Origin of the sequence: Pseudomonas sp. 14P_5.3_Bac1, from assembly GCF_025466135.1 — a bacterium.
Taxonomy (GTDB): domain Bacteria; phylum Pseudomonadota; class Gammaproteobacteria; order Pseudomonadales; family Pseudomonadaceae; genus Aquipseudomonas.
In genome coordinates, this window is sequence record NZ_JANLOF010000037.1 from 1 (window position 1) to 46,211 (window position 46,211).

Annotated in this window: 49 protein-coding genes; 30 read left to right on the forward strand and 19 right to left on the reverse strand. The window is 59.9% G+C overall.

What is annotated here, in order from left to right; translation table 11 throughout:
• The first annotated feature begins 70 nt into the window (after positions 1-70).
• The 3 genes from NTD89_RS08405 to NTD89_RS08415 all read left to right on the forward strand — a co-directional run bounded on the left by NTD89_RS08405 (position 71) and on the right by NTD89_RS08415 (position 4,173).
• Positions 71-1,438: an MFS transporter gene (locus NTD89_RS08405; RefSeq protein WP_262207084.1), complete on the forward strand. Its 1,368-nt coding sequence runs from the start codon at positions 71-73 to the stop codon at positions 1,436-1,438.
• An 11-nt stretch (positions 1,439-1,449) separates the two neighbouring features.
• Entirely contained in the window at positions 1,450-3,003 is a 1,554-nt protein-coding gene (garD, locus tag NTD89_RS08410; RefSeq protein ID WP_262207086.1) for a galactarate dehydratase, read from the forward strand.
• Positions 3,004-3,231: 228 nt separating this feature from the next.
• Positions 3,232-4,173 (forward strand): AEC family transporter, encoded by a 942-nt coding sequence (locus NTD89_RS08415; RefSeq protein ID WP_262207088.1) that lies wholly within the window; start codon positions 3,232-3,234, stop codon positions 4,171-4,173.
• Between the two features lie 90 nt (positions 4,174-4,263).
• Here the strand turns inward: NTD89_RS08415 and NTD89_RS08420 are convergent, their stop codons facing one another.
• The 6 genes from NTD89_RS08420 to gatC form a co-directional block, all read right to left on the reverse strand.
• Positions 4,264-4,647, reverse strand: a complete 384-nt coding sequence (locus tag NTD89_RS08420; protein ID WP_262207089.1) for a carboxymuconolactone decarboxylase family protein — start codon at positions 4,645-4,647, stop codon at positions 4,264-4,266.
• Positions 4,644-5,690 (reverse strand): calcium/sodium antiporter, encoded by a 1,047-nt coding sequence (locus tag NTD89_RS08425; RefSeq protein ID WP_145165304.1) that lies wholly within the window; start codon positions 5,688-5,690, stop codon positions 4,644-4,646. Before NTD89_RS08425 ends, NTD89_RS08420 begins: the two co-directional genes overlap by 4 nt.
• Positions 5,691-5,748: 58 nt before the next feature.
• Positions 5,749-6,120, reverse strand: a complete 372-nt coding sequence (locus tag NTD89_RS08430) for a septal ring lytic transglycosylase RlpA family protein (protein WP_145165205.1) — start codon at positions 6,118-6,120, stop codon at positions 5,749-5,751.
• A 158-nt stretch (positions 6,121-6,278) separates the two neighbouring features.
• Positions 6,279-7,724: an Asp-tRNA(Asn)/Glu-tRNA(Gln) amidotransferase subunit GatB gene (gene gatB / locus NTD89_RS08435; protein ID WP_262207091.1), complete on the reverse strand. Its 1,446-nt coding sequence runs from the start codon at positions 7,722-7,724 to the stop codon at positions 6,279-6,281.
• Positions 7,725-7,734: 10 nt separating this feature from the next.
• Positions 7,735-9,186 carry an Asp-tRNA(Asn)/Glu-tRNA(Gln) amidotransferase subunit GatA gene (gene gatA / locus NTD89_RS08440; protein ID WP_262207093.1) on the reverse strand — a complete coding sequence of 484 codons (1,452 nt, stop codon included), beginning with the start codon at positions 9,184-9,186 and terminating at the stop codon, positions 7,735-7,737.
• A gap of 16 nt (positions 9,187-9,202) precedes the next feature.
• Complete coding sequence (gatC, locus tag NTD89_RS08445) at positions 9,203-9,490, reverse strand: Asp-tRNA(Asn)/Glu-tRNA(Gln) amidotransferase subunit GatC (RefSeq protein WP_003171764.1); 288 nt, start codon at positions 9,488-9,490, stop codon at positions 9,203-9,205.
• 210 nt (positions 9,491-9,700) lie between these two features.
• On the opposite strand from gatC, the gene mreB reads away from it, so the two are divergent.
• The 8 genes from mreB (at position 9,701) to tldD (ending at position 20,929) form a co-directional block, all read left to right on the forward strand.
• Positions 9,701-10,738: a rod shape-determining protein MreB gene (gene mreB, locus NTD89_RS08450; protein ID WP_002555108.1), complete on the forward strand. Its 1,038-nt coding sequence runs from the start codon at positions 9,701-9,703 to the stop codon at positions 10,736-10,738.
• 139 nt (positions 10,739-10,877) lie between these two features.
• Positions 10,878-12,017 carry a rod shape-determining protein MreC gene (gene mreC, locus NTD89_RS08455; RefSeq protein WP_145165199.1) on the forward strand — a complete coding sequence of 380 codons (1,140 nt, stop codon included), beginning with the start codon at positions 10,878-10,880 and terminating at the stop codon, positions 12,015-12,017.
• The gene (gene mreD, locus NTD89_RS08460) at positions 12,017-12,505 is read left to right on the forward strand and encodes a rod shape-determining protein MreD (RefSeq protein WP_017138250.1); all 489 of its coding nucleotides are present in this window, start codon (positions 12,017-12,019) and stop codon (positions 12,503-12,505) included. Before mreC ends, mreD begins: the two co-directional genes overlap by 1 nt.
• Positions 12,506-12,556: 51 nt before the next feature.
• On the forward strand, positions 12,557-13,153 hold the full coding sequence (locus tag NTD89_RS08465) for a Maf family protein (protein WP_262207095.1): 597 nt from the start codon (positions 12,557-12,559) through the stop codon (positions 13,151-13,153).
• 70 nt (positions 13,154-13,223) lie between these two features.
• Positions 13,224-14,681: a ribonuclease G gene (rng, locus tag NTD89_RS08470; RefSeq protein WP_010213134.1), complete on the forward strand. Its 1,458-nt coding sequence runs from the start codon at positions 13,224-13,226 to the stop codon at positions 14,679-14,681.
• 76 nt (positions 14,682-14,757) lie between these two features.
• Entirely contained in the window at positions 14,758-18,573 is a 3,816-nt protein-coding gene (locus NTD89_RS08475) for a YhdP family protein (RefSeq protein ID WP_262207096.1), read from the forward strand.
• 48 nt (positions 18,574-18,621) lie between these two features.
• Positions 18,622-19,470, forward strand: a complete 849-nt coding sequence (locus NTD89_RS08480; protein ID WP_262207098.1) for a carbon-nitrogen hydrolase family protein — start codon at positions 18,622-18,624, stop codon at positions 19,468-19,470.
• 16 nt (positions 19,471-19,486) lie between these two features.
• Positions 19,487-20,929: a metalloprotease TldD gene (tldD, locus tag NTD89_RS08485; RefSeq protein ID WP_145165191.1), complete on the forward strand. Its 1,443-nt coding sequence runs from the start codon at positions 19,487-19,489 to the stop codon at positions 20,927-20,929.
• Between the two features lie 44 nt (positions 20,930-20,973).
• On the opposite strand, the gene yjgA is transcribed toward tldD, so the two are convergent.
• Entirely contained in the window at positions 20,974-21,495 is a 522-nt protein-coding gene (yjgA, locus tag NTD89_RS08490; protein WP_083360139.1) for a ribosome biogenesis factor YjgA, read from the reverse strand.
• Positions 21,496-21,603: 108 nt separating this feature from the next.
• On the opposite strand from yjgA, the gene pmbA reads away from it, so the two are divergent.
• The 6 genes from pmbA to NTD89_RS08520 all read left to right on the forward strand — a co-directional run bounded on the left by pmbA (position 21,604) and on the right by NTD89_RS08520 (position 26,873).
• Positions 21,604-22,950, forward strand: coding sequence for a metalloprotease PmbA (pmbA, locus tag NTD89_RS08495; protein ID WP_124416442.1), 1,347 nt, complete (start codon positions 21,604-21,606; stop codon positions 22,948-22,950).
• Positions 22,951-23,098: 148 nt separating this feature from the next.
• On the forward strand, positions 23,099-23,494 hold the full coding sequence (locus NTD89_RS08500; RefSeq protein WP_262207101.1) for a FagA protein: 396 nt from the start codon (positions 23,099-23,101) through the stop codon (positions 23,492-23,494).
• Positions 23,487-24,863, forward strand: coding sequence for a class II fumarate hydratase (locus NTD89_RS08505; RefSeq protein WP_145165187.1), 1,377 nt, complete (start codon positions 23,487-23,489; stop codon positions 24,861-24,863). The genes NTD89_RS08500 and NTD89_RS08505 overlap by 8 nt, the downstream gene beginning before the upstream one ends.
• Before the next feature lie 27 nt (positions 24,864-24,890).
• Positions 24,891-25,334, forward strand: a complete 444-nt coding sequence (locus NTD89_RS08510; protein ID WP_119736611.1) for a hypothetical protein — start codon at positions 24,891-24,893, stop codon at positions 25,332-25,334.
• Position 25,335: 1 nt separating this feature from the next.
• Positions 25,336-25,947 carry a superoxide dismutase gene (locus NTD89_RS08515; RefSeq protein ID WP_242194692.1) on the forward strand — a complete coding sequence of 204 codons (612 nt, stop codon included), beginning with the start codon at positions 25,336-25,338 and terminating at the stop codon, positions 25,945-25,947.
• Positions 25,948-25,979: 32 nt separating this feature from the next.
• Positions 25,980-26,873 carry a ZIP family metal transporter gene (locus NTD89_RS08520; RefSeq protein WP_262207105.1) on the forward strand — a complete coding sequence of 298 codons (894 nt, stop codon included), beginning with the start codon at positions 25,980-25,982 and terminating at the stop codon, positions 26,871-26,873.
• 102 nt (positions 26,874-26,975) lie between these two features.
• On the opposite strand, the gene NTD89_RS08525 is transcribed toward NTD89_RS08520, so the two are convergent.
• The 10 genes from NTD89_RS08525 to NTD89_RS08570 all read right to left on the reverse strand — a co-directional run bounded on the left by NTD89_RS08525 (position 26,976) and on the right by NTD89_RS08570 (position 34,024).
• Positions 26,976-27,248, reverse strand: coding sequence for an HPr family phosphocarrier protein (locus NTD89_RS08525; protein ID WP_262207107.1), 273 nt, complete (start codon positions 27,246-27,248; stop codon positions 26,976-26,978).
• A gap of 16 nt (positions 27,249-27,264) precedes the next feature.
• Positions 27,265-28,122, reverse strand: coding sequence for an RNase adapter RapZ (rapZ, locus tag NTD89_RS08530; RefSeq protein WP_145165179.1), 858 nt, complete (start codon positions 28,120-28,122; stop codon positions 27,265-27,267).
• A gap of 2 nt (positions 28,123-28,124) precedes the next feature.
• A complete protein-coding gene (ptsN, locus tag NTD89_RS08535; protein WP_058419319.1) occupies positions 28,125-28,589 on the reverse strand; it encodes a PTS IIA-like nitrogen regulatory protein PtsN in 465 nt (154 codons plus the stop codon).
• 9 nt (positions 28,590-28,598) lie between these two features.
• Positions 28,599-28,904 carry a ribosome hibernation-promoting factor, HPF/YfiA family gene (gene hpf / locus NTD89_RS08540; protein ID WP_106578678.1) on the reverse strand — a complete coding sequence of 102 codons (306 nt, stop codon included), beginning with the start codon at positions 28,902-28,904 and terminating at the stop codon, positions 28,599-28,601.
• Between the two features lie 74 nt (positions 28,905-28,978).
• Positions 28,979-30,472, reverse strand: coding sequence for an RNA polymerase factor sigma-54 (locus NTD89_RS08545; RefSeq protein ID WP_145165177.1), 1,494 nt, complete (start codon positions 30,470-30,472; stop codon positions 28,979-28,981).
• Positions 30,473-30,656: 184 nt separating this feature from the next.
• Positions 30,657-31,382, reverse strand: a complete 726-nt coding sequence (gene lptB / locus NTD89_RS08550) for an LPS export ABC transporter ATP-binding protein (protein WP_016974288.1) — start codon at positions 31,380-31,382, stop codon at positions 30,657-30,659.
• The gene (lptA, locus tag NTD89_RS08555; protein WP_145165175.1) at positions 31,382-31,957 is read right to left on the reverse strand and encodes a lipopolysaccharide transport periplasmic protein LptA; all 576 of its coding nucleotides are present in this window, start codon (positions 31,955-31,957) and stop codon (positions 31,382-31,384) included. Before lptA ends, lptB begins: the two co-directional genes overlap by 1 nt.
• On the reverse strand, positions 31,944-32,516 hold the full coding sequence (gene lptC / locus NTD89_RS08560; protein WP_242194688.1) for an LPS export ABC transporter periplasmic protein LptC: 573 nt from the start codon (positions 32,514-32,516) through the stop codon (positions 31,944-31,946). Before lptC ends, lptA begins: the two co-directional genes overlap by 14 nt.
• Positions 32,517-32,524: 8 nt before the next feature.
• On the reverse strand, positions 32,525-33,049 hold the full coding sequence (locus NTD89_RS08565) for a KdsC family phosphatase (protein WP_145165171.1): 525 nt from the start codon (positions 33,047-33,049) through the stop codon (positions 32,525-32,527).
• Positions 33,050-34,024, reverse strand: a complete 975-nt coding sequence (locus NTD89_RS08570) for a KpsF/GutQ family sugar-phosphate isomerase (protein ID WP_106578683.1) — start codon at positions 34,022-34,024, stop codon at positions 33,050-33,052.
• Positions 34,025-34,343: 319 nt separating this feature from the next.
• Between NTD89_RS08570 and NTD89_RS08575 the strand changes: the two genes are divergently transcribed.
• From NTD89_RS08575 to hisC, 10 genes are all read left to right on the forward strand, one after another.
• Positions 34,344-35,153, forward strand: coding sequence for an ATP-binding cassette domain-containing protein (locus tag NTD89_RS08575; RefSeq protein WP_262207110.1), 810 nt, complete (start codon positions 34,344-34,346; stop codon positions 35,151-35,153).
• Positions 35,153-35,950, forward strand: coding sequence for a lipid asymmetry maintenance ABC transporter permease subunit MlaE (gene mlaE / locus NTD89_RS08580; protein WP_106578684.1), 798 nt, complete (start codon positions 35,153-35,155; stop codon positions 35,948-35,950). The genes NTD89_RS08575 and mlaE overlap by 1 nt, the downstream gene beginning before the upstream one ends.
• Positions 35,950-36,417 carry an outer membrane lipid asymmetry maintenance protein MlaD gene (gene mlaD / locus NTD89_RS08585; RefSeq protein ID WP_005784855.1) on the forward strand — a complete coding sequence of 156 codons (468 nt, stop codon included), beginning with the start codon at positions 35,950-35,952 and terminating at the stop codon, positions 36,415-36,417. Before mlaE ends, mlaD begins: the two co-directional genes overlap by 1 nt.
• A gap of 11 nt (positions 36,418-36,428) precedes the next feature.
• A complete protein-coding gene (locus tag NTD89_RS08590; protein ID WP_119736621.1) occupies positions 36,429-37,079 on the forward strand; it encodes a phospholipid-binding protein MlaC in 651 nt (216 codons plus the stop codon).
• A complete protein-coding gene (locus NTD89_RS08595; protein ID WP_106578686.1) occupies positions 37,076-37,381 on the forward strand; it encodes a lipid asymmetry maintenance protein MlaB in 306 nt (101 codons plus the stop codon). Before NTD89_RS08590 ends, NTD89_RS08595 begins: the two co-directional genes overlap by 4 nt.
• Positions 37,382-37,495: 114 nt before the next feature.
• The gene (locus NTD89_RS08600) at positions 37,496-37,735 is read left to right on the forward strand and encodes a BolA family protein (RefSeq protein ID WP_008434291.1); all 240 of its coding nucleotides are present in this window, start codon (positions 37,496-37,498) and stop codon (positions 37,733-37,735) included.
• A gap of 23 nt (positions 37,736-37,758) precedes the next feature.
• Positions 37,759-39,024, forward strand: a complete 1,266-nt coding sequence (gene murA / locus NTD89_RS08605) for a UDP-N-acetylglucosamine 1-carboxyvinyltransferase (protein WP_106578687.1) — start codon at positions 37,759-37,761, stop codon at positions 39,022-39,024.
• 256 nt (positions 39,025-39,280) lie between these two features.
• The gene (gene hisG / locus NTD89_RS08610; protein WP_003188599.1) at positions 39,281-39,916 is read left to right on the forward strand and encodes an ATP phosphoribosyltransferase; all 636 of its coding nucleotides are present in this window, start codon (positions 39,281-39,283) and stop codon (positions 39,914-39,916) included.
• 127 nt (positions 39,917-40,043) lie between these two features.
• On the forward strand, positions 40,044-41,369 hold the full coding sequence (gene hisD, locus NTD89_RS08615; RefSeq protein ID WP_262207114.1) for a histidinol dehydrogenase: 1,326 nt from the start codon (positions 40,044-40,046) through the stop codon (positions 41,367-41,369).
• Positions 41,370-41,372: 3 nt separating this feature from the next.
• Positions 41,373-42,425, forward strand: a complete 1,053-nt coding sequence (gene hisC / locus NTD89_RS08620) for a histidinol-phosphate transaminase (protein ID WP_262207116.1) — start codon at positions 41,373-41,375, stop codon at positions 42,423-42,425.
• Positions 42,426-42,554: 129 nt separating this feature from the next.
• Here hisC and NTD89_RS08625 read toward each other — a convergent pair whose 3' ends face one another.
• Both NTD89_RS08625 and upp read right to left on the reverse strand, forming a co-directional pair.
• Positions 42,555-43,829 (reverse strand): uracil-xanthine permease family protein, encoded by a 1,275-nt coding sequence (locus NTD89_RS08625; RefSeq protein ID WP_262207117.1) that lies wholly within the window; start codon positions 43,827-43,829, stop codon positions 42,555-42,557.
• 2 nt (positions 43,830-43,831) lie between these two features.
• Complete coding sequence (gene upp, locus NTD89_RS08630) at positions 43,832-44,470, reverse strand: uracil phosphoribosyltransferase (RefSeq protein WP_017138223.1); 639 nt, start codon at positions 44,468-44,470, stop codon at positions 43,832-43,834.
• A gap of 164 nt (positions 44,471-44,634) precedes the next feature.
• Here upp and NTD89_RS08635 point away from each other — a divergent pair, with 164 nt between their 5' ends.
• Genes NTD89_RS08635 through NTD89_RS08645 form a run of 3 tightly spaced genes read left to right on the forward strand, consistent with a single transcriptional unit; the run spans position 44,635 to position 46,184 of the window.
• Entirely contained in the window at positions 44,635-45,192 is a 558-nt protein-coding gene (locus tag NTD89_RS08635) for a hypoxanthine-guanine phosphoribosyltransferase (RefSeq protein WP_262207119.1), read from the forward strand.
• Between the two features lie 3 nt (positions 45,193-45,195).
• A complete protein-coding gene (locus tag NTD89_RS08640) occupies positions 45,196-45,663 on the forward strand; it encodes a WbuC family cupin fold metalloprotein (protein ID WP_242194683.1) in 468 nt (155 codons plus the stop codon).
• Positions 45,664-45,698: 35 nt separating this feature from the next.
• Positions 45,699-46,184 carry a hypothetical protein gene (locus NTD89_RS08645; RefSeq protein WP_262207121.1) on the forward strand — a complete coding sequence of 162 codons (486 nt, stop codon included), beginning with the start codon at positions 45,699-45,701 and terminating at the stop codon, positions 46,182-46,184.
• Positions 46,185-46,211: the final 27 nt, after the last annotated feature.

Here is a 46,211-nt window from a genome sequence, read left to right on the forward strand (position 1 = left end):
GAAAGCGGTTCCTGCACTTAAAACAGAAATGCTTACCCGCAAAAAAAATAATTAGTGGGAGTACATCTTCATGCAAGCGACCAAGCCGACCCATGTCCGCTATTTGATCCTGCTCATGCTGTTTCTGGTGACCACGATCAACTACGCCGACCGGGCCACTATCGCCATCGCCGGCTCCAGCCTGCAAAAAGACCTCGGTATCAGCGCGGTCACCCTCGGTTATATCTTCTCCGCATTCGGTTGGGCCTACGTGGCCGGGCAAATCCCCGGTGGCTGGTTGCTGGATCGGTTCGGCTCGAAAAAAGTCTATGCCCTGAGCATCTTCACCTGGTCGCTGTTCACCATTCTGCAAGGCTATGTCGGCGAGTTTGGCGTTTCCACCGCGATCGTCGCGCTGTTTATGCTGCGCTTTCTGGTGGGCTTGGCGGAAGCGCCGTCGTTCCCCGGTAATGCGCGCATTGTGGCCGGCTGGTTCCCCACCGCCGAACGCGGTACGGCTTCGGCGATCTTCAACTCGGCGCAATACTTCGCCACGGTGCTGTTCGCGCCGCTGATGGGCTGGATCGTCTACACCTTCGGCTGGCAGCACGTGTTTATCGTGATGGGCGGGATTGGCGTGCTGTTCTCGCTGATCTGGCTGAAAATTATCCACAGCCCGCGCCAACACCCGATGATCAACGAGGCCGAACTCAAGTACATCTGCGAGAACGGTGCGATGGTCGACATGGACCAGGAGAAGACCAAGGGCCAGAAAACCGACGGTCCGAAATGGGACTACATCCGCCAGCTGCTGACCAACCGCATGATGCTCGGCGTGTACCTGGGCCAGTACTGCATCAATGGCATCACCTATTTCTTCCTGACCTGGTTCCCGGTGTACCTGGTGCAGGAGCGTGGCATGACCATCCTCAAGGCGGGGTTCATTGCTTCTCTGCCGGCCATCTGCGGGTTTATCGGCGGGGTGTTGGGTGGTTTGATTTCCGATTATCTGCTGCGCAAAGGCCATTCCCTGACGTTTGCGCGCAAGGCGCCGATCATTGGCGGGTTGCTGGTGTCGTGCAGCATCGTGGCGTGCAACTACGTGGATATCGAATGGATGGTGGTGGGCTTCATGGCATTGGCCTTCTTCGGTAAAGGCGTTGGCGCACTGGGTTGGGCGGTGGTGTCTGACACCTCGCCGAAACAAATCGCCGGCCTCAGTGGCGGTCTGTTCAATATGTTTGGCAACCTGGCCTCCATCAGCACACCGATTGTGATCGGCTACATCATCGCCACCACCGGCTCGTTCAAGTGGGCCCTGGTGTTCGTCGGCGCCAACGCCTTGCTGGCGGTGTTCAGCTACTTGGTGATCGTCGGCCCGATCAAGCGTGTGGTGCTCAAAGAGCCGCCCAGCAGCAAAGGGCCTGAGCTGACCCAATTTATTCAAGCGCATTCCTGAGGGGCGATGTAATGCAGTTGATTGAACATGCCGACTCGCCGCGCTCGATCCGTTTGCACGAGCGCGACAACGTAGTGATCGTGGTCAACGATCAAGGCGTACCGGCCGGGACCGAGTTCCCGGACGGCCTGGTGACTGTGGACTTCATCCCGCAGAGCCACAAGGTGACCCTGGAAGATATCCCTGAAGGCGGTCAGATTATTCGCTACGGACAGACCATTGGTTACGCCCTGGCGCCGATTCCACGTGGCAGTTGGGTGCAGGAAGACCAACTGCGCATGCCCACCGCGCCGCCGCTGGACAGCCTGCCGCTGTCTACCGAAGTGCCTGAAACCCAGGCGCCGCTGGAAGGTTTTACGTTTGAGGGTTACCGCAACGCCGACGGCACCGTGGGCACGCGCAATATTCTGGGCATCACCACCACGGTGCAGTGCGTCACCGGTGTGCTGGACCATGCGGTCAAGCGCATCAAGGATGAATTGCTGCCCAAATACCCGAACGTCGATGACGTGGTGGCGCTGACCCACAGCTACGGCTGTGGCGTGGCGATCACGGCAACAGACGCGTACATCCCGATCCGCACCGTGCGCAACCTAGCGCGTAACCCGAACCTGGGGGGCGAAGCGCTGGTGATCAGCCTGGGCTGCGAGAAGCTGCAGGCCGGGCAGGTGATGCACGACAACGACAGCTCTGTCGACCTCAGTGAGCCATGGCTGTATCGGCTGCAGGATTCCAGCCATGGGTTTACCGAGATGATCGAGCAGATCATGGGCCTGGCCGAAGTTCGCTTGAAAAAACTCGACCAGCGCCGTCGCGAAACCGTGCCGGCGTCGGAGCTGATTCTGGGCATGCAGTGCGGCGGCAGTGATGCGTTTTCCGGCATTACCGCCAACCCGGCGCTGGGGTTTGCCTCGGATCTGCTGTTGCGGGCCGGGGCGACGGTGATGTTTTCCGAAGTGACTGAAGTGCGTGACGCCATTTACCTGCTGACCGCTCGTGCCCAGAGCAAAGAAGTGGCCCAAGCGCTGGTCAGGGAAATGGACTGGTACGACCGCTACCTGGCCAAAGGCGAGGCAGATCGAAGCGCCAATACCACGCCGGGCAACAAGAAGGGTGGGTTGTCGAATATCGTCGAGAAGTCCCTGGGCTCTATCGTCAAGTCGGGCAGCAGCGCGATCACTGGCGTGCTTGGCCCGGGCGAGCGTTTCACGGGCAAAGGCCTGATCTTTTGCGCCACACCAGCCAGTGATTTTGTCTGCGGCACCTTGCAACTGGCGGCCGGGATGAACCTGCATGTGTTCACCACCGGGCGTGGCACGCCGTATGGGCTGGCGATGGCGCCGGTGGTGAAGGTTTCGACGCGTACGGAATTGGCGCAACGCTGGCCGGACCTGATCGATATCGACGCCGGACGCATCGCCACCGGGCGTGCGAGCATTGAGGAATTGGGCTGGGAGTTGTTCCACTTCTACCTGGATGTGGCCAGCGGCAAGAAGCAGACGTGGGCGGAGCGACATAAGCTGCACAACGACATTACGCTGTTCAACCCGGCGCCCATCACCTGAGACCGACGCGGCCCCTGTGGGAGCAGGCTTGCCTGCGACAGCGCAGTGTCAGCAACCCATGTGCTGACTGACACACTGCAATCGCAGGCAAGCCTGCTCCCACATTTGATTAGTGAATACCTTCAAATGTGGGAGGGGGCTTGCCCCCGAAGGCGGCCTACCAGACGCCGCACAGCCGCATGGCTTATCATTAGCCACCTGACGACACCCACCAAGGTTCTCCCCGGCATGCTGGCTATCTTCCTCACCACCCTCACCATCACCGCGCCGGTGTTTGCCATGCTGTTTCTGGGTGTGCTGCTCAAGCGCATCAACTGGATCAACGACAACTTTATCCACACCGCCTCCTCCCTTGTCTTCAACGTGACCATGCCGGCGCTGCTGTTCCTGGGCATCCTGCACGCCGACCTGCACGCGGCGCTCAAGCCAGGTCTGCTGATCTACTTTGCTGTCGCCACATTGCTGAGCTTTGCATTGGCCTGGGGCTGGGCGATCTATCGTTGCCCGCGCGTAGACCGCGGTATCTACACCCAGGGTGCGTTTCGCGGTAACAACGGCGTGATCGGCCTGGCGCTGGCGGCCAGCATGTATGGCGACTACGGCATTTCCCTGGGCGCGATCCTCGCGGCGCTGGTGATTCTGTTCTACAACACCCTGTCGACCATCGTGCTGGCGGTGTACAGCCCGGTGATCAAGTCCGACCCGTGGAGCATCTTCAAAAGCGTGGTGGCCAACCCGCTGATCATCAGCGTGATTGCGGCCGCACCGTTCGCGATTTTCAAGATCGGCCTGCCGGGGTGGCTGAAGTCGTCCGGGCAATACCTGGCGGACATGACCTTGCCGCTGGCATTGATCTGCATCGGCGGCACCTTGTCGCTGGCGGCCTTGCGCAAAAGCGGAAGCATGGCCCTGAGTGCCAGCCTGGTGAAGATGATCGGTTTGCCGCTAGTTGCGACGCTGGGCGCATGGCTGCTGGGCTTCAGGGGCCCGGAGCTGGGGATTCTGTTTTTGTACTTTGGCGCACCGACCGCGGCGGCGAGTTTTGTCATGGCCAGGGCGGCCGAGGGCAATCATGAGCTGGCGGCGGCGATTATTGTGATTACGACCTTGATGGCGGCGGTGACCACCAATATCGGGATATTTGTGTTGCAGGCGGGTGGCTGGATCTGAAGGTTGCGGCAGGCTAGCCAGCTCCCACCGTTTGATCTGTGAATACAGTCAACGGTGGGAGCTGGCTTGCCTGCGATGACTATCCAGCCGTCACGGCTTATCCGCCTGATACGCCTCAATCACTTCCTGCGCCGCCCGAAACGCATCAATCGCCGCCGGCACGCCGGCATACACCGCGCAATGCAGCAGTGCTTCGCGAATCTCTTCCACTGTGCAGCCATTGTTCAGCGCGCCGCGCACGTGGCCCTTGAGTTCCTGCGGGCACTTGAGGGCGGTGAGGGCGGCCAGTGTGATCAGGCTGCGCGTCTTCAACGACAGGCCTTCGCGGTTCCACACGCTGCCCCATGCATGCTCATTGACGAAATCCTGCAGCGGCTGGGTGAACTCGGTGGCATTGCCCAGGGCGCGGTCGACGAACACATCGCCCATGACCTGGCGACGCATTTCAACCCCGGACTTTTTCTGTTCGGTCATTGCGATTCCCTCTTGTGTTGGCGGCGCCAGGCTTGCAGCGAGGTGAACAACACAAACGCGACCAGCGCTGGCAGGACGTAATACAGCATCAATTGTTCAAGCCGGGTGGCCAGCGGCATGCCGAAGGTGAACGACACCACATGCAGCCCATACGCCAGATACAACCCCAGAAACACCAGGCCTTCAGCGCGGGTGACGCGGTAGCCGCTGTAGAACACCGGCAGGCACAACACCACCACGCCGAGCATCACCGGCAAGTCGAAATCCAGTGCGTTGGGCGACACCGACAACGGCGAGGGCGCCACCAGCGCGGTGAACCCCAGCACGCCGAGCAGGTTGAACAGGTTGCTGCCGATCACGTTGCCCACGGCAATTTCGCGCTCGCCGCGCAACGCGGCAATCAGCGAGGTGGCCAGGCACGGCAGCGAGGTGCCGACACCGATCAGCGTCAAGCCGATGATGCGTTCGGACAGGCCCAGGTCGCTTGCCACATCCACCGCTGCGCCCAGCAGCAAATGCCCGGCCAGCACCAGAATCAACAACCCGCCCAGCATCAACAACGCGCTGCTCAGCCAGGGCGCGCGGGCCACCGTGTCCAGCGTGCGCGGACGGCGGGAATGGCGGGTCTGGTAGTGCAACACACCGAGGTAAGCTATCAGCGCAACCACTAAAAAGAGGCCGTCGAGCGGTGTCAGTTCTTCATTGGCGGCCAGGGTGAACACCAAGAGGCCGGCGAAAATCATCACCGGGATGTCCAGCCGCACCAGCTGCCGAGAGACGCGCAGCGGAATGATCAACGCCGCCAGGCCCAGGGTGACGAGGGTGTTGAAGATACTGCTGCCGATGACGCTGCCCACGGCGATATCGGTATTGCCGGCCAGGGTGGCCTGCAGGCTGACGGTCATCTGCGGCGCACTGCTGCCGAAAGCGACGATGCTCAAGCCGATAATCAGTGGCCGCACCTTGAGGCTGGCTGCCAGGCGCACGGCGGCGCGCACCAGGATTTCGGCGCCGACGATCAGCAACACCAGGCCGCTGATCAGTTCGATCAGGCTCCAGGGCGAGAGGGCGGTTAATCCGAAAATGGCCAGGGCTCCTTTATCAGTTGCTCAGCGCCTGCACGCGAACCCGTGCAGTGCCGCTGCCCAGCATACCGAGTTGTTCGGCAGCCTTGCGTGAAACGTCGATCAGGCGCCCACGGGTATGCGGACCGCGATCATTGATGCGCACGACCACGGATCTGTTGTTGTTGAGATTGGTCACCTTGACCTGAGTGCCGAAGGGCAGACGCCGATGGGCGGCGGTCAGGGTGTTCTGGTTGAAGGGTTCACCGCTGGCAGTCTTGTTGCCATGGTGCTTGGCGCCGTAATAGGAGGCGGTGCCGGTTTCGTCGTAGCCGTTGGGGTCGATGAGGCCGCTGGCGCAACCGGCCAACGCAGAGAACAGGGCCAGGAGGCCGAGTAGACGCTTCACTTTAAGTAAGTCCCCATTATAAATGTGGGAGCTGGCTTGCCTGCGATGCAGGCACCTCGGTGTTTCAGTTGCACCGAGGCGATACTATCGCAGGCAAGCCAGCGCCCACATGGGTCCGAGTTGGGTAGGAAATCCCGCCCGGACCCTTTCACCGCGAATCAGCCTTCGAGCTTGCTTTTCAGCAATTCGTTCACCTGTTGCGGGTTGGCCTTGCCTTTGGAGGCTTTCATCGCCTGGCCGACAAAGAAGCCGAACATTTTGCCGCGCTTGGCTTCGTCTGCGGCGCGGTACTGTTCGACCTGTTCGGCGTTGGCCGCCAGCATTTCATCGAGCACGGCCGAGATCGCGCCGCTGTCGGTGACTTGCTTGAGGCCGCGCTTCTCGATGATCTCATCGGCGCTGCCTTCGCCTGCGGCCATCGCTTCAAACACGGTCTTGGCGATTTTGCCGGAGATGGTGTTGTCCTTGATGCGCAGCAGCATGCCGCCCAGTTGCTCGGCGGTGACAGGGGCTTCGTCGATTTCCAGGCCCTGTTTGTTCAACAGGCTGCCCAGCTCAACCATCACCCAGTTGGCCGCCAGTTTGGCGTCGCCGGCAATGCTCACGACTTTTTCGAAGTAGTTGGCTTGCTCGCGGCTGGAGGCCAGCACGCTGGCGTCGTAGACCGACAGGCCGAACTGCGCCTGGAAGCGCTCGCGTTTGTGCTGCGGCAATTCCGGCAGGGTGGCGCGGATGTCATTGAGGAACGAATCCTCAAGCACCACCGGCAACAGGTCCGGGTCGGGGAAGTAACGGTAGTCGTTGGCTTCCTCTTTGCTGCGCATGGCGCGGGTTACGTCTTTGTTCGGGTCGTACAGGCGGGTTTGCTGGATCACCTTGCCGCCGTCTTCGATCAGGTCGATCTGGCGACGCACTTCGCTGTTGATCGCTTTTTCGATGAAGCGGAACGAGTTGACGTTCTTGATCTCGCAGCGGGTGCCGAACTCGACCTGGCCCTTGGGACGGATCGACACGTTGCAGTCGCAACGCAGCGAACCTTCGGCCATGTTGCCGTCGCAGATGCCCAGGTAGCGCACCAGCGCGTGGATCGTCTTGACGTAGGCCACGGCTTCCTTGGCGCTGCGCATGTCCGGCTCGGAGACGATTTCCAGCAACGGCGTGCCGGCACGGTTCAAGTCGATGCCGGTAGCGCCCGGGAATTCTTCATGCAGACTCTTGCCGGCGTCTTCTTCCAGGTGCGCGCGGGTCACGCCGACACGTTTGATGGTGCCGTCTTCCAGTGGGATGTCCAGGTAGCCCTTGCCGACAATCGGCAGTTCCATCTGGCTGATCTGGTAGCCCTTGGGCAGGTCCGGGTAGAAGTAGTTCTTGCGCGCGAACACGTTGTGCTGGCCGATCTCGGCATCAATCGCCAGGCCGAACATCACCGCCATGCGCACCGCTTCCTGGTTCAGCACCGGCAGCACGCCGGGCATGCCCAGGTCTACCAGGCTGGCCTGGGTGTTGGGCTCTGCGCCGAACGTGGTGGCGCTACCGGAGAAAATCTTCGATTGGGTGGCGAGCTGGGTATGAATCTCCAGCCCGATCACAACTTCCCATTGCATAGTGTTCTCCTCAGAAGCCGGTAGGGGTGCGAGTGTGCCAGTCGGTGTTCAACTGGTACTGGTGCGCCACATTGAGCAGGCGGCCTTCCTGGAAATACGGGGCGAGCAATTGCACACCGACCGGCAGGCCATCGACGAAACCGGCGGGCATGGACAAGCCCGGCAAGCCCGCGAGGTTGGCGGTGATGGTGTACAGGTCTTCCAGGTACTCGGCGATCGGGTCGCCGGTCTTGGCGCCGATCTTCCAGGCCGGGTTCGGCGTGGTTGGGCCGAGGATCACGTCGACTTCTTCGAAGGCGGCCATGAAGTCGTTCTTGACCAGGCGACGGATTTTCTGCGCCTTGAGGTAGTACGCGTCGTAGTAGCCGGCGGACAGGGCGTAGGCACCGACCATGATCCGACGTTGGACTTCGGCGCCGAAGCCTTCGCCGCGCGAGCGTTTGTACAGGTCTTCGAGGCCTTTCGGGTTTTCACAGCGATAGCCGAAGCGCACGCCGTCGAAACGCGACAGGTTGGAAGAGGCTTCTGCCGGCGCGATCACGTAGTAGGCAGGAATCGCGTGCTGGTTGTTCGGCAGGCTGATTTCCTTGATCACGGCGCCGAGCTGTTCCAGCGTCTTGACGCTGTTGTGCACCCGTTCGGCGATACGCGGGTCGAGGCCGGCGCTGAAATACTCTTTCGGCACGCCAATACGCAGGCCTTTGAGCGAGGTATTGAGGCTGGCGCTGTAGTCCGGCACCGGCTCATCAATGCTGGTGGAGTCCTGCTTATCAAACCCGGCCATACCTTGTAACAAAATCGCGCAGTCTTCAGCGGTACGTGCCAGCGGGCCGCCCTGATCCAGGCTGGAGGCGTAGGCGATCATGCCCCAACGGGAAACACGACCGTAGGTCGGCTTCAAACCGGTGAGGTTGGTGAACGCGGCGGGCTGACGGATCGAGCCGCCGGTGTCGGTAGCGGTAGCCGCCGGCAGGAAGCGCGCGGCAACCGCGGCAGCCGAACCACCGGACGAACCGCCTGGCACGTGATCCAGGTTCCACGGGTTTTTCACGGCGCCGTAGTAGCTCGACTCGTTGGCCGAACCCATGGCGAATTCGTCCATGTTGGTCTTGCCCAGGGTCACGGCGCCGGCGGCGGCCAGCTTGGACACCACGGTGGCATCGTAGGGCGCTTTGAAGTTGTCGAGCATCTTCGAGCCGCAACTGGTGCGAATGCCCTGGGTGCAGAACAGGTCTTTGTGGGCGATTGGTGCGCCCAGCAGTGCGCCATTCTCACCGTTGGCGCGACGTACGTCGGCGGCCTTGGCCTGGCTCAGGGCCATTTCCTGGGTGAGGCTGATGAAGCTGTTGACCTTCGGATCAAGCTCGGCGATGCGCGCAAGCAGGGTCTTGGTCAGCTCTTCGGAAGAAAACTTTTTGTCGGCGAGACCGCGGGCGATCTCGGCCAGAGTCATGTGATGCATGAAAGGCTCTTTCCCTTTAGTCGATGACTTTCGGAACCAGGTACAGGCCGTTTTCGACCGCTGGCGCGATGGACTGGTAGGCCTCGCGATTATTTCGCTCGGTCACAACGTCTGCGCGCAGGCGCTGGCTGGCTTCCAGCGGGTGAGCCAGAGGCTCGATGCCGTCGGTATTGACGGCCTGCATTTGGTCAACCAGCCCGAGAATGCTGTTCAGGGCTGCGGTGGTCTGTGGAAGATCGGCTTCATTCAGGCCAAGCGAGGCCAGATGAGCGATTTTTTCCACGTCGGAGCGTTCAAGCGCCATGGGATTCTCCAGTGGAAAACAGAACGGAGGGCGTCCGTGTGTTAGATTGTCGGAACACTACCGCATTTCTACGGTCATATGGCCGCGATTGTGGGGGTTGGTGCACAGAAAGTCGGCCAATTTAGCACATTGGCGCCTTGCCCAAAATCCCTGTCGTTGTTAGAGTTTGCCGCACTTTTTTACCCACGCGTTGCCTAGGGTCCTTTCCCCATGTTCAAGAAACTGCGTGGCATGTTTTCCAGCGATCTTTCCATTGACCTGGGCACTGCCAACACCCTTATTTACGTGCGCGAGCGCGGTATCGTTCTGAATGAGCCATCGGTTGTGGCCATTCGGACCCATGGTAATCAGAAAAGTGTCGTTGCCGTTGGCACCGAGGCCAAGCGCATGCTCGGCCGAACACCAGGCAACATCGCTGCCATTCGTCCGATGAAGGACGGCGTGATCGCCGACTTCAGCGTCTGCGAGAAGATGCTGCAGTACTTCATCAACAAGGTTCACGAAAACAGTTTCCTGCAGCCCAGCCCTCGTGTGCTGATCTGCGTTCCGTGCAAGTCCACCCAGGTTGAGCGTCGTGCCATCCGTGAATCGGCCCTTGGCGCCGGTGCCCGCGAAGTATTCCTGATCGAAGAGCCTATGGCTGCCGCTATCGGCGCCGGCTTGCCGGTCGAAGAAGCGCGCGGTTCGATGGTGGTGGATATCGGTGGTGGTACCACTGAAATCGCCCTGATTTCCCTGAACGGTGTGGTGTACGCCGAATCCGTGCGTGTAGGCGGCGACCGTTTCGATGAAGCGATCATTACTTATGTGCGTCGTAACTACGGCAGCTTGATCGGCGAATCCACCGCCGAGCGCATCAAGCAGGAAATCGGCACCGCTTACCCGGGCGGCGAAGTTCGCGAAGTTGATGTTCGCGGTCGCAACCTGGCCGAAGGCGTTCCACGTGCTTTCACCCTGAACTCCAATGAAGTACTGGAAGCTCTGCAAGAGTCCCTGGCCACCATTGTTCAGGCAGTGAAGAGCGCTCTGGAACAATCGCCTCCGGAGCTGGCTTCCGACATCGCCGAGCGTGGCCTGGTGCTGACCGGTGGTGGCGCCTTGCTGCGCGACCTCGACAAGCTGCTGGCCCAGGAAACAGGCCTGCCGGTGATCGTCGCCGAAGACCCGCTGACCTGCGTCGCCCGTGGTGGTGGCCGTGCACTGGAAATGATGGATAAACACACCATGGACCTGCTTTCCAGCGAATAAAATTGCCGGAATGGTTCATGCTTCGCCCGCAGGCAGCACTTTGCAGTGCTGCCTGTTGGCGTTTATCTTCTTCAATCTGCATCCAGGCCGGTTTGATGCCGTATGAATAAAGAGAACATTTGCCCGGGAGGAGCGGCTTATTAAACCGCTTTTCGCCAAAGGCCCCTCATTGGGCGTGCGCTTATTGGTGCTGGTCGTGCTTTCGGTCGCGCTGATGGTGGTCGATGCCCGCTTTGCACTGCTCAAGCCCGTGCGTAGCCAGATGTCGCTGGTGTTGATGCAGACTTACTGGATCACCGACCTGCCGCAACGGCTCTATCAGGGCGTGGCCAGCCAATTCGGCAGCCGCACCGAGCTTGTCGCCGAGAACGAAAAACTCAAGACTGAAAACCTGCTGTTGCAGGGGCGCATGCAAAAGCTGGCGGCCCTCACCGAGCAGAACGTTCGGCTGCGCGAGTTGCTTAACTCTTCGGCATTGGTCAACGAGAAGGTCGAAGTGGCCGAGTTGATCGGCATGGACCCCAACCCCTTTACCCATCGCATCATCATCAACAAGGGTGAGCGCGACGGTGTGGTCCTGGGTCAACCGGTGCTCGACGCCCGTGGCCTGATGGGCCAGGTGGTCGAGTTGATGCCCTACACTTCGCGCGTATTACTGCTGACGGACACCACCCACAGCATTCCCGTGCAGGTCAACCGCAACGGTTTGCGCGCGATTGCCAGCGGTACCGGTAACCCGGAGCGTCTTGAGTTGCGCCATGTGGCCGACACTGCCGACATCAAGGAAGGCGACCTGTTGGTCAGTTCCGGCCTGGGTCAGCGGTTCCCCGCCGGTTACCCGGTAGCGACGGTCAAGGAAGTGATCCACGATTCCGGCCAGCCGTTCGCCATTGTGCGTGCGGTACCGACGGCGGCCTTGAACCGCAGCCGTTACCTGTTGCTGGTGTTCAGCGACAACCGTACGCCGGAAGAGCGTGCCAACGACGCTGCCCAGGCGCAGGAAGCAGAAGACAAGCAGAACGGTACCGCGCCGGTCATTCCTGCCACGGTGCCAAAACCAGCCTTCGTGGGGCCGCCTGCACCTGCGGCGACCTCGGTCGCGCCAGTGGCAACGCCCGTCAAACCTGCGGCCCACAGCGCCCGCTCAGCCAAACCGGCTGCGGCCAAGCCAACGGTCACCACGCCGGCCGCCACAGCGCCAGCGGCTAAACCGCCTGCCACGTCGGCAACCCGACCAGCGGCCGCAGCGCCGGCAACCACGCGGCAGAGGGAGGAATAATGGCCGGTACGCATTCGCGCAATGGCTGGATCGTCTGGCTGACCTTCGCCATCGGCTTGCTGCTCAGCGTTTCGCCGTTGCCGCAGTTCATGGAAATCCTGCGACCGCTCTGGCTCGCCTTGCTCCTGGCGTTCTGGTCGCTGACCTTGCCGCACAAGGTAGGCATGGTCACGGCGATGTGCCTGGGCTTGGCGGAAGACGTGCTCTATGGCACCTTGCTGGGCCAGAACGCGCTGATCCTGACCCTGATTACTTTCCTGGTGCTGTCATTGCAGCAGCGGTTGCGCATGTTCCCGATGTGGCAGCAGTGCCTGGTGATCCTGGTGATCTTCGGCCTGGCGCAGTTGGTGCAACTGTGGCTCAGCGCCTTGACCGGTAACCGCCAGCCGACCCTGGCCCTGGTATTGCCGGCCCTGGTCAGTGCATTGCTGTGGCCTTGGGTCAGCTTCGGCCTGCGTGGTTTACGTCGCCGCTATAAAATCAATTGAATGGATTGCGAGGCTCTGCCTGGTTATCGAACCCTACAGGGAGAGTCTGCAATGAATTCGCTTTATCTGGCCTCGGGCTCCCCAAGGCGTCGTGAACTGCTGACGCAGATCGGTGTGCCTTTCACCGTGGTCAGCGCCGCCATTGATGAAACTCCTCTTACAAACGAATCCGCCGTTGCCTACGTCGAGCGCCTTGCGCACGGCAAGGCCACGGCGGGTTTTGCTGCGCTTGAAAAGACTGCCGGCGCCTGCGTGCTGGGCGCCGACACGGCCGTGATCGTTGATGGTCAGATCCTTGGCAAACCGGTTGACCAGGCCGACGCCCTGGCGATGTTGATGGCCCTGTCGGGACGCGAGCATGAAGTCCTCACCGCCATTGCCGTCACCGACGGCGAGCGCAGCGAAACTCGATGTGTGAGCAGCCGGGTACGTTTTCGCGCTATTTCTGTCGAGGAGGCTACAACCTACTGGCGCAGCGGCGAACCTCAGGACAAGGCGGGCGGCTATGCTATCCAGGGGCTTGGATCGGTGTTTGTCGCCGGGCTCAATGGCAGCTATTCCGCCGTGGTAGGCCTGCCTGTGTGCGAAACCGCGCAACTGCTTGGTCAATTCGGCATACCCTGTTGGCAAAACCTTACCGCGCGCTGAACGCCGTATTCCAGCGCCAAGCCTTAAGCGATCGGTCACTATTGTGAAAACGCCTGAACGAGACCCAGCCATGAGTGAAGAGATTCTGATCAATATCACGCCGATGGAATCGCGCGTGGCGGTGGTAGAGAACGGTGTTCTGCAAGAAGTGCACGTCGAGCGCACCCAGAAGCGCGGCATTGTCGGCAATATCTATAAAGGCAAAGTGGTGCGCGTGTTGCCGGGCATGCAGGCGGCATTCGTCGACATCGGCCTGGACCGCGCCGCGTTTATCCACGCGTCGGAAATCTCCCTGCGCGAAGGCCCTGCGGTTGAAAGCATCAGCGCGCTGGTACACGAAGGGCAGAGCCTGGTGGTGCAAGTCACCAAGGACCCGATCGGTTCCAAGGGCGCGCGGCTGACCACTCAACTGTCGATTCCTTCGCGTTACCTCGTGTACATGCCGCGCACTGCGCATGTCGGTATTTCTTTAAAAATCGAAGACGAAGCCGAGCGTGAACGCCTGAAAAAGGTGGTCAGCGACTGCGTGGCTGCCGAGGGCATCAAGGAAGCCGGTGGTTTTATCCTGCGCACGGCCGCAGAAGGCGCCGGCGCCGATGAAATCCTCATGGATATCAGGTACCTGCGGCGCTTGTGGGACCAGATCGGCGCACAGATCAAAACCATTGGCGCGCCGAGCGTGATCTATGAAGACCTTGGCCTCGCGCTGCGCACACTGCGCGATTTGGTCAGCCCGAAAATCGAGAAAATTCGCATCGACTCGCGGGAAACCTTCCAGCGCACCACACAATTTGTCGCCGAATTGATGCCGGAAATAGCCGACCGCCTCGAGCATTACCCCGGCGAGCGGCCGATCTTCGATCTTTATGGCGTCGAAGACGAAATCCAGAAAGCCCTGGAGCGTAAAGTGCCGCTCAAATCCGGCGGCTATCTGGTCGTGGACCCGGCAGAGGCCATGACCACCATTGACGTCAACACCGGCGCGTTTGTCGGCCACCGCAATCTCGAAGAGACCATCTTCAAGACCAACCTCGAAGCCGCCACCGCGATTGCCCGCCAACTGCGCCTGCGCAACCTGGGCGGCATCATCATCATTGACTTCATCGACATGGAAGACGAAGAGCACCAGCGCCAGGTGCTGCGTACCCTCGAGAAGCAACTGGAGCGCGATCACGCCAAGACCAACATCATCGGCATCACCGAGCTGGGCCTGGTGCAGATGACCCGCAAGCGTACCCGCGAAAGCCTTGAGCAAGTGCTCTGCGAACCCTGCAGCAGCTGCCAGGGGCGCGGCAAGCTGAAGACCCCGGAAACGGTTTGCTACGAGATTTTCCGCGAAATCTTACGGGAGGCACGCGCCTATCAAGCCGAAGGTTATAGAGTGCTCGCCAACCAGAAAGTCGTCGATCGGTTACTGGATGAAGAGTCTGGTAACGTCGCTGAACTGGAGGGTTTTATCGGGCGCACGATTCGCTTCCAGGTCGAAACCATGTATTCCCAGGAACAATATGACGTGGTGCTGCTCTGATCCCCAATCGCTTAATTTCTTCGAGAACGGCAGACCTTGATCTGCCGTCCGTCCACTGCTTTGAGGGTCGCCTGACATGGAGCGTCTGATACGCTTTTTTGCCGCTTTGACCCGTTGGGGCCTGGGCTTGTGTGCCTTGCTGCTGGTGTTGGCTGCGGTGTACGTGAGCCTGGGTCGTGAATTGACTCCGCTGGTGGCTGAATACCGCGCCGAAATCGAAGCCAAGGCTCAGGCTGCGGTGGACATGCCCGTGCAAATCGGCAGCCTTGAAGGCCGCTGGAGCGGTTTCGCTCCTGTGTTGCTGGCTCACGACGTGATGGTCGGCGAGGGCAGCAGTGCCTTGCGCCTGGACCAGGTTGAGGTGGTGCCGGATATCTGGGCCAGCCTGATGGCCCGCGAAGTGCGTATAGCCCACCTGGAAGTCAGCGGGCTGCAGTTGAGCGTCAAGGAAGACAAGGACGGCCACTGGGCGCTCCAAGGCCTGCCGGTGCAAGATGACCAACCGTTGGACCCTGAGCAGTTGCTGACGCGCATGCAGATGGTCAAGCGCGTGTCCTTGCTCGATAGCCAGGTCACGCTGCAACCGTTCGGCCAGGCGCCGCTGACCCTGACTTACGTGGGCCTGAGCCTGCACACCGGCGCCAATCGCCAGCGCCTCGATGCGCGCTTGACCCTGCCGGATGGCCAGCCACTGGCTGTAAACCTGCGTACCCGTATTCGCGCCAGCGCTTGGAAAGACGGTGAAGTCCAGGCTTACCTGAGCCTGCCGCAAAGCGACTGGGCCAAATGGATACCCGCCAGGCTGACCCAGCAATGGAACGTCACGCAGTTCAAGGCCGGCGGCGAATTCTGGCTGACCTGGGCCAAAGGCACCGTGCAAAGCGCGGTGGCGCGTCTGAACTCACCCCAGCTCAAAGGCAGCTACGCCAACCGCAAGCCGGTCCATATCGAAAACCTTGCCCTTACGGCTTATCTGCAACGCAGTGAAAGCGGCCTCAACGTGCTGTTTGACTCGCTGGCGATGAACATTGGTGAAACGCGCTGGGAGTCGCGCCTGCAATTGCAGCAGAGCCTGGCTACCGACAAGGATCTGGAGGTCTGGAAACTGCAGGCCGACCGCCTTGACCTGACGCCGATCACGCCGCTGCTGAATGCCTTGGCGCCCCTGCCGGAAGGCTTTGCCAAAACCGTCGAACACCTCAAGGCCACTGGCGTGCTGCGCAACGTGCTGGTGGATTTTCGCCCCCAGGATACGAGCGATCAGAAGGTCAGTTTTGCCGCCAACCTCGAGCGCATCGGGTTTGATGCCTACTTCGGCGCACCGGCTGCGCGCAACGTGTCCGGCAGTATCAGCGGCGACCTGGGGCACGGTGAGTTGCGCATGGACAGCAAGGACTTCTCCTTGCACCTGTACCCGATCTTTGCCAAACCGTGGCAGTACATCCAGGCCAATGCACGCCTGACGTGGAAGCTGGATAAAGAAGGTTTCACCCTGATCGCCCCCTACATCAAGGTGCTCGGCGAAGAAGGCAAGGTTGCGGCAGACTTCCTGATTCGTCTGCATTTCGACCATAGCCAGGAAGACTATATGGACCTGCGGGTCGGCATGGTCGATGGCGATGGCCGTTTTACACCCAAGTATTTGCCGGCGGTATTGAGCCCGTCGTTGGATGAGTGGTTGCGCACAGCGATTCTCAAAGGCGCGGTTGACCAAGGTTTCTTCCAGTACCAAGGTTCGCTGAACCACGACGCGCTGCCGGCTGCGCGCAATATCAGCCTGTTCTTCAAGGTGCACGATGCCGAACTGGCGTTCCAGCCAGGCTGGCCGCATGTGAGCAAGGTCAATGGCGAAGTGTTTGTCGAGGAGAGCGGCGTGCGCATCCTGGCGAGCAAGGGCCAATTGCTCGACACCAAGGTCAAGGACGTTTACGTCAATATTCCTCACGCGCCAGCCGGTAAAGACAGTCATCTGCTGATCACCGGTGGATTCGCAGGTGGCCTGGGGGATGGCTTGAAGATCCTTCAGGACGCGCCGATCGGCACTGGCTCGACGTTTGCCGGCTGGAAAGGCGAGGGCGACCTGCAAGGCAAGCTGGACCTGGATATTCCGCTGGTCAAAGGCACCGAACCCAAGATCGTGGTGGATTTCCAGACCGACAAGTCCCGCCTGCAATTGGCCGAGCCGACTCTGGATTTGAGCCAGCTCAAGGGCGATTTCCGCTTCGACAGCACCAAGGGACTGAGTGGCCAGAACATCTCCGCCCAGGCGTTTGATCGTCCGATCACGGCGCAGATCGTTGCTGATGGCAAACCGGGCACTATCAGCACGCGTATCACCGCCAAGGGGCAGGTCACGGTCAAGCGCCTGACGGACTGGTTGAAAATTAGCCAGCCGCTGCCGGTGTCCGGCGATATCCCCTACCAATTGCAAGTGACACTGGACGGCGCCGACAGCCAACTGATGGTCAGTTCCAACATGAAAGGCGTAGCGGTCGATCTGCCCGCACCGTTTGGCATGCCCGCCAGCCAGGGGCGCGACAGCGTATTCCGCATGACCTTGCAGGGGGCCGAGCGCCGCTACTGGTTCGATTATGGCGAGCTGGCGAGCTTCACCTTTGCGTCGCCTCCGGACAAATTCAATGAGGGTCGCGGGGAGTTGTTCCTGGGGGACGGTGATGCCGTGCTGCCGGCTGCCAAAGGCTTGCGCATTCGTGGCGTGCTGTCGGAGCTGGATATAGACCCGTGGAAAAAACTGGTCGACCGTTACGCCGGCAATGACCCAGGCGGCAATGCCAAGCAACTGCTCAGCGGTGCTGATTTCAAGGTGGGCAAGTTGAGCGGTTTTGGTACCCAGTTTGACCAGGTCAACCTGCAACTTGACCGCAAACCGGCCGCATGGGGGCTGCAGTTCGACAGTCAACAAGCCAAAGGTGCTGTGAACCTTCCTGATGCCAAGGGCGCGCCTATTGCAATCAACCTGCAGTACGTGAAGTTGCCGGCGGTGGATCCGAAGGCACAGGCCGACGAAAACGCGCCAGACCCGTTGGCGGATGTCGACCCCAAGGACATTCCAGCACTGGATATCTCTATCAATCAACTGTTCCAGGGGCCGGACTTGGTGGGCGCCTGGTCACTGAAAGTACGGCCGACGGCCAAAGGCCTGGCCTTCAACAATCTGGACCTTGGCCTCAAAGGCATGCAGCTCAACGGCGCTGGTGGTTGGGAAGGCGCGCCGGGTAACAGCAGCAGTTGGTACAAAGGACGCCTGGATGGCAAGAACATCGCCGATGTGCTCAAAGGCTGGGGGTTCGCGCCGACGGTAACCAGTGAAGACTTCCATCTGGATGTGGACGGGCGCTGGCCGGGCTCGCCGGCTTGGGTCGGTCCCAAGCGTTTCTCCGGTAGCCTGGATGCAGCGTTCCGCAAAGGCCAGTTCGTTGAGGTCGAAGGTGGCGCGCAGGCTCTGCGGGTATTTGGCTTGCTGAACTTCAACTCCATCGGGCGCCGTTTGCGTCTGGACTTCTCGGACTTGCTTGGCAAAGGTTTGAGCTATGACCGGGTCAAAGGCTTGCTCGCGGCCAGCAATGGCGTGTTCGTGACGCGTGAACCCATCACCATGACCGGGCCTTCCACCAACCTGGAGCTCAACGGCACGCTGGACCTGGTAGCCGACCGCGTCGACGCCAAGCTGCTGGTCACGTTGCCGGTGACCAATAACCTGCCGATCGCCGCTTTGATTGTCGGTGCACCGGCCATTGGTGGCGCGCTGTTTTTGATCGACAAGTTGATTGGCGATCGTGTTTCGCGTTTCGCCAGCGTGCAGTACAAGGTGCAAGGGCCATGGAAGGATCCAAAAATCACCTTCGACAAGCCATTTGAAAAACCAAACTGAGAGGCTGTGGAGTAGCATGGCCGCATGCCCTTTTCGGAGTGTCGGCCTATGTCCTTTGCGGTAATTCAGATGGTCAGCCAGAGCGATGTTCTGGCCAACCTGGCCCAGGCCAGGCGCTTGCTGGAGCAAGCGGCGGCGGGCGGCGCGAAGCTGGCGGTACTGCCGGAGAACTTCGCCGCCATGGGCCGCCGTGACGTAGCCGATCTCGGCCGCGCCGAAGCTTTGGGTGAAGGCCCGATCCTGCCGTGGTTGAAACAGACCGCTCGCGACCTCACCTTATGGATAGTGGCCGGTACTTTGCCGTTGCCGCCCAAGGACCAACCCAACGCCAAGTCCAATGCTTGCTCGCTGTTGATCGATGATCAGGGCGAAATCGTCGCCCGTTACGACAAGCTGCACTTGTTCGATGTGGATGTAGCTGATGCGCGGGGTCGTTATCGCGAATCTGACGACTATGCTTTCGGGAGCAATGTGGTGGTAGCGGACACGCCGGTGGGGCGATTGGGCCTGACGGTGTGCTACGACCTGCGGTTCCCGGAGCTGTACAGCGAATTGCGCGCGGCGGGGGCTGAATTGATTACCGCCCCCTCGGCCTTTACCGCGGTGACGGGTGCTGCGCATTGGGACGTACTGATACGGGCGCGAGCCATTGAAACCCAGTGCTACTTGCTGGCAGCTGCCCAAGGCGGCGTACACCCAGGCCCACGGGAAACCTTTGGCCACGCAGCGATTGTCGACCCTTGGGGGCGCGTGCTGACACAACAGGATCAGGGCGAAGCGGTGTTGTTGGCCGAACGCGATAGCAATGAACAAGCGTCGATACGGGCGCGCATGCCGGTGGTCAACCATCGGCGCTTTTTCTCGCAGGGCGCGCTGCGGCCTGCTTCGGAACGATGAATTTAAGGCCAAACCTATGAGCGAGTTGTTGTCCTCAGTCAGTGAACACCTCCTGGCACCCGGTGGCGTGACCATCGAAAGCTTGCAAACCGTGCTCGGCGACCTGGCCGGGCCAGGCATCGACGCGGCGGACCTGTATTTCCAGGGGCAGATTTCCGAGTCATGGGCCCTCGAAGACGGCATCGTCAAGGAAGGCAGTTTCAACCTTGACCAGGGCGTGGGCGTGCGTGCGCAATCCGGTGAAAAGACCGGGTTTGCCTACAGTAATGCCATCACCCTTGAAGCGCTGGGTCTGGCGGCCCGCGCAGCGCGCTCGATTTCCCGCGCTGGCCAGAACGGCACGGTGCAGGCGTTCAGTACCCAGGACGTGGCGCAGTTGTACGCGCCGGATAACCCTCTGGAAGTGATCAGCCGTGCGGAAAAGGTCGATTTGCTCAAGCGTATCGACGCCGCTACCCGTGCCCTCGACCCACGCATACAGCAAGTGACCGTGAGCATGGCCGGTGTGTGGGAACGCATTCTGGTGGCGTCCACCGACGGCGGGCTGGCGGCAGATGTACGGCCGTTGGTACGGTTTAATGTCAGCGTGATCGTTGAGCAGAATGGTCGCCGCGAGCGCGGTGGCCATGGCGGCGGCGGGCGTACCGACTACCGTTATTTCCTTTCTGATGACCGCGCCATGGGCTATGCCCGCGAGGCGTTGCGCCAGGCGCTGGTTAACCTGGAAGCCATCCCTGCACCCGCCGGTACCTTGCCGGTGGTGTTGGGTTCGGGCTGGTCCGGGGTTTTGCTGCACGAAGCGGTGGGCCACGGCCTGGAAGGCGACTTCAATCGCAAGGGCAGTTCGGCCTACAGCGGGCGCATGGGCGAGATGGTCGCGTCCAAGCTGTGCACCATTGTCGACGACGGCACCTTGGCGGGTCGCCGTGGTTCGTTGAGCGTTGATGACGAAGGCACGCCGACCGAGTGCACCACGCTGATTGAAAACGGTGTGCTCAAGGGCTACATGCAAGACAAACTCAATGCGCGTCTGATGGGCGTGGCGCGCACCGGTAACGGCCGTCGTGAGTCCTACGCGCACTTGCCGATGCCACGTATGACCAATACCTACATGCTCGGTGGCCAAAGCGATCCGGCGGAAATCATCGCCTCGGTCAAACGCGGGATCTACTGCGCGAACCTCGGCGGCGGCCAGGTGGATATCACCAGCGGCAAGTTTGTGTTCTCCACCAGCGAGGCGTACCTGATCGAAGACGGCAAGATTACCGCGCCGGTCAAAGGGGCGACGTTGATTGGTAATGGGCCGGAAGCCATGAGCAAGGTGTCGATGGTCGGTAATGACCTGTCGCTGGACAGCGGCGTGGGCACATGCGGCAAGGATGGGCAGTCGGTGCCGGTCGGCGTTGGCCAGCCAACCTTGAAGATTGATGCGATCACCGTGGGTGGCACGGGGTCGTAAGCGGTGGAGCTTCGGGTGGCGCAGACGCCACCCGGGGAAGAGGATCAGCGCAGGCCGCGTTGAGTCTCGTCCAGCTCACGGATGTACTTGAAAATTTTACGGCTGGTGGCCGGAGCCTTGTTTTGCGCCAGTTCGTGCTGGGCCTGACGGATCAGGGAGCGCAGTTGCTGGCGGTCCGCGTCCGGGTAGTCCACCACGAATTTCTCCAGTACAGCGTCATCGCCCGAAATCAGGCGGTCACGCCAACGTTCCAGGTTATGGAAACGTTCGTTGTACTGGCGAGTGGAGGCATCGAGTTGATCGAGCAACGTCAGAATGGCGTCAGTGTCCTGATCGCGCATCAATTTGCCGATAAACATGATGTGCCGTTTACGCGCGATATTCGCGGTGTGCTTAGGCGCATCCGCCAGGGCCCGGCGCATTTCGTCGGTCAGTGGCAGTTTTGCAACCAAATCCGGCTTGAGCGTTGTAAGGCGCTCGCCAAGGTCAACCAGAGCATGCAGCTCGCGTTTGACCTGGGTTTTGCTTTTCTCCCCATCGAGGGAGTCGTCGTAAGAATCAACCATGGTGGCAGTCCGCAAAGAAACGCCGCCATGATAACCAGTCGGGGGCCGCTTGTCCGGCCCGGTCGCTCGATGGCCTTAACCGAAAGCAGAATTTGAGTGGAGAAAACCATGAGTGCAGCCCAAAGCGTCGGTCCGCAAGCGTTACCGGCACTGCAGGAACAAGTCGAGCAGATCCTTGCCGAGGCCAAGCGTCAGGGTGCCAGTGCCTGTGAAGTGGCCGTATCGCTGGAGCAGGGGCTGTCGACGTCGGTGCGCCAGCGGGAAGTGGAAACTGTCGAATTCAATCGCGATCAGGGTTTTGGTATCACCTTGTATTCGGGGCAGCGCAAAGGCTCGGCGAGTACGTCGGCCAGCGGTCCGGAAGCGATTCGCGAAACTGTCGCTGCTGCGTTGGCGATTGCCAAGCACACGTCCGAAGACGAAAGCTCGGGCTTGGCCGACAAAGCGCTTATGGCCAAGGACTTGAAGGATTTCGACCTCTTTCACGCCTGGGACATCACGCCTGAGCAGGCTATCGAGCAGGCGCTGATCTGCGAAGCTGCGGCGTTTGATGCCGATCCCCGCATCAAGAATGCTGATGGCACCACCTTGAGCACCCATCAGGGTTGCCGTGTTTACGGCAACAGCCACGGTTTTATCGGCGGTTACGCTTCTACTCGCCATAGCTTGAGCTGCGTGATGATCGCCGAAGCCGATGGCCAGATGCAGCGTGATTATTGGTACGACGTAAGCCGCCAGGGTGAATTGCTGGCGAACCCGGTCAGTATTGGTCAGCGCGCTGCGCAGCGCGCGGCGAGCCGTTTGGGCGCGCGTCCGGTGCCGACGTGTGAAGTGCCGGTGCTGTTCTCGGCCGAACTTGCCGGCGGCCTGTTTGGCAGCTTCCTGGGGGCGATTTCCGGTGGGAATCTGTACCGCAAGTCCTCGTTCCTTGAGGGCGCAATCGGCCAGAAGTTGTTCCCTGAGTGGCTGACCATCGATGAGCGTCCTCATCTGATGCGTGCCATGGGCAGTTCCGCCTTCGACGGTGATGGCCTGGCGACCTATGCCAAGCCGTTCGTCGAGAAGGGCGAGCTGGTCTCGTACGTGTTGGGCACTTACGCCGGTCGCAAGCTGGGGCTGCCGAGCACGGCCAACTCCGGTGGCGTGCACAACCTGTTCGTGACCCATGGCGACGAAGACCAGGCTGCGCTGCTGCGTCGCATGGGCCGCGGCCTGCTGGTGACCGAATTGATGGGCAGTGGCCTGAATATGGTCACGGGTGACTATTCCCGCGGCGCCGCCGGTTTCTGGGTGGAAAACGGCGAGATTCAGTTCGCCGTCCAGGAAGTGACTATTGCCGGCAACATGCGCGACATGTTCAAGCAGATCGTTGCCGTCGGTAACGATCTGGAGCTGCGCAGCAATATTCGCACGGGGTCGGTGTTGATCGAGCGGATGACCGTCGCCGGCAGCTAAACACTCAACGTCTCAAAAAAAAGGCGCGCCATCCTACAGATGGCGCGCCTTTTTTTGTGCTCGCGCCATGGGTGGATTCACGTGCCACCCTTGTTTTGATTCTCAATATCATTTAATAATAAATATCATTACCGAATGAGTGTGGATCATGAGTCCTGTCCTGCATGAGGATCCGTACCTGGAAAGCTGGCGCTGGATGAGTCGTCAGATTCGCTGCGGCCTCGATCCCAATGAACCCCGCCTGATCGAACATTACCTCAATGAGGGTCGATACCTGGCGTGCTGCACCGCGACCCATCCGTGGACGATCGCTGAAACATCATTCCGTCTGTTGATCGACACCGCCAGCGATGTCGCCTTGCCCTGGCATTGGCGATCCATGTGCCTGGACCAGGCGTGGCGCCCGCTGCGTGACCTGGAAAAACTCTCTCACTGTGCCTGCCGCCTCAAGCGCTGGCAGACCTTTGCCTGGCAATTGGCGACCTGCGAATTGCTGCCCTCCATTTCCGTTTCTGACCTGGTGCAAGGATCTTCCGATGAGTAACACCCGTATCGAACGCGACAGCATGGGCGAACTGCAAGTGCCTGCCGGGGCCCTGTATGGCGCGCAAACCCAGCGCGCGGTGAACAACTTCCCAATCAGCAACCAGCGTATGCCGGCGCAATTCATTCGCGCCCTGATTTTGGCAAAGGCCGCCGCCGCCAAGGTTAACGTCGACCTCAAGCAGATCAGCGAAGCGCAAGGCAAAGCCATTGTCGACGCCGCTCAGGGTTTGCTGGAAGGTGATTACATGCCGCACTTTCCGGTGGATATCTTCCAGACCGGTTCCGGCACCAGCTCCAACATGAACGCCAACGAAGTGATTGCGACCCTCGCCAGCCGTTTGCTGGGCGAAGCGGTCAACCCCAACGACCACGTGAACTGCGGCCAAAGCAGCAACGACATTATCCCGACCACCATTCACGTCAGCGCCGCATTGGTGCTGCACGAGCAAACGCTGCCGGCCTTGCTGCACCTGGTGCAGGTGATCGAACACAAGGCCGAGGAGGTCCATCCGTTTATCAAAACCGGCCGCACCCACTTGATGGACGCCATGCCGGTGCGTATGAGCCAAGTGCTCAACGGCTGGGCGCAACAACTCAAAGCCAATATCGGTCACTTGCAGGACTTGCTGCCGAGCTTGCAAGCCCTGGCCCAGGGCGGCACGGCGGTCGGCACCGGGATCAACGCACACCCGGAATTCGCCGCGCGTTTCAGCCAGCAACTGAGCACCCTGACCGGCGTGAAATTCACACCGGGCAAGAACCTGTTCGCGTTGATTGGCTCCCAGGACACCGCTGTGGCCGTCTCCGGCCAGCTGAAAGCCACCGCCGTCTCGCTGATGAAAATTGCCAACGATTTGCGCTGGATGAACTCCGGACCGCTCGCGGGCCTGGGTGAAATCGAACTGGAGGGCTTGCAGCCTGGCTCTTCGATCATGCCTGGCAAGGTCAATCCGGTGATCCCCGAAGCGACTGCCATGGTTGCTGCGCAAGTCATCGGCAATGACACCGTGATCACTGTTGCGGGTCAGTCCGGCAACTTTGAACTCAACGTGATGCTGCCGATCATTGCCCAAAACCTGCTCAGCAGCCTCGAACTGCTGGCTAATTCCAGCCGACTGCTGGCGGACAAGGCCATCGCCAGCTTCAAAGTCAACGAGGCCAAGCTCAAGGAAGCGCTGTCGCGCAACCCGATTCTGGTCACGGCCCTCAACCCGATCATTGGTTACCAAAAAGCCGCTGAAATTGCCAAGAAGGCCTACCAGCAAGGCCGTCCGGTAATTGATGTCGCCCTCGAGCACACCGACTTGTCACGTAGCCAACTCGAGATCCTGCTGGATCCGGAAAAGCTCACGGCCGGCGGCGTGTAATCACCGACTCTGCTTTGGAGGCTCACCATGGAGCACTGGAAACGCACGATCGAACGAGCCAATCGCTGCTTTATGCAGGGCGAATTGGTTGACGCTCGCGAGGCCTATTTGCAAGCCCTGGCCCTGGCTCAAGTGTTATTCGAGCGCTGGGCGGATGCCGACGAAGCAGTGGCGGCTTGCGTCATCTCCCATCACAACCTGGCGGACTTGCACCTGCGCCTGAACCAGCCTGAGGAAAGTGCGGAATACCTGTGCGCTATCCATCAACGCCTGTTGCAGACCATGCAGGACCCGCGCCTGAGCCCGCAATTGCGCGAGGCGGCGCTGCGCCAGAGCAGCAAGACCTACGTCGAACTGTTGAACTTCATCAGTGATCACGGCGAGTACCCGCGGACCCATCGCTTGCTGGGTGGCACTGCGGCGCAACCGCAAGCGTCGACCCGCAACAGTCCCTATTACGGAGCACATTGATATGTCCTACACCTTGCCTGCCTTGCCCTACGCCTATGATGCCCTGGAGCCGCATATCGATGCGCAGACCATGGAAATCCACTACACCAAGCATCACCAGACCTACATCAACAATCTGAATGCGGCGGTCGAGGGCACCGAGTTTGCGGGCTGGCCGGTTGAAAAGCTGGTCTCCAGCGTCCAGCAACTGCCGGAAAAACTACGCGCAGCGGTGATTAACCAAGGTGGCGGTCACGCTAACCATTCGTTGTTCTGGGCGGTGATGTCTCCCAAAGGCGGTGGCAAACCCGAGGGCGCGCTAGGCACAGCGATCGAGACACAACTGGGCGGTTTCGACAGTTTCAAGGACGCCTTCACCAAGGCGGCCTTGACCCGATTCGGCAGCGGCTGGGCCTGGTTGAGCGTCACGCCGCAAAAAACTCTGGTGGTCGAAAGCAGCGGCAACCAGGACAGCCCACTGATGAACGGCAACACGCCGATCCTCGGTCTGGACGTCTGGGAGCACGCTTACTACCTGCTCTACCAGAACCGCCGCCCGGAATACATCAACGCCTTCTACAGCGTCATCAACTGGCCGGAAGTCGCCGCACGCTACCAGGCCGCCGTGGCCTGATATTCATCCAATAACAAGATCTAAGGCCGACTATGGGCACTGAAACACTGGCGATCAGCAGCGGACGAATGTTTCGTTATGCGTTTGGTTCGCTGCTGCTATTGGCAGGTACTGCATTGCTGGTGGCCCACGGGCTGGCCTGGCTGGATCTTGAACCGCGCATCCTGCGCGCCTTGCAGGGCGGGGCGATCTGCGCGCTTGGGACGGCACTGGGCGCAGTCCCGGTGCTGGTGATTCGCCGGATGCCGGTAGCGCTCAGCGATACCCTGCTGGGATTTGGCGCCGGTGTGATGTTGGCGGCGACGGCCTTTTCGCTGATCGTGCCAGGTATTGCGGCCGCTGAAGGCCTTGGGCTATCGCCTTGGGGAGCCAGTGGTTTGATCAGCTTCGGCATCATGCTCGGTGCGTTCGGGTTGTACCTGGTTGACCGCAAGGTCTCCGGCGCCAGCCCGGAAATGCTGGTGGGCACGCCGGACAAGCCGGTGATTCCACCACGCATTTGGTTGTTCGTGTTTGCCATCATTGCCCACAACATTCCGGAGGGCATGGCCGTAGGTGTCTCGGCGGGTGGCGGCATGCCGGATGCTGACAGCCTGGCAATGGGCATTGCCCTGCAGGATGTTCCGGAAGGTTTAGTGATTGCGCTGGTCTTGGCCGGGGCGGGGATGTCGCGGATCAAAGCGTTCCTGATCGGCGCTGCGTCAGGGTTGGTCGAACCGGTATTTGCGGTGCTCTGTGCCTGGCTGGTGAGCCTGGCGGAAATTTTGTTACCGCTGGGGCTCGCACTCGCAGCTGGGGCGATGTTGCTGGTGGTGACGCACGAAGTGATTCCCGAATCGCGCCGCAATGGTCACGAAAAGCTTGCCAGCCTGGGGCTGTGCATCGGGTTCTGCTTGATGATGGTGATGGATACTGCTCTGGGATAAACCTCGGCCCATTATTACAAGCCCGGCTTGGCAACGGTGGCGTCCGCCCGGTGACGGCAAGGCTTGAGGGCGTCCCGCCAGCAAGCCGATGCCTGGACGTGCTTATTCGCCTTCGTCAAAGAAGTTATTGATCAGCTTTACCAGCGCGTCCATCGCTTCCTGTTCTTGCTCGCCTTCAGTCTTCAAGTGAATCTTGGTGCCCTTGCCGGCAGCCAGCATCATCATGGCCATGATGCTCTTGCCGTCGACCATGGATTCAGGAGCGCGCCCGGCCCGGATCTGGCAAGGGAACTGCCCGGCCACACCGACGAATTTGGCGGAAGCGCGAGCGTGCAGGCCCAGCTTGTTGATGATTTCAATTTCCAGAGCGGGCATCGAACAGGTGTTCCTTTCAGCTAAGGTCGCGGTGGCGAACCTGGACGTTCTTGAGGGTTTGTTGCAGCACCTGGCCCAGGCGTTCAGTCAGGTAGACAGAACGGTGATGGCCGCCGGTGCAGCCGATGGCGATGGTGACATAGGCACGATTACTCGCGGCAAAACGTGGTAACCATTTGAGCAGGTAGCTGGAAATGTCCTGGAACATCTCTTCGACATCCGGTTGCGCAGCCAGGTACTCGGCCACCGGCTGATCCAGCCCCGACTGATCACGCAGCTCCGGCTTCCAGTAAGGGTTGGGCAGGCAGCGAACATCGAACACCAGGTCGGCATCGACCGGCATGCCTCGTTTAAAGCCAAACGACTCGACGAGAAATGCCGTGCCAGGCTCTGGTTGATTCAGCAGGCGTAGTTTGATGGCGTCGCGCAGCTGATACAAGTTCAAGCCGGTGGTGTTGATCTTGAGATCGGCGAGGTCGATGATCGGCCCCAGCAGCGTGGTCTCGTCCTCAATGGCCTCGGCCAGCGAGCGGTGAGGGCTGCTCAGAGGGTGACGTCGACGGGTTTCAGAGAAGCGCTTGAGCAGCGTCTCTTCGTCGGCATCCAGGTACAGCACGTCGCAATGGATGTGCTTGGCCCGCACTTCTTCGAGCAATTCAGGAAATCGCGAGAGGTGGCTGGGGAGATTACGTGCATCAATTGAAACGGCAACCAGCGGCTGCGCCAACTCAGTGTGAATCAGCGCACGCTCGGCCAGCTCCGGCAGCAGGCCGGCGGGCAGGTTGTCGATGCAATAGAAGCCATTGTCTTCAAGGACATTGAGTGCGGTGCTTTTACCCGAGCCGGAACGGCCGCTGACGATGATCAAACGCATGATTACTGCCTGTTTTGTTCATCCAGGACAACCTGATAGAGCGCCTCGTTGCTGCTGGCACTGCGCAGTTTGTCGCGTACTTCCTTGCGGTCGAGCATGCTGGCGATCTGCCGGAGCAGTTCCAGGTGTGCATCGGTAGCAGCTTGCGGGACCAGCAGAACGAACAGCAGGTCGACCGGGGCGCCGTCGATGGCATCAAAATCGATTTTTTCTTGCAGGTGTAAAAGTGCACTTACGGGAGAAGTACAGCCTTCAAGGCGGCAGTGAGGAATGGCGATGCCGTTACCAAAACCGGTCGAACCCAGCTTTTCACGGTCAATCAGGGCCTTGAACACAACTTGCTCATCCAGCTCAGGCACTTCACGGCTGATCAGGTTGGCGATGTGTTCGAGGGCTTTCTTCTTGCTGCCGCCCGGCGCGTTCACGAGTGAACGGCCGGGGGTCAGGATGGTTTCAAGTTGGATCATGGGGGAGAGTTAACGACCTGTACCTTGCATCAGGTGCAGATACTTTTCCTTATGCTTTATGAGTTGGCGGTCCAGCTTGTCGTAGAGCGAGTCAATCGCTGCGTACATGTCTTCATGCTCCGCATTGGCGACGAGCTTCGCATTCGGTACGTGCAGGGTGGCCTCGATTTTTTGCTTGAGCTTGTCGACCTCCATGATGACCTGCACGTTGGTGATCTTGTCAAAATGCCCTGCAAGCTTGTTCAGCTTGCTCTCGGTGTACTCACGCAGGGGCTTGGTAACTTCCAGTTGGTGTCCACTGATGTTGACTTGCATACAGCTTCTCCTTCGTTGCCAGTGCATAAAGCGGCAGGCAAAACGCCTGCCACTGGAACGCTATGGCCCGCCCGTCACATCAAACGCTTACGCTCGCTGGAAGGCGCGATCCCGAGGGACTCGCGGTACTTGGCGACGGTTCGACGGGCGACCTGAATGCCTTGTGCCTCCAGTAAACCAGCGATCTTGCTGTCACTCAACGGCTTTTTCTGATTTTCCGCAGCAACCAGTTTTTTGATGATCGCGCGGATCGCCGTGGACGAGCATTCGCCGCCTTCAGAGGTGCTGACATGGCTGGAGAAAAAGTATTTCAACTCATAAATGCCCCGTGGGGTATGCATGAACTTCTGCGTGGTCACCCGGGAGATCGTTGATTCGTGCATGCCCACCGCCTCGGCGATGTCATGCAGCACCAACGGTTTCATTGCCTCGTCGCCATATTCCAGGAAGCCGCGCTGGTGCTCGACGATCTGGGTGGCCACTTTCATCAGGGTTTCATTGCGGCTTTGCAGGCTCTTGATGAACCAGCGCGCTTCCTGCAACTGGTTGCGCATGAAAGTGTTATCGGCACTGGTGTCGGCGCGGCGCACAAAGCCTGCGTATTGCGGGTTGACGCGCAAGCGTGGCACCGATTCCTGGTTAAGCTCCACCAGCCAGCGCTCGTTGTCCTTGCGCACGATCACGTCGGGAACGACGTATTCGGCTTCGCTGGACTCGATTTGCGAGCCGGGGCGCGGATTGAGGCTCTGTACCAGCTCGATGACCTGGCGCAGGTCGTCTTCCTTGAGCTTCATGCGGCGCATCAGTTGGCTGTAGTCGCGGCTGCCCAGCAGGTCGATGTAATCGGTGACCAGGCGCTGGGCCTCTGCGAGCCAAAGCGTCTTGGCGGGCAGTTGACGCAATTGCAGCAACAGGCACTCGCTGAGGGTGCGAGCGCCGATGCCGGCGGGCTCAAACTGCTGGATGCGGTGAAGGACGGCTTCGATTTCGTCCAGCTCGATGTCCAGCTCCGGGTCGAAAGCCTCGAGGATTTCATCAAGGGTTTCGTCCAGGTAGCCCTGGTTATTGATGCAGTCGATCAGAGTGACAGCGATCAGGCGATCGGTGTCGGACATCGGCGCGAGGTTAAGTTGCCACAACAAATGGCTTTGCAGGCTTTCGCCAGCGGACGTGCGGGTGGTGAAATCCCATTCGTCATCGTCATTGCTGGGCAGGCTGCTGGCGCTGGTCTGGTAAACGTCTTCCCACGCGGTATCCACGGGAAGGTCGTTGGGGATGCGTTCGTTCCATTCGCCTTCCTCAAGGTTATCCACCGTTGGGGCGGTTTCCTGGTAGGAGGGTTCCTGCACGTCGGAGTTGGGTTTTTGCTCGATGTTGTCGGCCAGCGGGTCTGCATTATCGAAGTCGTCGCCTTCTTCCTGGCGTTCGAGCATCGGATTGGACTCCAGGGCCTCCTGGATTTCCTGTTGCAGGTCCAGGGTCGACAATTGGAGCAGGCGGATGGCCTGTTGCAGCTGAGGTGTCATCGTCAGCTGCTGGCCCATTCTCAGGACTAGCGATGGTTTCATGGCAGGGGCTTAACACCTTATTCGCCGGCGCAATGCGCCATCCACGACAGGGCGCGTGAGCGCCAAACATAAGCAAATTATATGCCTGATGTCGGGGGCTTTGCCTAGAGCGCGGTAACAATAAAAAAAAGAGGTTTTTATTGACTCCCGCGCGCCTTGGCGAACAGCCGTGACACCACGGTGCTTACAGGCGGAACTCGTGGCCCAGATACACTTCCTTGACCAATTCGTTAGCCAGGATTGTGGCTGAATCGCCCTCGGCGATCAGCTGACCATCGTTGACGATATAAGCCGTTTCACAGATATCGAGGGTTTCACGGACGTTGTGGTCAGTGATCAACACGCCGATGCCCTTGGCTTTGAGGTGATGGATGATCTGTTTGATGTCGCCGACCGAGATCGGGTCAACGCCGGCAAACGGTTCGTCCAGCAGGATGAACTTCGGTGCGGTTGCCAGTGCACGTGCGATTTCCACGCGACGGCGCTCACCACCGGACAGGCTCATGCCGAGGTTGTCGCGAATGTGGTTGATGTGGAATTCCTGAAGCAGGCTTTCCAGCTCCTTGCGGCGGCCGTCACGGTCGAGTTCCTTGCGGGTCTCTAGGATCGCCATGATGTTGTCCGACACCGACAGTTTGCGAAAGATCGACGCTTCCTGTGGGAGATAGCCGATACCTGCGCGTGCGCGGCCATGCATCGGCTGGTGGCTCACGTCGAGGTCGTCGATCAATACACGGCCCTGATCCGCCTGGACCAGTCCGACGATCATATAGAAGCATGTAGTTTTGCCGGCACCGTTAGGGCCGAGCAGGCCGACGATCTGGCCGCTGTCGATCGACAGGCTGACGTCGCGCACGACCTGACGGCTCTTGTAAGCCTTGGCCAGATGCTGGGCTTTGAGGGTTGCCATTAGTTCGCCTTCTTCGCAGCGGGTTTAGGCGCAGGCTGAGCGGCAGCGTCTTTCTGCTTGGGTTGGATAACCATGTCGATACGCGGCTTCGGCGTGCCGATCTTCGCGCCGGTGGCGCGACCCGCCTGAGCGATCTGCTTCACGGTGTCATAGGTGATTTTCTCACCGTCCGTGGTGTTGCCATCGCTGCTCACAACCCTGGCCTGATCGATCAGGATGATACGGTTTTGCTGGGCGTGATACTGGATGGTCTTGCCGTAGCCCTTCATCGGAGCAGGGTCTGCAGCAGCCTGCTTCTGTTCGAAATAGGCCAGGTTACCCACCGAAGTCACCACGTCGATGTCACCCGCAGGCGTACGCGTGAGCGTCACCGTGTTGCCGGTAATTTTCATCGAACCTTGGGTGATGATCACGGCACCGGTATAGGTTGCAACGCCTTGCTTGTCATCCAGCTGCGCATCGTCAGCCTGAATGTGGATCGGTTGCTGGCTATCGTTCGGCAGAGCCCAGGCGCTCACGCTTCCCAGTGCTGCGCCCAGACCGAGCAAAATAGGGAGGGTTTTAACGAGCCTCATACTGTCCTCTTACGTTCGATAGCAGGTGTATCCTGCTTTCTTTCAAATACGCTTTCATTCCCTTGCCAGTCGATACACCGCCAGCGCCGTCGATTCTAACGTCTTGCTCGGTCTGCGCATATTGCTGTTGTGGGAAAACGGTCATGCGACTGCTGGTAATAATAGTGTCGCGGTTCTTATCGTCAGTACGTGCAACACGTACCGAGTCGATCAGTTCTACCTGAGTGCCGTCCGGGTTGACCTCGCCATGCTTGCTGGTGACATGCCAAGGAAACTCAGTGCCGCGGTACAGGTTCATGTCCGGGTTGGTCAGCAACGTGACTTCGGACGACTTCAAGTGCTCGACTTTGTCCGAGTTCATCTCGTACTGAAGCTTGCCATCCGGCAGGAACTGCACGCTGTAGGCATTGATGGCGTAATAGTCGATAGCGCCTTCGTCAACCTGCGCGCCAGATCTGTCGAGAAAGCGTTCGGGGCTGATATTCCAGTAGCCTACCGCCAGAAACAGTGCGGCGATGACCCCGAACAGCAGGAAATTGCGAATCTTTTTGCTCAGCATAAAACGCTCTATAAGTAGGCGGCGTGTGCCGCTTCAAGGCTGCCCTGGGCACGCAGGATCAATTCGCAGAACTCGCGGGCGGCACCTTCGCCGCCACGGGCTGTGGTGATGCCATGGGCGTGCTCGCGAACAAAAGTCGCCGCGTTGGCGACGGCCATACCCAGGCCTACGCGGCGGATAACCGGGAGGTCAGGCAGGTCATCGCCCAAGTAGGCGACCTGCTCATAGCTTAGGTTGAGTTGGCCAAGAAGCTCGTCCAGAACCACCAGTTTATCCTCACGGCCCTGATACAGGTGAGGAATACCCAGGTTTTGTGCACGGCGTTCCACAACCGGTGTTTTTCGACCGCTGATAATCGCAGTTTGCACGCCCGCGGCCATCAACATTTTGATGCCTTGGCCATCGAGGGTGTTGAACGTCTTGAATTCACTGCCATCTTCGAGGAAGTACAGGCGGCCGTCGGTCAGCACACCATCGACGTCGAAAATTGCCAGTTTGATGTTTTTACCGCGTTGTAGCAGGTCGCTGGTCATTTACATCACTCCCGCACGCAGCAAGTCGTGCATGTTCAGGGCGCCAACCGGGTGATCGTCGCCGTCGACGACTACCAGCGCAAGAATCTTGTGGTCTTCCATGATCTTCAACGCTTCGGCCGCGAGCATTTCCGGGCGTGCGGTCTTGCCGTGAGGGGTCATGACTTCATCGATCGTAGCCGTTTGAATGTCGAGATTGCGGTCCAGCGTGCGGCGCAGGTCACCGTCAGTGAAAACGCCGGCCAGACGCCCGTCGGACTCCAGAATGACAGTCATGCCCAGGCGCTTGAGGGTCATTTCCATCAGCGCGTCCTTTAAAAGGGTGCCGCGCTGGACGTGGGGCAGTTCATCCCCCGAATGCATGACATTTTCCACTTTCAGCAACAGGCGACGGCCGAGAGCGCCGCCTGGATGCGAAAACGCGAAATCTTCAGCTGTAAAACCGCGAGCTTCCAAGAGCGCCACGGCCAAGGCATCGCCCATGACCAGTGCGGCGGTGGTCGAAGACGTCGGCGCCAGATTCAGCGGGCAGGCTTCGTGGGCTACGTGAACATTCAAGTTCACTTCCGCGGCCTTGGCCAGCGTCGAATCCGGGTTGCCGGTAATGCTGACCATCTTGATGCCCAGGCGCTTGATCAGCGGCAGCAGGGTCACGATTTCGTTGGTGGTGCCGGAGTTCGACAAGGCCAGGATGATGTCATCCTTGGTGATCATGCCCATGTCGCCGTGGCTGGCTTCGGCCGGGTGTACGAAAAAAGCCGTGGTTCCGGTGCTGGCCAACGTGGCGGCAATCTTGTTACCAACGTGGCCTGACTTGCCCATGCCAACCACGACAACGCGGCCTTTGCTGGCCAGAATCATCTCGCAGGCACGTACGAAATCCGCGTCGATATGGGCCAGCAAGCCCTCTACGGCTTCTAGCTCGAGGCGGATGGTGCGTTGTGCGGATTGAATAAGGTCGCTGGATTGGCTCATGTCTGAAATCGTATAGCCTGACGAAAAGTCGGCGATTATAGCGGTAATGATCAATTCCCTCACGCAAGTTCGTCAGGGTTTATTCTGCTAGTGCACGAGAATCATGCCCAGCAAGGTTTTTTGCCTGTCCCGAATCTGAACGAGCGCTGTTCCGGCCTTGGGGGCTCTGTACCACCAGTGATATAGTTCGCCGCCAGTTCGGTCCGCCCAACCCATGTGACTAATGAATGCGCACCTGTTGCAAACTATTGCGCACCCATTGCAAACGAATGTCGCAAACATGGTGTCTGAGTGAAAGGCTGCATCCCAAGGAGATTAGATGAGTGCCGATAACGCCTACGCGGTCGAGCTGAAGGGCCTTACCTTCAAGCGCGGGACGCGCAGCATCTTCAATAACATCGATATTCGCATTCCCCGCGGTAAAGTCACGGGCATCATGGGGCCTTCCGGTTGCGGCAAGACCACCCTGTTGCGCCTGATGGGCATGCAATTGCGCCCTAGCGCCGGCGAAGTGTGGGTCAACGGCCAGAACCTGCCGACACTGTCGCGCAGCGATCTGTTCGATGCCCGCAAGCATATGGGCGTGCTGTTCCAGAGCGGTGCCTTGTTCACCGACCTCGATGTTTTCGAAAACGTGGCGTTTCCGCTGCGGGTGCATACCCAGCTGTCCGATGAAATGATTCGTGACATCGTGTTGCTGAAACTGCAGGCCGTGGGCCTTCGCGGTGCCATCGACCTGATGCCTGACGAATTGTCCGGCGGCATGAAGCGTCGTGTCGCGTTGGCGCGTGCCATTGCTCTCGATCCGCAGATCCTCATGTATGACGAGCCCTTCGTCGGTCAGGACCCCATTGCCATGGGTGTGCTGGTGCGGCTGATCCGCCTGCTCAACGATGCGCTCGGCATCACCAGTATCGTGGTGTCCCACGACCTGGCTGAAACCGCGAGCATCGCCGACTACCTCTATGTGGTAGGCGATGGCCAGGTGCTGGGGCAGGGCACGCCTGAAGAGCTGATGAACGCTGACAACCCGCGCATTCGCCAATTCATGACCGGCGATCCCGATGGCCCGGTGCCTTTTCATTTTCCGGCAGCGGACTACCGCTCAGATCTTCTGGGGAAGCGCTGATGCGCAAGACATCTCTCATCGAAAAGGTTCGCCTTTTCGGTCGCTCGGGCATCGACATGGTCGAAGTGCTTGGGCGTTCGACGATTTTCCTGTTTCACGCATTGCTCGGTCGCGGCGGCATCGGTGGCGGCTTTGGCCTGCTGCTAAAGCAACTGCACTCAGTAGGCGTGATGTCCCTGGTCATCATCGTGGTTTCCGGGATTTTCATCGGCATGGTGCTGGCGTTGCAGGGGTTCAATATCCTCTCCAGCTACGGCTCGGAGCAGGCAGTGGGGCAGATGGTCGCCCTGACGCTGTTGCGTGAGCTGGGCCCGGTGGTGACCGCCTTGCTGTTTGCCGGGCGCGCAGGTTCTGCGCTGACTGCCGAGATCGGCAACATGAAGTCCACCGAGCAGTTGTCCAGCCTGGAAATGATCGGCGTGGACCCACTCAAGTACATTGTTGCCCCGCGCCTGTGGGCCGGCTTCATTTCCCTGCCACTGCTGGCGATGATTTTCAGCGTGGTGGGCATCTGGGGCGGTTCGTGGGTGGCGGTTGACTGGTTGGGCGTCTATGACGGCTCGTACTGGGGCAACATGCAAAACAGCGTGACCTTCAGCGGCGACGTGCTCAATGGCATCATCAAAAGCATCGTTTTCGCCTTTGTAGTGACCTGGATCGCCGTATTCCAAGGCTATGACTGTGAGCCCACTTCAGAAGGGATCAGTCGCGCCACCACCAAGACCGTTGTGTACGCCTCGCTGGCGGTACTGGGCCTTGACTTCATTTTGACCGCCTTGATGTTTGGAGATTTCTGATGCAAAACCGCACTGTGGAAATCGGTGTCGGCCTTTTCTTGCTGGCTGGCATCCTGGCTTTACTCTTGCTGGCCCTGCGAGTCAGTGGCCTTTCGGCCAGCCCGACCGCCGATACTTATAAACTTTACGCTTACTTCGACAATATCGCCGGTTTGACTGTCAGAGCTAAAGTGACCATGGCCGGTGTAACCATCGGCAAGGTCACGGCAATCGATCTGGATCGCGACAGCTTCACCGGGCGAGTGACCATGCAGGTAGACAAGAAGGTAGATAATCTGCCGACTGACTCCACTGCATCTATTCTCACTGCGGGTCTGCTGGGCGAGAAGTACATCGGCGTCAGCGTGGGCGGGGAAACAGCCCTGCTCAAGGATGGTTCGACAATCCACGACACACAGTCGTCGCTGGTGCTTGAAGACTTGATCGGTAAATTCCTGCTCAATACGGTCAATAAAGACGCCAAATGAGGAATCTGTTCATGATCTCTACCTTGCGACGTGGCCTGCTGGTGCTGCTTGCAGCGCTGCCCCTGATGGCCAACGCGGCGGGTTCTGCGCACGATCTGGTGCAGGACACGACCAACAAAATGTTGGCTGACCTGACCGCCAACAAAGAGCAGTACAAGCAAGACCCAAGCAAGTTCTACGATGCGCTCAACACCATTGTTGGGCCAGTGGTTGATGCCGAAGGCATTTCTCGCAGCATCATGACGGTCAAGTATTCGCGCAAGGCAACGCCTGCGCAGATGCAGACCTTCCAGGAAAACTTCAAAAAGGGCCTGTTCCAGTTCTACGGTAATGCCCTGCTGGAATACAACAACCAGGGGATTACCGTTGCTCCGGCCGGGGATGAGTCAGGTGACCGCACCAGCGTCAACATGACCGTCAAGGGCACCAACGGCGCCGTCTACCCTGTGCAGTACACGCTGGAGAAGGTCAAAGGCGAGTGGAAACTGCGCAACGTGATCATCAACGGCATCAACATTGGCAAGCTGTTCCGCGATCAGTTCGCTGACGCCATGCAGCGCAATGGCAACGACCTGGACAAAACCATCAATGGTTGGGCCGGTGAAGTCGCCAAGGCCAAGGAAGAAACCGACAAACAAGCTGCCGGGAAGCCTGCGCAATGACCGAGTCGGCTGTTCGGCTTGGTGACGCCGGCGAATTATTCCTGAGCGGCGTGCTTGATTACCGCTCCGGGCCTGACCTGCGCAAGCAGGGCCAGGCGCTGATCAACAGCAGCAACGCGCCTGCGCTGGTGCTGGATTGCTCGGCAGTGACCAAGTCCAGCAGCGTCGGTTTGTCGTTGTTGCTGTGCTTCATGCGGGATGCCGAGGCGGTCAAGAAACCGGTCAGCATCCGTGCGTTGCCTGAGGATATGCGCGAAATTGCCGAGGTTTCCGGTCTGACCGAGCTTCTGGCGCATCCTTAATAGCCAATATCAAGGAAGCCCCCCGTCAGAGTCCTGCTATGCGGGGTTCGCAGGCGCGGGGCTTTTTTGTATGATGTGCGACCCGTGCGCACTGGGCGCCGATAGAGGTTGAGCATGCAGGCCCTAGAAGTTAAAAGCTTCCTTGAAGGAAAGCTGCCCGAAACGAACGTAGAAGTTGAAGGCGAAGGCTGCAATTTCCAGCTGAACGTGATTAGCGATGAACTGGCGGCATTGAGCCCGGTCAAGCGTCAACAGCAGATCTATGCCCATTTAAACCCGTGGATCACCGATGGCAGCATCCACGCGGTCACTATGAAATTTTTCAGCCGCGCGGCCTGGGCCGAGCGCACCTGAGCCCCCAAGGCGTCGAGATTCTTATGGATAAATTGATTATTACCGGCGGTGCCCGCCTTGATGGCGAGATCCGCATTTCCGGTGCGAAAAACTCCGCCTTGCCGATTCTGGCAGCGACCCTGCTGTGCGATGGCCCGGTAACTGTGGCCAACCTGCCGCACTTGCACGACATCACCACCATGATCGAACTGTTCGGTCGCATGGGCATTGAGCCTGTGATCGACGAAAAACTGTCCGTCGAAATCGACCCGCGCACCATCAAGACCCTGATCGCTCCGTACGAGCTGGTGAAAACCATGCGTGCGTCGATCCTGGTGCTGGGCCCGATGGTTGCCCGTTTCGGTGAGGCCGAAGTGGCACTGCCTGGCGGTTGCGCCATCGGTTCGCGTCCGGTCGATTTGCACATCCGTGGCCTTGAAGCCATGGGCGCAACTATCGACGTCGAAGGCGGCTACATCAAGGCCAAGGCGCCGGAAGGCGGCCTGCGTGGTGCCAACTTCTTCTTTGATACCGTCAGCGTGACCGGTACCGAGAACATCATGATGGCCGCAGCCCTGGCCAACGGCCGCAGCGTCCTGCAAAACGCCGCGCGCGAGCCGGAAGTCGTCGACCTGGCCAACTTCCTGATTGCGATGGGTGCCAACATCACCGGCGCCGGCACTGACACCATCACCATCGACGGAGTTAAGCGTCTGCACTCGGCCACTTACAAAGTGATGCCGGACCGTATCGAGACCGGCACCTACCTGGTGGCGGCTGCCGTCACGGGTGGCCGCGTCAAGGTCAAGGACACCGATCCGACCATCCTTGAAGCCGTCCTGGAAAAACTCAAGGAAGCCGGTGCTGAAATCACCACCGGTGCCGACTGGATCGAGCTGAACATGCACGGCAAGCGGCCTAAAGCCGTCAACGTGCGGACCGCTCCTTACCCGGCGTTCCCGACCGACATGCAAGCGCAGTTCATTTCCTTGAACGCGATTGCCGAAGGCACCGGTGCCGTGATCGAAACCATCTTCGAAAACCGCTTCATGCACGTGTATGAACTGCACCGCATGGGCGCCAAGATCCAGGTCGAAGGCAACACTGCCATCGTCACCGGTATCGACAAGCTCAAGGGCGCGCCAGTGATGGCCACCGACCTGCGTGCGTCGGCCAGCCTGGTCATCTCGGCGCTGTGCGCTGACGGCGACACTTTGATCGACCGCATCTACCACATAGACCGTGGTTACGAGTGCATCGAAGAAAAACTGCAGATGCTCGGCGCCAAGATCCGCCGCGTACCGGGCTAGGTCCAGTAGCTGTAAACACCGTCACTGTGGCGGGCGGGCTTGTCGAGTCGTCGTACCGCCCGCGTAGCGACCCCCAAAACGGGACGCTATGCAGTCCAGCGCTGGACAAGCCCGCTCGCCACGGGATGGTGTTTTGCTGTTAACTGAGCGTGTCCCTGCTGAACTTGTTTCAAATCGAGGCTGTAATGGCCTCGATCTGTGTCTGGCGCCGTTTGCGACCGGACAGCAATAGCCTGATGAAGGACTGACGTTTCCCATGTTGACCATCGCACTGTCCAAGGGCCGCATCCTTGACGACACTTTGCCGCTTCTGGCTGAAGCGGGCATCGTGCCGACCGAGAATCCGGACAAGAGCCGCAAGCTGATCATCCCCACGACCCAGGACGACGTTCGCCTGCTGATCGTGCGTGCCACTGACGTGCCGACTTACGTTGAACATGGCGCAGCCGACCTCGGTGTCGCGGGTAAAGACGTGTTGATGGAATACGGCGGCCAGGGCCTGTACGAGCCGCTGGATCTGCGTATCGCCCTGTGCAAGCTGATGACCGCCGGCCGTGTCGGTGACGTCGAGCCCAAAGGCCGCCTGCGCGTGGCGACCAAGTTCGTCAACGTCGCCAAGCGTTACTATGCCGAGCAAGGTCGCCAGGTCGACATCATCAAGCTTTACGGCTCGATGGAGCTGGCACCGCTGATCGGCCTGGCCGACAAGATCATCGACGTGGTCGACACCGGCAACACGCTGCGTGCCAACGGTCTTGAGCCTCAGGATTTCATTGCCGACATCAGCTCGCGACTGATCGTCAACAAAGCTTCGATGAAAATGCAACACGCCCGAATCCAGGCGTTGATCGACACCCTGCGCAAGGCAGTGGAGTCTCGACACCGCGGTTGACTCACCTGCGCGGCCGTAGGTCGCGCCCGTCTATCCGCCTCATAGCCAGAATTCTCAGGTGCCCAAGCGGAAACGACTGCTAGTTTAGGGCGCCTGAGTTTTTGCCAATTCTATTGAGGCCCTCGCTATGACCACGTCCACTGCAATTGCCCGACTCAACGCTGCCGACCCGGATTTCGCCCATCATCTGGATCATCTGCTGAGCTGGGAAAGCGTGTCCGACGACTCGGTCAACCAGCGGGTGCTCGACATCATCAAGGCCGTGCGCGAGCGCGGTGATGCGGCGCTGGTGGACTTCACCCGCCAGTTCGACGGCCTCGACGTCGCGTCGATGTCCGATCTGATCCTGCCGCGCGAACGCCTTGAGCTGGCGCTGACGCGCATCACCGCGCCGCAGCGTGAAGCCCTGGAAGTCGCAGCGGCACGCGTACGCAGCTACCACGAAAAACAGAAACAGGATTCCTGGAGCTACACCGAGGCCGACGGCACTGTGCTGGGCCAGAAGGTCACGCCGCTGGACCGCGCTGGGCTGTACGTGCCGGGCGGTAAAGCCTCGTACCCGTCGTCGGTGTTGATGAACGCTATCCCGGCCAAAGTGGCGGGCGTGACCGAAGTGGTCATGGTCGTGCCAACGCCGCGCGGCGAAATCAACGAGCTGGTGTTGGCTGCCGCGTGCATCGCCGGGGTTGACCGTGTGTTCACTATCGGCGGCGCTCAAGCTGTCGCGGCACTGGCCTATGGCACCGAAAGCGTGCCGAAGGTCGACAAAGTGGTCGGCCCAGGCAACATCTATGTCGCCACCGCCAAGCGGCACGTGTTCGGCCAGGTCGGTATCGACATGATTGCCGGCCCTTCGGAAATCCTGGTGGTGTGTGACGGCCAGACCGACCCGGACTGGATCGCCATGGACCTGTTCTCCCAGGCCGAGCATGACGAGGACGCCCAGGCGATCCTCGTCAGCCCCGATGCCGAGTTCCTCGACAAGGTCGCCGCCAGCATCGACAAGCTGCTGCCGACCATGGACCGCGCCGAGATCATCGAGAAGTCGATCAATGGCCGTGGCGCGCTGATCCTGGTCCGCGACATGGAGCAGGCCATTGAGGTGGCCAACCGCATCGCGCCGGAGCACCTGGAGTTGTCCGTGGCCGACCCACAAGCCTGGCTGCCGTCGATTCGCCACGCTGGCGCGATCTTCATGGGCCGCCACACCAGTGAAGCCCTGGGCGATTACTGCGCCGGCCCGAACCACGTGCTGCCGACCTCCGGCACCGCGCGCTTCTCGTCGCCGCTCGGCGTGTATGACTTCCAGAAGCGCTCCTCGATCATCTTCTGCTCGCCACAAGGCGCTTCCGAGTTGGGCAAGACCGCCTCGGTGCTGGCCCGTGGTGAATCGCTGAGCGCGCACGCCCGCAGCGCCGAATATCGCATCCTTGAAGACAAGAAGGGGAACTGAGACATGAGCAAATTCTGGAGCCCTTTCGTCAAGGATCTCGTGCCGTACGTGCCCGGCGAGCAACCCAAGCTGACCAAGCTGGTCAAGCTCAACACCAACGAGAACCCCTACGGCCCATCGCCCAAGGCGCTCGCGGCGATGCAGGCCGAGTTGAACGACAACTTGCGCCTGTACCCGGACCCCAACAGCGACCTGCTCAAGCAGGCGGTGGCCAGGTATTACGGGATCGACGCCGGCAAGGTCTTTCTCGGCAACGGTTCCGATGAAGTCCTGGCGCACATCTTCCATGGCCTGTTCCAGCACGATTTGCCGCTGCTGTTTCCGGACATCAGCTACAGCTTCTATCCGGTTTACTGCGGCCTGTATGGCATCAAGTCCGACCCGGTGCCGCTGGACGAGCAGTTCCAGATTTGTGTGGCCGACTACGCCAAGCCCAACGGCGGGATCATCTTCCCCAACCCGAACGCGCCTACCGGCTGCGTGCTGGCGCTGGACGCGGTGGAGCAAATCGTCAAGGCCAGCCCGGATTCGGTAGTGGTCGTCGATGAAGCCTATATCGACTTTGGCGGCGAAACCGCTATCAGCCTGGTGGACCGTTACCCGAACCTGCTGGTGACTCAGACCCTGTCCAAGTCGCGCTCACTGGCCGGTTTGCGTGTGGGCCTGGCCGTGGGCCACCCGGACCTGATCGAGGCGCTGGAGCGGGTCAAGAACAGCTTCAACTCCTACCCGCTGGATCGCCTGGCGATTGTCGGCGCGGCGGCGGCGTTCGACGACCGTGAATATTTCGAGAAAACCTGCAAACAGGTGATCGACAGTCGCGACAAGGTGGTCGCGCAGTTGCAAGCCAAGGGCTTTGAAGTGTTGCCATCGGCGGCCAACTTCATCTTTGCTCGTCACCCACGGCACGACGCTGCCGGCCTGGCAGCCAAGTTGCGTGAGCAAGGGGTGATCGTGCGGCACTTCAAACAGGAGCGGATTGCCCAGTTCCTGCGGATCAGCATCGGTACGCCGGAGCAGAACCAGGCGCTGATTGATGGCCTCGGCGAGCTCTAAGCCACACTGAAGATAAAAAATGTGGGAGCTGGCTTGCCTGCGATAGCGGTGTAACAGTCGACATATCCGTCGTTTGATACACCGCCATCGCAGGCAAGCCAGCTCCCACACTGCTTTGCGTTCGGTCAGTTAGAGCAACGGCTCATCCGGCTTCTTGTTCTTCCAGCCATCATTGCCCGGCAGCAGCAGGTTCAAAGCAATCGCTACCACCGCGCACAGGGCAATGCCCTTGAGGCCGAAATCATCCGGGCCGGTGCCGGTGCCGACCAGCACACCGCCAATCCCGAATACCAGGGTCACCGACACAATCACCAGATTGCGCGCCTCGCCGAGGTCGATCTTGTGGCGGATCAGCGTGTTCATGCCCACCGCCGCAATCGAGCCGAACAGCAGGCACAGAATGCCGCCCATCACCGGCACCGGGATGCTCTGCAGCAGTGCGCCGAACTTGCCGATAAACGCCAGGCTGATGGCAAATACCGCCGCCCAGGTCATGATTTTCGGGTTGTAGTTCTTGGTCAGCATCACCGCGCCGGTCACTTCGGCGTAAGTCGTGTTCGGCGGGCCGCCAAACAGGCCGGCGGCCGTGGTGGCAATGCCGTCACCCAACAGCGTGCGATGCAGGCCAGGTTTCTTCAGGTAGTCGCGACCGGTCACGCTGCCCACCGCAATCACACCGCCGATATGCTCGATCGCCGGGGCCAGGGCCACCGGGACGATGAACAGAATCGCCTGCCAGTTGAACTCCGGCGCGGTGAAGTGGGGCAGGGCGAACCAGGGTGCAGCGGCGATCTTCGCCGTGTCGACCACACCAAAGTAGAACGACATGGCAAAGCCCACCAGCACACCGGAAATGATCGGCACCAGGCGGAATATGCCTTTGCCGAACACCGCCACGATCAACGTGGTCAGCAGCGCTGGCATCGAGATCAGCATCGCCGTCTGGTAATGGATCAGCTCGCTGCCATCCCCGGCTTTGCCCATCGCCATGTTGGCGGCAATCGGTGCCATGGCCAGGCCGATGGAAATGATCACCGGGCCGATGACCACGGGCGGCAGCAGCCGGTCGATAAAACCGGTGCCTTTGACCTTCACAGCCAGGCCGAGGAAGGTATAAACGAAACCGGCCGCCATCACCCCACCCATGGTCGCCGCGAGGCCGAACTGGCCCTTGGCGAGAATGATCGGGGTGATAAACGCAAAACTCGATGCCAGGAATACCGGCACCTGCCGCCCTGTCACCACCTGGAACAGCAACGTGCCCAGGCCAGCGGTAAACAGTGCGACGTTTGGATCAAGACCTGTGATCAGCGGCATCAACACCAACGCGCCAAATGCTACGAAGAGCATCTGTGCGCCAGACAGGATCTGGCGCCAAAGCGGGTCGTTGAAATCATCCTGCATGCTCACGCGTCCTTCTGCTTGGTGCCGAAGATCTTGTCACCGGCATCGCCCAGGCCTGGAATGATGTAGCCGTGTTCGTTCAGGCGCTCATCGATGGACGCGGTGTAGATCTGCACGTCCGGATGGGCCTTCTCGACGGCAGCAATGCCTTCGGGCGCAGCCACCAGCACCATGGCGCGGATGTCTTTGCAGCCGGCTTTTTTCAGCAGGTCGATGGTGGCGACCATGGAACTGCCGGTGGCGAGCATCGGGTCGATGATCATCGCCAGGCGCTCGTTGATTTCCGGAACGAGTTTTTCCAGGTAGGTGTGGGCCTGCAAGGTTTCCTCATTGCGGGCCACGCCGACGGCGCTGACTTTGGCGCCCGGGATCAGGCTGAGGACGCCTTCAAGCATGCCGATACCGGCGCGCAGGATCGGCACCACGGTGATTTTCTTACCGGCGATTTTCTCGACCTGGACGGGGCCGGCCCAACCAGGAATCTCGTAGGTTTCCAGGGGCAAATCTTTGGTTGCTTCGTAAGTGAGCAGCGCTCCGACTTCCTGAGCAAGCTCACGGAAGTTCTTCGTGCTAATGTCGGCACGGCGCATAAGGCCGAGTTTGTGTCTGATCAGCGGGTGGCGGATCTCGCGAGTGGGCATGGGAAAAGCTCCGGCGGCGGGCAAAAAAACCGGCCTAGATTAATCTATCCGAGGGTGTTGTCCTATAGACATCTAGTACGTTAGTCCATTAAGGCTTGAACGTTGCGCCTCACATGCGTACCTTTGCCCGCTTTTCTTGCCACAGCACCCCCTTGGAGAGCGCCATGTCCGCTGATCTCGAGCATATCCGTCAAATCATGCGCGAGGCTGACTGCCTGTACACCGAAGCGCAAGTCGAAGAGGCGATCGCCAAGGTCGGCGCGCAAATCACCCGCGAAATGGCTGACACCAACCCGGTGGTCTTCTGCGTGATGAACGGTGGCCTGATCTTCGCCGGCAAATTGCTGACTCACCTGCAATTCCCGCTGGAAGCCTCCTACCTGCACGCCACCCGTTATCGCAACGAAACCAGCGGCGGCGACCTGTTCTGGAAAGCCAAGCCGGAAGTCTCGTTCATCGACCGCGACGTGCTGATCATCGACGACATCCTTGATGAAGGGCATACCCTGGGCGCGATCATCGACTTCTGCAAACACGCCGGCGCGCGCAAAGTGCACACCGCCGTGCTGATCGACAAAGACCATGACCGCAAGGCACGCCCGGACCTGAAAGCCGATTACGTCGGTCTGCCATGCATCGACCGCTACATTTTCGGTTACGGCATGGACTACAAAGGCTACTGGCGTAATGCCAATGGGATCTTCGCCGTCAAAGGGATGTAAGCCATGGTCCGCTTTCTTGATCAAACACTGTTCACCGAACTGGCCGAGAAAGCGGCTGCCAGCCCCCGTGGCCGGCACCATCATAACTTTCATCAGATGGAAGAGCCTTGCCATCGCCTGGCCGTTGGCATGCAACCCGACACCTATGTGCCGCCGCATCGGCACCTGAGTGCGGACAAGGCAGAGACCCTGATGGTGCTCAAGGGCACCCTGGGCCTGCTGGTTTTCAGCGAAACCGGTGAGGTGATCGCCAAGCGCGTCCTGCAGGCGGGCGGCGAGTGTGCCGGTGTCGACCTGCCGCCCGGTGTATTTCACGGCCTGGTGGTGCTGGAGCCCGACAGCGTGTTGTTTGAATGCAAGGCCGGGCCATATCGACCCGTAGGCGAGGGCGAGTTGGCTGACTGGGCGCCACACGAAGGCGATGCCGGCGTTGCCGAATATCGACGCTGGATGCTCGCCCAGTTCGATTGAGCTACAGTGCTCGGCCACCTTCCACGGAGCCGCCCATGAGCCTGTTGATCCGCACCTGCGCCGTCCTGGCGTTGACCTTCAGTTTGCCGTTGGCGGCGGCTCCGGCACCGATGCACAGCCAATTCCTGCCGCCGGACGACCTGACTGTGCGCGCCGAAACCCCCGACCAGCAGCAACTGCTGCAAATCACCGAATACGCGGTGGTGGTGGGTAACCAGCGGCAATCCACTCAACAGCCGATCCCCGTTACGTCGCCGCTGATGATTCGCCTCAAGGGCAAACCCTTGAACAAAGGCGCGACCATCGCCCAGGTGGTGCTCAATTTTGATGCCGAAAGCAAAAGCCTGAAAAAGCCGGTGTTCGATGAGAGCAGTAAGACCCTGACCTTGTCTTACCCGGTGGCCCAGTACCGCGTGATCGTTGACCTGCTGCGCAACGACACGGTGTATGTGCAGTTCCTCAGCTATGCCAACGGGCACATTTGGGCGGACCTGCACACCGGCGCCGTCCGCGCTAAATAGTGAGGCCGCAGGTATCTACACAACTGC

What these genes read in the sequence shown, in the direction of transcription:
- pmbA (WP_124416442.1), top strand. Translation starts at nt 21,604, where the DNA reads ATGAGTGCAGCCCAAAGCGTCGGTCCGCAAGCGTTACCGGCACTGCAG.
- NTD89_RS08500 (WP_262207101.1), top strand. Translation starts at nt 23,099, where the DNA reads ATGAGTCCTGTCCTGCATGAGGATCCGTACCTGGAAAGCTGGCGCTGG.
- NTD89_RS08590 (WP_119736621.1), top strand. Translation starts at nt 36,429, where the DNA reads ATGATCTCTACCTTGCGACGTGGCCTGCTGGTGCTGCTTGCAGCGCTG.
- mlaD (WP_005784855.1), top strand. Translation starts at nt 35,950, where the DNA reads ATGCAAAACCGCACTGTGGAAATCGGTGTCGGCCTTTTCTTGCTGGCT.
- rapZ (WP_145165179.1), bottom strand. Translation starts at nt 28,122, where the DNA reads ATGCGTTTGATCATCGTCAGCGGCCGTTCCGGCTCGGGTAAAAGCACC.
- NTD89_RS08570 (WP_106578683.1), bottom strand. Translation starts at nt 34,024, where the DNA reads ATGAGCCAATCCAGCGACCTTATTCAATCCGCACAACGCACCATCCGC.
- NTD89_RS08420 (WP_262207089.1), bottom strand. Translation starts at nt 4,647, where the DNA reads ATGACCGAACAGAAAAAGTCCGGGGTTGAAATGCGTCGCCAGGTCATG.
- NTD89_RS08520 (WP_262207105.1), top strand. Translation starts at nt 25,980, where the DNA reads ATGGGCACTGAAACACTGGCGATCAGCAGCGGACGAATGTTTCGTTAT.
- ptsN (WP_058419319.1), bottom strand. Translation starts at nt 28,589, where the DNA reads ATGATCCAACTTGAAACCATCCTGACCCCCGGCCGTTCACTCGTGAAC.
- NTD89_RS08505 (WP_145165187.1), top strand. Translation starts at nt 23,487, where the DNA reads ATGAGTAACACCCGTATCGAACGCGACAGCATGGGCGAACTGCAAGTG.
- upp (WP_017138223.1), bottom strand. Translation starts at nt 44,470, where the DNA reads ATGCCCACTCGCGAGATCCGCCACCCGCTGATCAGACACAAACTCGGC.
- hpf (WP_106578678.1), bottom strand. Translation starts at nt 28,904, where the DNA reads ATGCAAGTCAACATCAGTGGACACCAACTGGAAGTTACCAAGCCCCTG.
- NTD89_RS08640 (WP_242194683.1), top strand. Translation starts at nt 45,196, where the DNA reads ATGGTCCGCTTTCTTGATCAAACACTGTTCACCGAACTGGCCGAGAAA.
- mlaE (WP_106578684.1), top strand. Translation starts at nt 35,153, where the DNA reads ATGCGCAAGACATCTCTCATCGAAAAGGTTCGCCTTTTCGGTCGCTCG.
- hisD (WP_262207114.1), top strand. Translation starts at nt 40,044, where the DNA reads ATGACCACGTCCACTGCAATTGCCCGACTCAACGCTGCCGACCCGGAT.
- NTD89_RS08565 (WP_145165171.1), bottom strand. Translation starts at nt 33,049, where the DNA reads ATGACCAGCGACCTGCTACAACGCGGTAAAAACATCAAACTGGCAATT.
- NTD89_RS08475 (WP_262207096.1), top strand. Translation starts at nt 14,758, where the DNA reads ATGGAGCGTCTGATACGCTTTTTTGCCGCTTTGACCCGTTGGGGCCTG.
- murA (WP_106578687.1), top strand. Translation starts at nt 37,759, where the DNA reads ATGGATAAATTGATTATTACCGGCGGTGCCCGCCTTGATGGCGAGATC.
- garD (WP_262207086.1), top strand. Translation starts at nt 1,450, where the DNA reads ATGCAGTTGATTGAACATGCCGACTCGCCGCGCTCGATCCGTTTGCAC.
- mreD (WP_017138250.1), top strand. Translation starts at nt 12,017, where the DNA reads ATGGCCGGTACGCATTCGCGCAATGGCTGGATCGTCTGGCTGACCTTC.
- gatC (WP_003171764.1), bottom strand. Translation starts at nt 9,490, where the DNA reads ATGGCGCTTGAACGCTCCGACGTGGAAAAAATCGCTCATCTGGCCTCG.
- NTD89_RS08545 (WP_145165177.1), bottom strand. Translation starts at nt 30,472, where the DNA reads ATGAAACCATCGCTAGTCCTGAGAATGGGCCAGCAGCTGACGATGACA.
- rng (WP_010213134.1), top strand. Translation starts at nt 13,224, where the DNA reads ATGAGTGAAGAGATTCTGATCAATATCACGCCGATGGAATCGCGCGTG.
- lptA (WP_145165175.1), bottom strand. Translation starts at nt 31,957, where the DNA reads ATGAGGCTCGTTAAAACCCTCCCTATTTTGCTCGGTCTGGGCGCAGCA.
- lptC (WP_242194688.1), bottom strand. Translation starts at nt 32,516, where the DNA reads ATGCTGAGCAAAAAGATTCGCAATTTCCTGCTGTTCGGGGTCATCGCC.
- NTD89_RS08405 (WP_262207084.1), top strand. Translation starts at nt 71, where the DNA reads ATGCAAGCGACCAAGCCGACCCATGTCCGCTATTTGATCCTGCTCATG.
- NTD89_RS08415 (WP_262207088.1), top strand. Translation starts at nt 3,232, where the DNA reads ATGCTGGCTATCTTCCTCACCACCCTCACCATCACCGCGCCGGTGTTT.
- yjgA (WP_083360139.1), bottom strand. Translation starts at nt 21,495, where the DNA reads ATGGTTGATTCTTACGACGACTCCCTCGATGGGGAGAAAAGCAAAACC.
- NTD89_RS08465 (WP_262207095.1), top strand. Translation starts at nt 12,557, where the DNA reads ATGAATTCGCTTTATCTGGCCTCGGGCTCCCCAAGGCGTCGTGAACTG.
- NTD89_RS08525 (WP_262207107.1), bottom strand. Translation starts at nt 27,248, where the DNA reads ATGCCCGCTCTGGAAATTGAAATCATCAACAAGCTGGGCCTGCACGCT.
- tldD (WP_145165191.1), top strand. Translation starts at nt 19,487, where the DNA reads ATGAGCGAGTTGTTGTCCTCAGTCAGTGAACACCTCCTGGCACCCGGT.
- gatA (WP_262207093.1), bottom strand. Translation starts at nt 9,186, where the DNA reads ATGCATCACATGACTCTGGCCGAGATCGCCCGCGGTCTCGCCGACAAA.
- NTD89_RS08515 (WP_242194692.1), top strand. Translation starts at nt 25,336, where the DNA reads ATGTCCTACACCTTGCCTGCCTTGCCCTACGCCTATGATGCCCTGGAG.
- mreB (WP_002555108.1), top strand. Translation starts at nt 9,701, where the DNA reads ATGTTCAAGAAACTGCGTGGCATGTTTTCCAGCGATCTTTCCATTGAC.
- NTD89_RS08645 (WP_262207121.1), top strand. Translation starts at nt 45,699, where the DNA reads ATGAGCCTGTTGATCCGCACCTGCGCCGTCCTGGCGTTGACCTTCAGT.
- NTD89_RS08510 (WP_119736611.1), top strand. Translation starts at nt 24,891, where the DNA reads ATGGAGCACTGGAAACGCACGATCGAACGAGCCAATCGCTGCTTTATG.
- lptB (WP_016974288.1), bottom strand. Translation starts at nt 31,382, where the DNA reads ATGGCAACCCTCAAAGCCCAGCATCTGGCCAAGGCTTACAAGAGCCGT.
- hisG (WP_003188599.1), top strand. Translation starts at nt 39,281, where the DNA reads ATGTTGACCATCGCACTGTCCAAGGGCCGCATCCTTGACGACACTTTG.
- NTD89_RS08625 (WP_262207117.1), bottom strand. Translation starts at nt 43,829, where the DNA reads ATGCAGGATGATTTCAACGACCCGCTTTGGCGCCAGATCCTGTCTGGC.
- NTD89_RS08600 (WP_008434291.1), top strand. Translation starts at nt 37,496, where the DNA reads ATGCAGGCCCTAGAAGTTAAAAGCTTCCTTGAAGGAAAGCTGCCCGAA.
- gatB (WP_262207091.1), bottom strand. Translation starts at nt 7,724, where the DNA reads ATGCAATGGGAAGTTGTGATCGGGCTGGAGATTCATACCCAGCTCGCC.
- hisC (WP_262207116.1), top strand. Translation starts at nt 41,373, where the DNA reads ATGAGCAAATTCTGGAGCCCTTTCGTCAAGGATCTCGTGCCGTACGTG.
- NTD89_RS08480 (WP_262207098.1), top strand. Translation starts at nt 18,622, where the DNA reads ATGTCCTTTGCGGTAATTCAGATGGTCAGCCAGAGCGATGTTCTGGCC.
- NTD89_RS08595 (WP_106578686.1), top strand. Translation starts at nt 37,076, where the DNA reads ATGACCGAGTCGGCTGTTCGGCTTGGTGACGCCGGCGAATTATTCCTG.
- NTD89_RS08635 (WP_262207119.1), top strand. Translation starts at nt 44,635, where the DNA reads ATGTCCGCTGATCTCGAGCATATCCGTCAAATCATGCGCGAGGCTGAC.
- NTD89_RS08575 (WP_262207110.1), top strand. Translation starts at nt 34,344, where the DNA reads ATGAGTGCCGATAACGCCTACGCGGTCGAGCTGAAGGGCCTTACCTTC.